The 44843-nt window shown below is 54.4% G+C and carries 39 protein-coding genes; 23 read left to right on the top strand and 16 right to left on the bottom strand.

Annotated features, from left to right (window positions below; translation table 11 throughout):
- Positions 1 to 95: 95 nt before the first annotated feature.
- The gene (gene zapE / locus IM282_RS20930) at positions 96 to 1220 is read right to left on the bottom strand and encodes a cell division protein ZapE (protein WP_192970792.1); all 1125 of its coding nucleotides are present in this window, start codon (positions 1218 to 1220) and stop codon (positions 96 to 98) included.
- Between the two features lie 189 nt (positions 1221 to 1409).
- Between zapE and zapG the strand changes: the two genes are divergently transcribed.
- From zapG to degS, 3 genes are all read left to right on the top strand, one after another.
- Positions 1410 to 1808, top strand: coding sequence for a Z-ring associated protein ZapG (zapG, locus tag IM282_RS20925; RefSeq protein ID WP_022649554.1), 399 nt, complete (start codon positions 1410 to 1412; stop codon positions 1806 to 1808).
- Positions 1809 to 1978: 170 nt separating this feature from the next.
- Positions 1979 to 3346 (top strand): serine endoprotease DegQ, encoded by a 1368-nt coding sequence (gene degQ / locus IM282_RS20920; protein WP_022649555.1) that lies wholly within the window; start codon positions 1979 to 1981, stop codon positions 3344 to 3346.
- A gap of 92 nt (positions 3347 to 3438) precedes the next feature.
- Positions 3439 to 4506 (top strand): outer membrane-stress sensor serine endopeptidase DegS, encoded by a 1068-nt coding sequence (degS, locus tag IM282_RS20915; RefSeq protein ID WP_003860430.1) that lies wholly within the window; start codon positions 3439 to 3441, stop codon positions 4504 to 4506.
- A gap of 51 nt (positions 4507 to 4557) precedes the next feature.
- On the opposite strand, the gene mdh is transcribed toward degS, so the two are convergent.
- A complete protein-coding gene (gene mdh / locus IM282_RS20910; protein WP_022649556.1) occupies positions 4558 to 5496 on the bottom strand; it encodes a malate dehydrogenase in 939 nt (312 codons plus the stop codon).
- Positions 5497 to 5893: 397 nt separating this feature from the next.
- Here mdh and argR point away from each other — a divergent pair, with 397 nt between their 5' ends.
- The gene (gene argR / locus IM282_RS20905; RefSeq protein WP_003860428.1) at positions 5894 to 6364 is read left to right on the top strand and encodes a transcriptional regulator ArgR; all 471 of its coding nucleotides are present in this window, start codon (positions 5894 to 5896) and stop codon (positions 6362 to 6364) included.
- A 378-nt stretch (positions 6365 to 6742) separates the two neighbouring features.
- Entirely contained in the window at positions 6743 to 7006 is a 264-nt protein-coding gene (gene yhcN / locus IM282_RS20900) for a peroxide/acid stress response protein YhcN (protein ID WP_006812160.1), read from the top strand.
- Positions 7007 to 7065: 59 nt separating this feature from the next.
- Here the strand turns inward: yhcN and IM282_RS20895 are convergent, their stop codons facing one another.
- The 5 genes from IM282_RS20895 to aaeX form a co-directional block, all read right to left on the bottom strand.
- Complete coding sequence (locus IM282_RS20895) at positions 7066 to 7338, bottom strand: barstar family protein (protein WP_022649557.1); 273 nt, start codon at positions 7336 to 7338, stop codon at positions 7066 to 7068.
- Positions 7339 to 7383: 45 nt separating this feature from the next.
- Complete coding sequence (locus IM282_RS20890) at positions 7384 to 8838, bottom strand: NAD-dependent succinate-semialdehyde dehydrogenase (protein WP_017382714.1); 1455 nt, start codon at positions 8836 to 8838, stop codon at positions 7384 to 7386.
- An 86-nt stretch (positions 8839 to 8924) separates the two neighbouring features.
- Positions 8925 to 10892 (bottom strand): p-hydroxybenzoic acid efflux pump subunit AaeB, encoded by a 1968-nt coding sequence (aaeB, locus tag IM282_RS20885; protein ID WP_023298739.1) that lies wholly within the window; start codon positions 10890 to 10892, stop codon positions 8925 to 8927.
- 5 nt (positions 10893 to 10897) lie between these two features.
- Positions 10898 to 11830, bottom strand: a complete 933-nt coding sequence (aaeA, locus tag IM282_RS20880) for a p-hydroxybenzoic acid efflux pump subunit AaeA (protein ID WP_023298740.1) — start codon at positions 11828 to 11830, stop codon at positions 10898 to 10900.
- Positions 11831 to 11837: 7 nt separating this feature from the next.
- On the bottom strand, positions 11838 to 12041 hold the full coding sequence (aaeX, locus tag IM282_RS20875; RefSeq protein ID WP_003860416.1) for a p-hydroxybenzoic acid efflux pump operon protein AaeX: 204 nt from the start codon (positions 12039 to 12041) through the stop codon (positions 11838 to 11840).
- Between the two features lie 178 nt (positions 12042 to 12219).
- On the opposite strand from aaeX, the gene aaeR reads away from it, so the two are divergent.
- Positions 12220 to 13146 carry an HTH-type transcriptional activator AaeR gene (aaeR, locus tag IM282_RS20870; protein ID WP_022649561.1) on the top strand — a complete coding sequence of 309 codons (927 nt, stop codon included), beginning with the start codon at positions 12220 to 12222 and terminating at the stop codon, positions 13144 to 13146.
- 113 nt (positions 13147 to 13259) lie between these two features.
- On the opposite strand, the gene tldD is transcribed toward aaeR, so the two are convergent.
- The 8 genes from tldD to csrD all read right to left on the bottom strand — a co-directional run bounded on the left by tldD (position 13260) and on the right by csrD (position 25533).
- Positions 13260 to 14705, bottom strand: a complete 1446-nt coding sequence (gene tldD / locus IM282_RS20865) for a metalloprotease TldD (RefSeq protein WP_022649562.1) — start codon at positions 14703 to 14705, stop codon at positions 13260 to 13262.
- Between the two features lie 83 nt (positions 14706 to 14788).
- A complete protein-coding gene (yhdP, locus tag IM282_RS20860) occupies positions 14789 to 18595 on the bottom strand; it encodes an AsmA2 domain-containing protein YhdP (protein ID WP_192970791.1) in 3807 nt (1268 codons plus the stop codon).
- Between the two features lie 42 nt (positions 18596 to 18637).
- A complete protein-coding gene (gene rng / locus IM282_RS20855; protein ID WP_003860405.1) occupies positions 18638 to 20107 on the bottom strand; it encodes a ribonuclease G in 1470 nt (489 codons plus the stop codon).
- Entirely contained in the window at positions 20097 to 20690 is a 594-nt protein-coding gene (locus tag IM282_RS20850; protein WP_003860403.1) for a nucleoside triphosphate pyrophosphatase, read from the bottom strand. Before IM282_RS20850 ends, rng begins: the two co-directional genes overlap by 11 nt.
- 9 nt (positions 20691 to 20699) lie before the next feature.
- Positions 20700 to 21188, bottom strand: coding sequence for a rod shape-determining protein MreD (gene mreD / locus IM282_RS20845; protein WP_003860402.1), 489 nt, complete (start codon positions 21186 to 21188; stop codon positions 20700 to 20702).
- Complete coding sequence (gene mreC, locus IM282_RS20840; RefSeq protein WP_003860400.1) at positions 21188 to 22204, bottom strand: rod shape-determining protein MreC; 1017 nt, start codon at positions 22202 to 22204, stop codon at positions 21188 to 21190. Before mreC ends, mreD begins: the two co-directional genes overlap by 1 nt.
- Before the next feature lie 62 nt (positions 22205 to 22266).
- The gene (gene mreB / locus IM282_RS20835; RefSeq protein WP_000913396.1) at positions 22267 to 23310 is read right to left on the bottom strand and encodes a rod shape-determining protein MreB; all 1044 of its coding nucleotides are present in this window, start codon (positions 23308 to 23310) and stop codon (positions 22267 to 22269) included.
- A 282-nt stretch (positions 23311 to 23592) separates the two neighbouring features.
- Positions 23593 to 25533 carry an RNase E specificity factor CsrD gene (gene csrD, locus IM282_RS20830; protein ID WP_192970790.1) on the bottom strand — a complete coding sequence of 647 codons (1941 nt, stop codon included), beginning with the start codon at positions 25531 to 25533 and terminating at the stop codon, positions 23593 to 23595.
- 183 nt (positions 25534 to 25716) lie between these two features.
- On the opposite strand from csrD, the gene IM282_RS20825 reads away from it, so the two are divergent.
- The 14 genes from IM282_RS20825 to IM282_RS20760 all read left to right on the top strand — a co-directional run bounded on the left by IM282_RS20825 (position 25717) and on the right by IM282_RS20760 (position 38645).
- Complete coding sequence (locus IM282_RS20825) at positions 25717 to 26691, top strand: MDR family oxidoreductase (RefSeq protein WP_023298743.1); 975 nt, start codon at positions 25717 to 25719, stop codon at positions 26689 to 26691.
- Positions 26692 to 26768: 77 nt separating this feature from the next.
- Positions 26769 to 27770, top strand: a complete 1002-nt coding sequence (gene msrP, locus IM282_RS20820) for a protein-methionine-sulfoxide reductase catalytic subunit MsrP (protein WP_045309168.1) — start codon at positions 26769 to 26771, stop codon at positions 27768 to 27770.
- The gene (msrQ, locus tag IM282_RS20815; protein WP_022649567.1) at positions 27771 to 28370 is read left to right on the top strand and encodes a protein-methionine-sulfoxide reductase heme-binding subunit MsrQ; all 600 of its coding nucleotides are present in this window, start codon (positions 27771 to 27773) and stop codon (positions 28368 to 28370) included.
- A gap of 234 nt (positions 28371 to 28604) precedes the next feature.
- Complete coding sequence (aroQ, locus tag IM282_RS20810) at positions 28605 to 29057, top strand: type II 3-dehydroquinate dehydratase (RefSeq protein WP_022649568.1); 453 nt, start codon at positions 28605 to 28607, stop codon at positions 29055 to 29057.
- A 21-nt stretch (positions 29058 to 29078) separates the two neighbouring features.
- Positions 29079 to 29540 carry an acetyl-CoA carboxylase biotin carboxyl carrier protein gene (gene accB, locus IM282_RS20805; RefSeq protein WP_010436174.1) on the top strand — a complete coding sequence of 154 codons (462 nt, stop codon included), beginning with the start codon at positions 29079 to 29081 and terminating at the stop codon, positions 29538 to 29540.
- Between the two features lie 10 nt (positions 29541 to 29550).
- Positions 29551 to 30900 (top strand): acetyl-CoA carboxylase biotin carboxylase subunit, encoded by a 1350-nt coding sequence (accC, locus tag IM282_RS20800; protein ID WP_003860388.1) that lies wholly within the window; start codon positions 29551 to 29553, stop codon positions 30898 to 30900.
- Between the two features lie 108 nt (positions 30901 to 31008).
- Entirely contained in the window at positions 31009 to 31251 is a 243-nt protein-coding gene (locus tag IM282_RS20795; RefSeq protein ID WP_022649569.1) for a YhdT family protein, read from the top strand.
- Positions 31241 to 32692 carry a sodium/pantothenate symporter gene (gene panF / locus IM282_RS20790; protein ID WP_192970793.1) on the top strand — a complete coding sequence of 484 codons (1452 nt, stop codon included), beginning with the start codon at positions 31241 to 31243 and terminating at the stop codon, positions 32690 to 32692. Before IM282_RS20795 ends, panF begins: the two co-directional genes overlap by 11 nt.
- Before the next feature lie 11 nt (positions 32693 to 32703).
- Positions 32704 to 33585, top strand: coding sequence for a 50S ribosomal protein L11 methyltransferase (gene prmA, locus IM282_RS20785; RefSeq protein ID WP_022649571.1), 882 nt, complete (start codon positions 32704 to 32706; stop codon positions 33583 to 33585).
- A gap of 137 nt (positions 33586 to 33722) precedes the next feature.
- Positions 33723 to 34463, top strand: coding sequence for a carbonic anhydrase (locus IM282_RS20780; RefSeq protein WP_023298748.1), 741 nt, complete (start codon positions 33723 to 33725; stop codon positions 34461 to 34463).
- Between the two features lie 329 nt (positions 34464 to 34792).
- Positions 34793 to 35758, top strand: coding sequence for a tRNA dihydrouridine synthase DusB (gene dusB / locus IM282_RS20775; RefSeq protein WP_192970789.1), 966 nt, complete (start codon positions 34793 to 34795; stop codon positions 35756 to 35758).
- 23 nt (positions 35759 to 35781) lie between these two features.
- Positions 35782 to 36078, top strand: coding sequence for a DNA-binding transcriptional regulator Fis (gene fis / locus IM282_RS20770; RefSeq protein WP_000462905.1), 297 nt, complete (start codon positions 35782 to 35784; stop codon positions 36076 to 36078).
- A 178-nt stretch (positions 36079 to 36256) separates the two neighbouring features.
- A complete protein-coding gene (locus IM282_RS20765) occupies positions 36257 to 36421 on the top strand; it encodes a DUF2556 family protein (RefSeq protein WP_003860373.1) in 165 nt (54 codons plus the stop codon).
- Positions 36422 to 36560: 139 nt separating this feature from the next.
- Entirely contained in the window at positions 36561 to 38645 is a 2085-nt protein-coding gene (locus IM282_RS20760) for a bifunctional diguanylate cyclase/phosphodiesterase (protein WP_045622129.1), read from the top strand.
- On the opposite strand, the gene envR is transcribed toward IM282_RS20760, so the two are convergent.
- Complete coding sequence (gene envR / locus IM282_RS20755; protein WP_022649574.1) at positions 38640 to 39287, bottom strand: acrEF/envCD operon transcriptional regulator; 648 nt, start codon at positions 39285 to 39287, stop codon at positions 38640 to 38642. The two genes, IM282_RS20760 and envR, sit on opposite strands and share 6 nt — an antisense overlap.
- A 396-nt stretch (positions 39288 to 39683) precedes the next feature.
- Between envR and IM282_RS20750 the strand changes: the two genes are divergently transcribed.
- From IM282_RS20750 to IM282_RS20740, 3 genes are all read left to right on the top strand, one after another.
- Positions 39684 to 40823 carry an efflux RND transporter periplasmic adaptor subunit gene (locus IM282_RS20750; protein WP_022649575.1) on the top strand — a complete coding sequence of 380 codons (1140 nt, stop codon included), beginning with the start codon at positions 39684 to 39686 and terminating at the stop codon, positions 40821 to 40823.
- A gap of 11 nt (positions 40824 to 40834) precedes the next feature.
- Entirely contained in the window at positions 40835 to 43948 is a 3114-nt protein-coding gene (locus IM282_RS20745) for an efflux RND transporter permease subunit (RefSeq protein WP_022649576.1), read from the top strand.
- Between the two features lie 247 nt (positions 43949 to 44195).
- A complete protein-coding gene (locus tag IM282_RS20740; RefSeq protein ID WP_003860364.1) occupies positions 44196 to 44417 on the top strand; it encodes a lipoprotein in 222 nt (73 codons plus the stop codon).
- Positions 44418 to 44843 lie beyond the last annotated feature (426 nt).

Genomic DNA, 44843 nt, shown 5'->3' with positions numbered 1-44843 from the left:
TCGCTGACAGCCCTCAGTCATTTAGAAAGCAACTTTATTGCTTCTGCATAAAAAAATTACTGGGGATCCCTCAGCCCACGGGGAGAGGGTAGCATTTATGGCATATGCTCACGCTTAAGGTACTCTTCGCTCTGCATCTCTTGCAGGCGCGACAGGCAGCGCTGGAACTCAAACTTCAGGCGCTCGCCCTGATAGATCTCATATAAAGGCACCTCGGCACTGACTACCAGCTTGACGTGGCGCTCATAAAACTCGTCCACCAGCGCGATGAAGCGGCGCGCTTCGCTCTCCATGAGAGGGGTCATGACGGGCACATCCCATAACATAACGGTATGGAACAGTCGCGAAAGCGCAATGTAGTCATGCTGGCTGCGGGCGTCCACGCAGAGCGTTGCAAACGAGACGGCCAGCGTCTGGTTCTCTACGCCAAGCGTCGGCAACGGACGATGATTAATCTCCAGCGCTGGTGCGTTATCCCGCGGCGCCCCTGCCAGCGCCAGCCAGAGTTTATCCATCTCGCTGGCTGTGTCGGCGTTCAGCGGTGAAAGCCACAGGTACGCCTGCGTCAGCGTGCGCAAACGATAGTCGACGCCAGCGTCGACATTCATGATGTCGCAGTACTGCTTAATGGCATCTATGGCTGGCAGGAAACGCGCCCGCTGGAGACCGTTGCGATAAAGCTCATCCGGCGGGATATTTGAGGTCGCCACCAGGGTGATCCCACGCGCAAACAGCGCTTTCATCAGCCCCCCCAACAGCATCGCGTCCGTAATATCGGAAACAAAGAATTCGTCGAAGCAGAGTACGTCCGTTTCCGCCTTGAAGCGGTCCGCCACGATTTCCAGCGGGTCGGTTTCGCCCTGGAGCGCCGTCAGCTCTTCATGGACCCGGAGCATAAAACGGTGAAAGTGCAGACGCTGCTTACGCGTACCGGGCAGGCTCTGGTAGAACATGTCCATCAGCCAGGTCTTACCCCGTCCAACGCCGCCCCACATATATAAGCCACGAACCGGTGCGTTTACCGTGGGCTCTTTTTTGCCCAGTAAACGGCCGAATGCCGCCTTCAGCCCACTGCTCTGCACCGCATCGGCGGGTTTCGCCAGAAGCTCCTGGTAAATCGTGTCCAGGCGGTTTACCGCTTCACGCTGGACATCATCCGGCTGGTGTGTGCCCTCACTCAGGGCGAGTTGGTAACGCGATGATGGGGACAGGTTTTGCATGATGTTATTGTTATTCCTTTAGTTAAACCTCATCAGCGGTCGTGGCTGATGAAAAAAAGGCCGTTCTACACTACGCGATGATACGTCAGGATTCCACTTCTGCGGAAATAGCGGTTATAGTGGCATAATCAGGCACAGGCAGGAGCCGAGCCAACACCCTACGGAACAACAAGACAACGGGAGAAGTTCATGACCTGGGAATATGCGCTAATCGGTTTAGTCGTCGGCATCATCATTGGTGCTGTGGCCATGCGTTTCGGTAACCGCAAATTGCGTCAGCAGCAGTCACTGCAATACGAACTGGAAAAGAACAAAGCCGAACTGGAAGAATACCGCGAAGAGCTGGTCAGCCACTTTGCCCGTAGCGCTGAGCTGCTGGACAACATGGCGACAGATTATCGCCAGCTCTACCAGCACATGGCGAAAAGCTCCAGCAGCCTGCTGCCGGAAATGACCGCGGAGAGCAACCCCTTCCGCAATCGTCTGGCGGACTCTGAGGCCGGTAACGATCAGGCACCGGTTCAGATGCCACGCGACTATTCAGACGGCGCGTCCGGCCTGCTGCGCGGTGGCGTAAAACGCGATTAATCGCACAACCTGAATAAATTTTACGGGCGCACCTTATGCGCCCGTCCTTTCTTCCCGTCCCCAGCTATTATTTAGTCAAACACCTCATTGTTCAGCGGTTGAAAATTCAATAACATCAAGATGTTTTTGGGGCCGTTCTTTTTCATTCCAGGATACGAGAGTCAGCATCGATGAAGAAAAAAAACCAGCTGTTGAGCGCCTTAGCGTTAAGTGTCGGGTTATCTCTCTCGGCGTCCTTCCCCGCCAGTGCGGCACTACCTTCGCAGGTGCCAGGACAAGAAGCCATTCCCAGCCTTGCGCCGATGCTTGAAAAAGTCCTGCCTGCGGTAGTCAGCGTTCAGGTGGAAGGGACGGCACGCCAAAGCCAGCGTATTCCCGAAGAGCTGAAGAAATATTTTGGCGAAGAGGCGCCGGATCAGCAGGCTCAGCCGTTTGAAGGCCTTGGTTCGGGCGTGATTATCGACGCGGCCAAAGGCTATATCCTGACCAATAACCACGTGATCAGCCAGGCTGATAAAATCAGCGTTCAGCTGAACGATGGCCGGGAGTTTGACGCCAAACTGATCGGCGGTGACGATCAGAGTGATATCGCCCTGCTACAGGTGCAAAACCCCAGCAACCTGACCCAGATCGCCATCGCCGATTCCGATAAGCTGCGCGTGGGTGATTTTGCCGTCGCGGTCGGTAATCCGTTCGGTTTAGGGCAGACCGCCACCTCCGGGATTGTCTCTGCCCTGGGGCGCAGCGGCCTGAATCTCGAAGGGCTGGAAAATTTCATCCAGACCGATGCCTCCATCAACCGGGGCAACTCCGGCGGTGCGCTGCTTAACCTGAACGGCGAACTGATCGGCATTAATACCGCTATCCTCGCACCAGGCGGCGGCAGCATCGGGATTGGTTTTGCCATTCCGAGTAACATGGCGAAAACCCTGTCTCAACAGCTGATACAGTTTGGCGAGGTTAAGCGCGGGCTGCTGGGCATTAAAGGCATGGAGATGAGCGCCGATATCGCCAAAGCCTTTAAGCTCAACGTCCAGCGCGGGGCGTTTGTCAGCGAAGTGCTGCCCAACTCAGGCTCTGCGAAAGCGGGCGTGAAATCCGGTGACGTTATTGTCAGCCTGAACGATAAACCGCTGAGCAGCTTCGCTGAATTACGTTCGCGTATTGCCACCACGGAGCCTGGCGCTAAAGTGAAGCTGGGCCTGATCCGCGAGGGCAAACCGCTGACCGTGGAGGTGACACTGGACAAGAGCACCTCTTCTTCCGCCAGTGCAGAACAGATCTCCCCGGCGCTACAGGGCGCAACGCTGAGCGACGGTCAGCTTAAAGACGGCACGAAAGGCATTTCTGTCACTGCCGTTGAGAAGAGCAGCCCGGCCGCGCAGGCAGGTTTACATCAGGACGACGTGATCGTGGGCGTGAACCGCACTCGCGTGCAGTCTATTGCCGAAATGCGTAAGGTGCTGGAGAGTAAACCGGCGGTCATTGCCCTGCAAATTATCCGTGGCAACGACACCCTCTACATTTTACTGCGTTAACCATTTGCGACTCCGGGCATCGCCGCTGCGTGTGATGTCCGGATAACTCATGTTATGCTGCAAACCGTTCCTTTTTTAACGACACACGCATCATGCTTTTAAAGCTCTTTCGTTCAATTGTCATTGGTTTGATCGTTGCCGGTCTGCTGCTGGTGGCTATGCCATCTTTACGCCAGTTCAACAAACTGTCGGCTCCTCAGTTCGACAGCACGGATGAAACGCCTGCAACGTACAATCAGGCGGTACGCCGTGCCGCCCCCGCCGTGGTTAACGTCTATAACCGCGGGCTTAACAGTTCCGCTCATAACCAGCTGGAGATCCGCACGCTCGGTTCCGGTGTGATCATGGATGACCGGGGTTACATCATCACCAATAAACACGTGATCAACGATGCCGACCAGATTATCGTCGCCTTGCAGGATGGCCGCGTGTTTGAAGCCCTGCTGGTGGGGTCGGACAGCCTGACCGATCTGGCGGTGCTGAAGATCAACGCCACGGGCGGTCTGCCGACTATCCCGATTAATCGCAAACGAACGCCGCATATCGGCGATGTGGTGCTGGCGATCGGTAACCCGTATAACCTGGGCCAGACCATCACTCAGGGGATCATCAGCGCGACAGGTCGAATTGGACTGAACCCGTCAGGGCGGCAGAACTTCCTGCAAACCGATGCCTCGATCAACCACGGTAACTCCGGCGGTGCGCTGGTGAACTCTCTGGGCGAACTGATGGGCATTAACACCCTCTCCTTCGACAAGAGCAACGATGGCGAAACACCGGAAGGGATTGGCTTTGCCATTCCGTTCCAGCTGGCGACTAAGATCATGGACAAGCTGATCCGCGATGGCCGCGTGATCCGTGGCTACATCGGTATTGGCGGGCGTGAAATCGCGCCGATGCATACGCAGGGCGGTGGTATCGATCAGATCCAGGGGATTGTGGTCAACGAAGTGGCGCCTGGCGGCCCGGCGGCCAATGCAGGTATCCAGGTGAACGACGTTATTCTTTCCGTCAACGGCACGCCGGCGGTCTCTGCGCTGGAAACGATGGACCAGGTGGCGGAAATTCGACCGGGCTCTATCATCCCCGTAGAAGTCATGCGTAATGACAAGAAGCTCACGATTCAGGTCACCATCCAGGAATACCCGGCCACTAACTGACGGGCATAAAAAAACGGAGCTTAGCGCTCCGTTTTTTTTACCGGGACAAGATCACTTGTTAACGAACTCTTCGCCCAGCGTGATGTCTTTCTTCAGCGTATCCAGCATGCCTTCCATCGCGTTTTGCTCAAACGCGCTCAGCGTGCCGATAGACTTACGCTCTTCAACGCCGTTTTTACCCAGCAGCAGCGGCTGAGAGAAGAAGCGCGCGTGTTCACCGTCGCCTTCTACGTAAGCGCATTCAACCACGTTTTTCTCGCCCTGCAGCGCGCGAACCAGAGACAGGCCGAAACGCGCCGCCGCCTGGCCCATAGACAGGGTTGCAGAACCGCCACCCGCCTTCGCTTCCACCACTTCGGTGCCTGCATTCTGAATACGTTTGGTCAGGTCAGCCACTTCCTGCTCGGTGAAGCTCACGCCCGGGATCTGCGACAGCAGAGGCAGGATGGTCACGCCAGAGTGTCCGCCGATAACCGGCACTTCCACTTCCGTTGGCTGCTTGCCTTTCAGCTCAGCCACGAAGGTATTGGAACGGATGATATCCAGCGTAGTTACGCCGAACAGTTTGTTCTTGTCGTAAACGCCCGCTTTCTTCAGCACTTCTGCTGCGATGGCAACGGTGGTGTTCACCGGGTTGGTGATGATACCGATGCACGCTTTCGGGCAGGTTTCAGCGATCTGCTGAACCAGGTTTTTCACGATGCCCGCGTTGACGTTGAACAGGTCTGAACGATCCATACCCGGTTTACGTGCAACACCCGCGGAGATCAGCACCACATCGGCATTCTGCAACGCAGGACGCGCATCTTCACCGGAGAAGCCTTTGATTTTCACAGCTGTCGGGATGTGGCTCAGGTCAACCGCCACACCTGGGGTTACCGGAGCAATATCGTACAGGGAGAGTTCTGAGCCTGAAGGCAGTTGGGTTTTCAGTAGTAGGGCAAGCGCCTGGCCGATACCACCAGCAGCGCCGAGGACTGCGACTTTCATCCTAAACTCCTTATTATGGTTAACTTAAGTATCTGTAACTCCGTTGCGGCGACCATAATTCAGCACGTCATTAATTACAATTTTCATCGCTAAAGAATTTGAGGTCGCACGTCTTTGACCTTCACCCGAATGCTATCAGGCTGTGGGCAACAACGAATTAAGAGGGGGTTACAATACACCCTGCCACGCCACCAAAACAACATCATTTTGATAACATTTAATTTACTTTTAAGCTTATTTGCGCGGCGTGACCCAGGCATGTTTTCTGATAACGAAATCTGATAAAATCTCTCCCTTTCATAACATTATTTCAGCCTGGTGCCAGGTAGATAATTTGCATAAAAATTCATCCACATGCATAATAATGTTGTTTCTATCGTCATATTCCGGGTGACTTATGCGAAGCTCGTCTAAGCAAGAAGAATTAGTGAAAGCGTTTAAAGCGCTACTCAAAGAAGAGAAATTCAGTTCTCAGGGAGAAATTGTTCAGGCGTTGCAGGAGCAAGGCTTCGACAACATCAATCAGTCGAAGGTCTCCCGCATGTTAACCAAGTTTGGTGCAGTGCGTACGCGCAACGCCAAAATGGAGATGGTTTATTGCCTGCCTGCTGAACTTGGCGTGCCAACGACCTCCAGCCCGCTGAAAAACCTGGTTCTGGACATTGACTATAACGATGCCGTGGTCGTGATCCACACCAGCCCGGGTGCAGCCCAGCTGATTGCCCGCCTGCTGGACTCGCTGGGTAAAGCAGAGGGGATCCTCGGGACCATCGCTGGCGATGACACCATTTTTACGACCCCGGCAAATGGTTTCTCGGTGAAAGACCTCTACGAAGCGATTCTGGTCCTGTTCGAACAGGAGCTGTAATCTTCTGCCCCGTAGCGCCTGGCTACGGGGATCATTCTGCGGCCGCCTCGTTTTACCCTGCTTTTCTCTGCCTGCTGCTTTTGCAAATAGTGCTTTTTACCGCCTGTTAACATTCATTCAGTGAATGATCTGCCGTAAAATCGCACTAAAAATCAAAGCCGCCTATCCAATTGATTTACATAATAAAAAATCATAACACCTGCAGAGTAACGCCCTTTTTTATTCATTCCCGTTATAAAAAATGATGTTTTTAACACGTAATAACAGGCGAAACCATTAGTCTGGTATTAATTTTTTCCGTGATTAGTGTATACTTGATTTTGTGATGAGGGTCACAGAACAAAGACCCCAGTAAAATAATTGACGAGGTAAATAATCATGAAAATTAAAACCACTGTAGCTGCCCTGAGCGTACTGTCAGTCCTGTCATTCGGTGCGTTTGCAGCCGACACTATTAACGCCGAACAGGCACAATCCCGTCAGGCTATCGGGACCGTTTCTGTTGGTGCCATCGGTACTTCTCCGATGGACATGCACGAAATGCTGAACAAAAAAGCGGAAGAACAGGGTGCGTCATCTTATCGCATCATCGAAGCGCGCAGTGGCGACCACTGGCACGCTACCGCAGAACTGTACAAATAAACCCTCGTCGTATCTCATCATACGACTTGCCCCTGACCTCCCGGTCAGGGGCTTTTTTATCACTGGCGCACGTTGAAACGCAGTTGCCCTTCCAGCTCCTCCTCCGCTTCATCAAACAATAAAATCAATGCGCCAAAGCGTCTGCGCAGTTTTTCAGGCAGATGGGTAAATTCGATCTCCAGCGGTAACGGCAGCCTGTCGCCGGTAACCACATCCCACAGCATATCAAGATTGTTTACGCTGCCCCGCTCCAGGTCGAACGCCCGGATAAACTCGCGGTAGAAGTCTTCCTGACTATCAATTTCGTCAAAATCAAAGGTATAAATTTTCATTGCCAGCCACCCGGTACAGGCGGGCGGCAGATGCCGCCCTGTCTATTATAAGCCCCCGATATGCAGGGTTTTAACTTCCAGAAACTCCTCCAGCCCCAGCACGGACCCCTCGCGCCCCAGCCCGGACTCTTTTACGCCCCCAAACGGACCCAGCTCGGTCGAGACCGCACATTCATTAATTCCGATCATGCCGCTCTCAATGGCCTGTGAGACGCGGAACACGCGCGAGAGATTCTGGGTATAAAAGTAGGCCGCCAGCCCGTAAGGCGTATTGTTAGCGCGCATAACCACTTCGTCTTCCGACGTGAAGCGGAAGCAGGCGGCAACGGGACCAAAGGTCTCTTCTTCTGCCAGCTTCATGCCTTCATGGCAGTCACCGAGTACGGTTGGCATCCAGAAGTTGCCGCCAAGTTCGTGCGGTTTACCCCCAGCCAGCACCGTGGCCCCCTTCGCTACCGCATCTTCGACGTGCTCACGGACTTTCTCGACAGCCGAAGGCTCAATCAGCGGGCCGACAACGACGCCCTCGTCCAGACCGTTACCCACCTTCAGCGCCTTCACCGCATCGGCAAGCTGATTGACAAACTTGTCATAGACCGTCTCCTGAATATAGAAACGGTTTACGCTGACGCAGACCTGCCCGGCGTTACGGAATTTATTGGCGATGGCGCCTTTGACGGCGGCCTCAATATCCGCGTCCTCGAAAACGATATACGGCGCATTGCCGCCCAGCTCCATCGATACCTTTTTCATGGTCTCAGCGGAATTGCGAACCAGCGTTTTCCCGACGGCGGTTGACCCCGTAAACGAGATTTTGCGCACGTCATGGCTGGCCATAATGGCGTCACTAATTTCTGAGGTGCTCCCCGCGACCGCATTCAGCACACCATCCGGCACACCGGCCTGCTTCGCCAGCGTCAGCAGCGCAAAGGCGCTCAGCGGCGTGTTGTTTGCAGGCTTGATGACGCCGGTACATCCTGCTGCCAGCGCCGGGCCGAGCTTACGGGTGAGCATAGCCATCGGGAAATTCCATGGCGTGATAGCAGCAACCACCCCAACAGGTTCACGAGTGGCCAGAATACGGGAGCCGGGTTTAACCGGAGGAATGATTTCACCGTTAGCGCGCTTGGCCTGCTCCGCAAACCACTGAATAAAGCTGGCAGCGTAGTCCACCTCGCCCTCAGCCTCTTTCAGCGGCTTGCCCTGCTCGGTGGTCATCAGCCGCCCGAGCCAGCTTTTGTTCTCGATAATCAGTTCATACCAGCGATAGAGGATCGTGGAACGCTCTTTTGCCGTTTTTGCGCGCCATGCGGGAAAGGCTTTCGTCGCGGCCGCAATGGCCTCTTCGGTTTCGGCTTTCCCTGCTTTCGCCACTTTCGCAACCACCTCGCCCGTGGCCGGGTTTAGCACATCAAACGTGGTGTCGAGTGTTTTCCAGATACCGTTAACCAGATACCCGGTCTGAAAAAGAATACTGTCCTGAAGAGCCTGGGTTGTCATGTGTCCTCCCTTCCTGAATGTTTGAACCTGCAAGAATAAGTATAGCCACAAAAAAACCGACGCTTTTGGCGTCGGTTTTCTCTTCGTTAGCTGTCTGTCAGCGCATTCTGGTAGCGGTGCAGCATAAACACCAGCCGCTCTACCGGCTCGGTAACCTGCGGCGGGGCTTCCCAGACTCGCAGTTTCTCCTGGTAGATATCCAGCTCCTCCAGCAGTTGCTTAAAGTAGCGGCGACGTTTGTCATCACTGGATGCCGATATCACATGGTCCGCCGTTCGCCGTAGCTGGCGGTGGAAAGCGGACAAATCGTCGTTGATCGGCACTGGCGCGTTCCGCAGACGCTGGTGCGCGATAATCATGGTTAACGCCAGACGGAAGCGAGCGACATCGCCCGGGAATTTATTCAACAGCAGGAACAGTTGCTGGTAAAGGGCCGGAAGGTGGTTCTGCTTGCGCCGCGCGGTGTTGGTGGTCAAGGACGATACGGCGGCCGACACAAACTGATTGAGCAGCACGCGCCCTGTCCGCGCCTGAGAGTTATCCCGCACCAGCAGGATCACCATCATCGCCAGGAAACAGCCCACCAGCTGGCCTAATGCGCTATCCAGGAACTGGCTGAAATGGAAGGTCATCGGGTTATCCAGCACGAGGATGTTAATCGTACTCGCCAGCGCACCTAACGATCCCAGACGGCGTTTTTGTACCTCAATCCCGATAAAGAACGCCATCACCGCCAGGCTGATACAGAGCAAAAGCATGCTTTGCTGCGTCGAGGGGATGATTACCAGGAAGTAGAGCGCGCCAATGGGTAACGCCGCAATGGTGCCGTACAGAAAATCAATAGCGACCATGCGCGGGTTGGGCAGACGCATCGCCAGCGCGGTAACGACGGCAATCATCACCATCGCGCCGCTGCCGGACGTCCAGCCGGTCCACAGCCAGAACAGCGTGCCGAGTATACAGGCCAGGGTGGTACGCCAGAAGTTAACCATCGCATGATGACGCTCGGCGGATTCCGGTTTGATCACCACTTCGCCCTGTAACACCTCTTCTTCCGCCGCACTGATTTTGGTGTTGCTAATCACGCCGCGTTTCAGAAGCAGGTAGCGCGTTGCGGCGCCAACCCAGGTATAAATGGTGACTGGCGTATCCCGTTCCCCCGTCCAGGCAATCACACGACGCATGCGTTTAAGCTGTCGATGCACGTCCTGCACTGTCTCCACAGGCTCATCAAACAGTTCGCGGAAGGTATCCGTTACCACTTCGGGGCGAGTGTTCTGAATCAGGTAGGTTTCACACGCCTGGGTGATCAGCGTTAACGAGACGGTATTGATCGCTTTCAGACGACGATTGGCACGCTCCCAGCGGGAAGACTCCATATTGAGATTACTGCGCATCCCTTCCAGCGCCTGCGTGCGGCGCACCAGCGCGCTCCAGGCCTTGTCGACCTCTTCGCTGTCGCCGTGCTTAATGCACAGTTGCATGAGCTGGTACTGGGCAACAATCAGCGCGTCCAGCTCACGATCGACTTCCTGCTTGATGGATCGCGGAGAGAAGAGCAGATCGGCGACAATCGCGCAGACGATACCAATGACAATCTCGCTGCAACGTTCCACGGCGAACTGCGGAGCAAGCAGCGGTTCACTCTGAATGGTGATGATAATAATCAGCGCGGTATATCCCGCCAGGCCCCAGGCATACGAGTTCTCCACCTTCACCAGCGAAGAGACCCAGGTGCAAAAACCCGCCCAGATACAGCATACAATCAGCATCAGCAGCGGCGTGCGGATCATCAGGATGATAATGGTCAGGGCGGCGATACAGCCGATAAAGGTGCCGATAATACGCAGCATCCCGCGATAGCGAATTGCCCCGGAGTAAGGCTCGCCACCCGCCGCGAAGGCAGGACCGGCGGCGACGATCGCGGCGGTCAGAACAGCCCAGCGCGGCGTTTCAAGCTGGAAATGGAAGCCAACAAACAGCGCCAGCACAATGGCGCATGCCAGCTTCACGGCGAAGCGGATGTGCTGGCTGGCGATGGAAAAAATGCCCATAGCGATCAACCAAACTCGCGCAGGCGATGGGCGATTTGACGGAAGATAGAATCCTGGCTGGCATCACGGTCTTTTTCACCGGTGATCACTACCGTCGCCGTGGTGCCTGCGGGCCAGAGGTTGCTCTGCTGCTCATCCAGACGAATGCGTACCGGTACGCGCTGCGCCAGACGAACCCACTCGAGGTTAGAATCGACGGTCGCCATCCCTTTTGAATCATTGGTACTGCTGGCGTTGGTCACCCCCGCGGCCACGCTGTCCACGGTTCCTTTCAGGACCCGGTTGCTGCCGAGCGGCGTGATTTCGGCGCGATAGCCCGGACGCACGCCTTCCAGCTTGGTCTCTTCCATATAGGCGAGGACGTAGAAAGAGTTCTGTTTCACCAGCGCCACGGCCGTAGAGCCGCGCGTGATAAACTCACCCGCATAGACGTTGAGGTTGGTTACCCAGCCATCGGACGGGGCGCGGATAACGGTACGTTCCAGATCGAGCTTCGCCAGATCGCGCGTCGCCTGCGCTTTTGCCAGCTGATGCAGCACGGTTTGCAGCACGTTATTGGACTGATCAATCTCTTCCCGGGACATGGCCTGGATGCCCAGCTTGTTACGACGTCCTGCTTCACGGCGTTTTTCAGCGGCCAGCGCGTTGTAATACGCTACGTCGGCTTCCGCTTCTTCCAGCGCTTTTTGATAGCGCGGCTGGTCGATAGTGAACAGTACCTGATCTTTTTTCACCAGCTGGTTATCGTGGACATTGACCGCCGTAATGAGACCGGCGACATCGGGCGCTATCGCGACCACCTCCGCGCTGAAACGCGCATCGCGCGTCCACGGGGATTCGGTGTAATAAACCCAGGCGCGAAAAATAGCGATGAACGCCAGGATGACCAGCGCCATAGTGATGGCAGTGCGGGAGATTTTTCTTGTTAGCGTTTTCACATCAACCTCAGACAAACATGCGCGATATTAAATAGAACAGGCAGCAATACAGCGCGGTATTAAACAATGCAGGATGCCAGACGAAATCATAAATCCCGGTAGGGACCAGCACCTTGCGCACCAGCCAGAAGATCGCCAGTGATAAAAGAAGCTCGAAAAATATCGGTGGGAACGACAGACCGAACACCACGATAACGGGAAACAGACTCATGTTGACCTTGATTAAAGAGATGCAGGTTACTGGATTATTAAGCTCACGCCGCCGCAGGAGAGCATGAATTGCCGGGCGAGAGTGGCGCAGCCGTTATGTAATTAATAATATATTAACGTAACTGTTATGCTGTTATCTATCATATGTGATCTAAATCACTTTTAAGCCAGAGTGAATAATGGAACGTCTAAAACGCATGTCCGTCTTTGCGAAAGTGGTTGAGCAAGGCTCTTTTACCGCCGCAGCACGTCAGCTACAAATGAGCGTCTCATCCATTAGCCAGACAGTGTCAAAACTGGAAGATGAGCTCCAGGTGAAGCTGCTCAACCGCAGCACCCGCAGCATTGGGCTGACGGAAGCGGGTAAAATTTACTATCAGGGCTGCCGTCGAATGCTGCATGAAGTGCAGGATGTTCACGAGCAGCTCTACGCCTTTAACAACACGCCTATCGGCACGCTGCGTATCGGGTGTTCTTCAACTATGGCACAAAATGTTCTCGCTGCCATGACGGCGGAAATGCTGAAAGAGTATCCCGGTTTAACCGTTAATCTGGTAACGGGTATTCCGGCACCGGATCTGATTGCCGATGGGTTAGACGTGGTGATCCGCGTTGGCGCATTGCAGGACTCGAGCCTGTTCTCGCGTCGACTGGGCAGCATGCCGATGGTGGTCTGCGCTTCGAAAAGCTATCTGGCACAGTATGGCGTACCGGAAAAACCTGCCGACCTGAGCAACCACTCGTGGCTGGAATACAGCGTTCGCCCAGATAACGAATTTGAACTGATCGCGCCAGAAGGGCTTTCCACCAAACTGCTGCCTGAAGGCCGCTTCGTGACCAACGATCCGATGACCATCTCACGCTGGCTGGTGGCCGGGGCCGGGATCGCCTACGTGCCGCTGATGTGGGTGATCAACGAGATCAACAGCGGCGAACTGGAGATCCTCTTCCCGCGCTACCAGTCGGATCCGCGCCCGGTGTACGCGCTCTATACCGAAAAGGACAAGCTACCGCTGAAGGTGCAGGTCTGTATTAACTATCTGACGGACTATTTTGTGGAAGTGGCAGAGCTGTTTCAGGGGATGCGGGGAAGAAGGAAAGAGTAGGCCTCCCCCCTCACCCCGGCCCTCTCCCCAAAGGGGCGAGGGAGAAAAGACGGCACGGAGCAGTCCCCTCTCCCCGTTGGGGAGAGGGTTAGGGTGAGGGGAAAATGAAAAAATTACGCCGTGCCGCCCACCGTCAGGTTATCGACCTTCAGGGTTGGCTGGCCCACGCCTACCGGCAGGCTCTGACCTTCTTTACCGCAGACGCCCACGCCGTTATCCAGCTTCAGGTCGTTACCCACCATGGAAATCTGCTGCATGGCCTCAATGCCAGAGCCAATCAGGGTTGCGCCCTTCACCGCTTTGGTCACTTTGCCCTTCTCAATCAGATACGCCTCTGAGGTAGAGAAGACAAATTTACCGGAGGTGATATCCACCTGGCCGCCGCCAAAGTTTGGCGCGAAGATACCGTAATCAACGGATTCGATAATCTCCTGCGGCGTGGATTTACCCGGCAGCATGTAGGTGTTGGTCATGCGCGGCATCGGCAGGTGCGCGTAGGATTCGCGACGACCGTTACCCGTTGGCGCAACGCCCATCAGACGCGCGTTAAGCTTGTCCTGCATGTAACCTTTCAGTACGCCATTTTCGATCAGCACGTTGTACTGGCCCGGCGTGCCTTCATCGTCGATAGAAATCGAGCCGCGACGGTCGAGCATGGTGCCATCATCCACCACGGTACACAGCTCGGAGGAGACAAGCTGCCCCATCTGACCGCTGAATACGGACGTCCCGCGACGGTTGAAATCCCCCTCCAGGCCGTGACCGACCGCTTCGTGCAGCAGCACGCCAGGCCAGCCTGCGCCCAGAACCACCGGCAGCGTACCGGCAGGTGCCGCCACGGCAGACAGGTTGACCAGCGCCATGCGCACGGCTTCTTTTGCCCACGCATCCGCGCGCGCTTCGCCGTCAACGTCGCCGAGGAACCAGTCGTAGCCAAAACGACCGCCGCCACCGCTTGAGCCGCGCTCGCGCTTGCCGTCGTCTTCCACCTGCACGCTGATAGAGAGGCGCACAAGCGGACGCACGTCGGCGGCCAGCGTACCGTCCGTCGCCGCCACCAGGATCAGTTCATAAACACCGCTCAGGCTGGCAGAAACTTCCTGCACGCGTTTATCCGCCGCGCGAGCCACTTTGTCCACGCGACGCAGGATGTCCAGCTTCTCTTCGCGGCTCATGCTTTGCAGTGGGTCGATGCTGGTATAAAGCGCAGCGTGCTGCACTTCACCCAGGGTTTTCACGCGACCGTCGCCGGTATCACGCACAATGGTTCGCGCCGCCTGCGCGCTCTGCTCCAGCGCGGCCAGGCTTATCTGGTCTGCATAAGCAAAACCGGTTTTTTCGCCGCTGACGGCGCGCACGCCGACGCCCTGGTCAATGTTATAAGAACCATCTTTAATGATGCTGTCTTCTAAAACCCAGGATTCGTGATAGCTCGACTGGAAATAGAGATCGCCGTAGTCGAGGCGGCGTTCGGTCAGTTGACCAAGAATGGAGAACAGGTCCTGATGGCTCAGGCCGTTCGCTGCGAGCAAATGTTCACTTACCAGGTTCAGACTCATCGTATTGCTACTCGTTCGTTGCCGCCGGTGGCGGTATAAAATCAATATTATTGAGAGTGAGGCAATTACCTGCCCACGTCAAATCATTGCTGTGCTTCTTTGCGCGGCTGGCGCAGCACTTCATTAATCTGCGGTTTATCGATTGGGCCCGTAATGCGGTAGCGCAGAATCGAGACTTTGCTCCAGAGCGGCCCCAGCACTTTGCTGGCGGCAAATACCGCCGCGCCGATTATCGGATTGACCACAAAAGCGGTAGCAACACCCACTGTAGCGGAGATTTCCGGGGCAACAACCGCTTCCATATCCAGCTCCCGGCGCACAAGGTTTACTGATCCTTTCATGGCGATGTCCGCTTCCAGGCCGTCCAGCAGCGTATCATCGGTATGCATCACGCCGTCCTTGATCCAGGCCGTTCCGCGAATGGAGTCATAATAGAAACCGTCGTTGAAGGTATCGCTGAAATCGAAGCGCAGCTTGCGCAGCAGCGCGTCAAAGCTCAGCAGGCGCAGTATTTGCCCTGCATGACCGGTGCTAACATCGGCAATTTGTCCCTTACCAAAACGGGTTCTGAGGATACCGTTCAGCGAGGCAACGTCCGGCTGCCACGGTGCCGCGCGCCAGTGCAGATCGTAATTCACATCGAAGGACGATCCGCGAAGCGGCGTGCTGATCCCAAAGAAGTTAGCCGCTGCGTCCAGCTTGTTGCCTTTAATATCGCCCTTCAGCGAGGTGCGCTGTTCACCCGGTTTGTTCACCCACTCGCCAGCGGCGGTCATGCGGCCAAAGCCGGTATCCACCAGCCCACCAGAGAGGCTCAGCGTATTGCCCTGAATAGCAAAATCACCGTCGATACGGCCATATTTCTGTCCCCACAGCCAGCACTCCGCACAGCGCAGCTGGAGATCGGGCCAGTTGCTGAAATCCACGCGCGACGTTCCACTGCTGCTGAAAGGAGACGTACTTGTCGACTGTGTTTTAGACGCCGTAAAGGTCGGGTTGTAATAGAGATAACGGATAGCCGCCTGCCATGGCGCGTTATCGCGCATCGTCAACGAACCGTTAATTTCACGCCCCTGCGCCTCGACCTTTGAGCCGTTCACCGTCGGCCGGGAGACAATACTCAGGTTGTTCCACTGCTGCCCACCTAGCGTCAGCGCAGGCGTGCGCAAGGTAATGGACTGCGGGAACTGCGCCGTTTGGTCGACGTTTTGCCCGACACCTTTCTGAAACAGTGCCAGCCACTCTGCGCCATCCATCGGCGGGAGATTCAGTTCAATGCCCGCCTGCTCCGGCAGCGGCGGCGTGGTACGGCTGTCCGTCGTCCAGATCGCCCTGTCCAGCGTCAGCTTGCGGTTAAGCAGCCAGCGGCTGTTGAAGTGGTTTGTTCCGCCAGCGTTTCCGGTTAAATCAAAGCTGTAGAGGTTGCCCGCAACCTTAACGTTGACGGGCAGTGCTTCACCGCTTTTCTTGTTCAGCGGTGCGGGAAGCTGGCTACTGAGGTTTTTTAGATCGCCCGTAATGTCGACGTTATAGCGCGCACCGGCATGATAAGGCAGATCGATGGCGACCTTGCCATTCCATGACACCGCGCCGTCCACCGCATTCTCAATCGGCTTCGGCAGAACATCCATGCGTGACGGCTGCCAGTTCGCGTCCATATTGACCGCCACCTGGTAGGCTTTATCGCCCTCGGTGGTGGAGAAATCGATATTGACGGGTTGATTGAACCAGGTCGCTTTCAGCGGCTTACTTTTCAGATTGCCGTTAACAAAGCTGAACTGACCGCTAAGGTTTTTCAGCGTGCTGTCCAGCGGCTTGATATAGAGGCTGTTATTGTTCAGACGAACGTCGCCTTTGGCGGTGGTCATTTCACCGTCGAGCGGGATATCCAGATGTAAGCGAGCATTCACATCACCATCTAACTGCAACTGCTGGAGAGTGGCCGCCAGGGAGTCATCCAGCGGCGTATCTTCAAAATATGGGCCAACCGCTTTACCCGGCCCCTTAATATCCGCATCAATCAGCAGTTTCTCTTTGGAGTAATCCGGGATGTTTGCCGTCAGGTTGCTTGCCGTTACGCCGCCCAGCGCAACGCTGTCCGTCTTCATCCACAAGCCGTCATTCAGGAAGTTGAGTTCGATATTCAGATTCTTCAGCGCGGGCCAGTCCGGCTGGAAGGCATAGGTGGCGTTGCGTAGCGGCACCAGAACCTGGAACTGGCCTTCGTTATGCTTATACGGGAACAGGTGCGGATTGCCGCCGTAGACCAGCGTGGCGTTGTCCGCCTGACCGCCCTGAATGGCGCCGCTGAGATAGTCTACCAGCGCTTTCCCCATCAGGTTTTCCGGGAAGTAGCGCCACGCCTGCGAACCGTCATCCGTGCTGATGCCTGCCAGAATGCCCAGCCACGGCTCATCGCCTTCAGGCTGTAGATAACGGAAATTACCGCGGGCATGTACCGCTTTGGCTTTTACATCAATATCGCGACCATCGAGCTGAAAACCTTTGTCATTCTTCCGCCAGTTAAGGGTGGCGTTTCCCTTTTCGATCTCCAGTGGCGCACGGAAGACCGTTTCGTACGGCATTTTTGCTTCCTGCATTTCTGCCGTCAGCCTGCCGTTTTCCACGCTTCCTTCCAGTTTACCGCTGAAGTGCTCGGCACCCGGCAGCAGCTTCCACTGTTTCCATGCGAGATTTTTCCATGCCGCCTGAAAACGCGTCTTTTCCGTGGCCTGGAGCGGAATATCCAGCGCCAGCCGGTTTATCTGCCCGCTCGGCTGCGTCGCCAGCCAGATTTCGCCCAGCTCCGGGGAGAGTTTTGCGGCCATTGAACGCAGCCCTTCGATCGCCGTCAGATCCAGGTTACTGGCGCGGATACGCAACTCATCGCTGCGTTTACCGTTTATCCCGCCGACGTCCTGCTCCGGCATCCACGCCAGCGTCAGTGCGCCGCGCGGCCAGGGTTTGTTATCCATGGAGATGCGCGTATCCGGAATAGCGAACTGCCAGCCGCCTTTATCCTGCGTCACGTGTGCGGTGAGGTTATCGACGGAAAGCTGATGCTGATGGTTTTCCCCCTTCCAGCTCGCGCCCCCCTGCTTAAGCCAGATATCGCCGCTGGCGAACGCCCCGTTCGTCAGGGTCATCCAGCCTTCCAGGCTGAAGCGCGCGGTTTCCAGCTGCATGTTCTGCTGTAGCCACTCACCCAGCCACGGCTTCACGTCCACATCGTCCGCCTGTAGCCACACCCTGCCGTTGTTCAGCAGGCCATTGTCGTCGCGCAGATCCATCCGCACCTGCATAACGCCGTGCTGCCCGTTCAGGCTGGAGAGATTCACCTGCCCCTCGGCGCGGTGGCGATCTTTCCCGTTGAGCCAGGTCAGCTGTGGGATCGCCAGCTCAGCGCGCTGTCCGGAAAGGGTTATAAAGCTCACTTCGCTGTCGCGGAGATCGAAATGATCGAACTGACGCAGGAAGAGATCGCTGATACGGCTGGTTTCCAGCCCACGATCGCTGTCGCCGCTTTGCAGCGGCGTGTTGGTCATCAGCTGAAGTTGCCAGAAGGTGAGATCGCGAAACTGCCAGCGCAGATGCAGCAGGCTTTGCCAGACATCCAGCGCCAGGGTGACGCGTTTGATTTTAAGATGGCCGCCATCTTTCAGGCTGGCGCTGATATCCCGCGCATCAAGCGTCGGGCCAAAGTTCTGCCAGCTTGCCTCGATATGGCTCACGTCCACCGGCAGACCGGTGGCAGATTCGATTTTTGCCAGGATCTGCGGCCGCCAGCTGTCCAGATGCGGCAAGGCGAGACGCAGCCCGCTCACGAGCAACGCGACAATCACGACCAGCGTTGCCCCTGTAAGCAGTAAAATCCCCGGCAATCGCCTCACGCGTCTCTCCTTGTCAGCCTTAAATCTCGCAGCGAACTGCGTTTACATCATGACGACGTCAAACTGCTCCTGGTTATAGAGCGGCTCAATTTGCACTTTTACCTGTTTGCCGACAAAGATTTCCACTTCCGCCAGCGCGTGCGACTCTTCCCCTTTCAGGGCCTCTGCCACCGCAGGGGAAGCATAGACCAGAAAACGGTCTGAGTCGTAGGCATGATGGACACGGACAATCTCACGCATGATCTCGTAGCAGACCGTCTCCACCGTCTTTACCGTTCCGCGTCCATGGCAGGTTGGACACTCATTACACAGGACATGTTCCACGCTTTCGCGGGTCCGTTTCCGGGTCATTTCCACCAGACCGAGCTGCGAGAAGCCATTGATGCTCGTTTTCACGCGATCTTTACTCAGCGCCTGCTCCAGGGAGTGCAGCACGCGACGGCGGTGGTCTTCATTATTCATATCGATAAAGTCGATGATGATAATACCGCCCAGATTACGCAGGCGAAGCTGGCGTGCGATGGCCTGCGTCGCTTCTATATTGGTATTAAAGATGGTGTCATCGAGGTTGCGATGGCCGACAAACGCGCCGGTGTTGATGTCGACGGTGGTCATCGCTTCGGTCTGATCAATAATCAGATAGCCACCCGATTTCAGCTCAACCTTACGCTCCAGCGCACGCTGGATCTCGTTTTCAACGTCATAGAGATCAAATATCGGCTGGCGTCCGGTGTAATGCTCCAGCAGCCCCGGCATTTCCGGGATGTACTCGGCGGTGAACTCCAGTAAGGCTTCGTACGTCAGACGCGAGTCCACGCGGATTCGGTCGAGCTGCGCATCGGCGAAATCACGTAATACGCGCTGAGCGAGCGCCAGCTCACCGTACAGCCGGTAGCGGGTCTGGTTGCGTTTTTTACGCTCCATCACTTTGGTCCAGACGCGCTTCAGATAGGCCGCATCCGAGGCCAGGTCTTCTTCGCTGATCCCTTCCGCTGCGGTACGGATAATAAACCCACCCTGCTCGTCGCAGTAGGCGCTGACCACCTTTTTCAGGCGTTCACGCTCGCTTTCGCTCTCAATACGCTGTGACACGCCGACGTGCGACGCCCCCGGCATAAAGACCAGATAACGTGAAGGAAGGGTGATGTCGGTGGTCAGACGCGCGCCTTTGGTGCCCAGCGGATCTTTTACCACCTGCACCATCAGATCCTGGCCCTGACGCACCAGCTCAGAGATGTCGCGCACGGCAAACTGCTTTTGCTCTTCGCCTGCCACGCATTCGGTATGCGGCATGATGTCGGAGGCGTGTAAAAACGCCGCTTTATCGAGCCCAATATCTACAAAAGCCGCCTGCATACCCGGCAGTACACGACTGACACGACCTTTGTAGATATTGCCTACGATTCCGCGCCGCGCTTCACGCTCAATATGAATTTCCTGAAGAATGCCACCATCAATGTAGGCCACACGGGTTTCCGATGGCGTTACGTTTACCAACAATTCAGCCGTCATAATTATCCCTTCCCTCACGCAGTGAGTTAAAATTGCTCAGCAACTCATACGTTTCCACCAGCGGTAAGCCGACTACGGCGTGATAGCTGCCATTTATCTTCCTGACAAAACAGCCACCCAACCCTTGAATACCGTATGCACCTGCTTTATCCATAGGTTCACCGCTGGCGATATAGCCGGCGATCTCCTCGTCGGTGAGGACTCTGAACGTCACTTCCGTTACCACAAGGCAATCCAGAACGTACTGGCTGTCTGCCAGCGCTACCGCCGTCATCACCTGATGGGTTTGTCCGGACATGTTACGCAGCATCCGCGCAGCATGGTCTGCGTCGCGGGGTTTCTCAAGCACCTCACCATTGAGAATGACGATGGTATCGGCCCCCAGCACCGGTAAGTCACGCGGCACGCATGCAACGCCCGCCTGCGCTTTTTCACGCGCCAGACGGGAGACATACTGCTGAGCGCTTTCGCCCTCAGCACGTTTTTCTTCGATACCGGTAACGATGCGTTCGAAGGATACACCCAACTGCGCGAGCAGTTCCTGGCGACGCGGAGAACCGGAGGCAAGATACAAAGACGTCATAGAAACCTTTTATTGCACGGCAAACTGCTGGCGAATTTTACGCATCAGCAGGAACAGCCACGGCCAGAGCACACCGTTTACTACACTACTCCAGAACACTTCCGGTCGGAAAGAGACGTTGATCACTAAAAACTCTGCCCAGAAAACAACGATATCCGCAGCGAGCGACAACAACATCACCACCAGCGCCTGTTGCCAGAGCGCAAGGTTACGAAAGAGCTGGAATTTGAGTGCAACGAGATACGCAATAATGCTCATGGATAAGGCGCGGACGCCAAGCGTAGAGCCACTGATAAGATCCAGTATGGCACCCATCACAAAACCTGTGCCGACATTTACGCGGTGCGGCAGGGCAAGGATCCAGTAGAGCAAAATGAGTAATACCCAGTTTGGCCGGAAAACAAGAATGTCGTCCGGCCAGGGCATAATTTGCAGCAACAATGCAACGAGGAATGAGAGCCAGATTACCCAGCGCCCCTGGCTACGATAACTGGCCACTACTGCCCTCCACCCGAGACTTGCGGCGGTGGCGGCGCATCCGGTAGCGGCTGCGTTAACCCCGTCGCCGGAGCCGGTACGGGCGCAGGTGGCCCCATTGCATCCGGCGCAGGCAGCACCTGCGGCATCATCTGCATCAGGCGCTCATTGGCCACGCGATGCACATCTTCCGGCGTCATCGGGTTAGCGCCGTTACGATCGGCGCCCCATAGCAGTAGCAGGTAGCGTAAACGCTGCAAGCCAGCCGTTGGACGCGCCTGGATCACGGTGTAGGCACGTTGAGTGTCGAGCTTCACGGAAGAGACAACCGCAACCGGGTAGCCTTCAGGGAAACGACCGCCCAGACCAGACGTCACCAGCACGTCACCCACGCGGATATCCGTGTTGGCGGGCAGGTGTTCCAGTTGCAGATCGTCCGTACAACCATTACCGGCGGCAATTACGCGAATATCGTTACGCAGCACCTGAATCGGCAGTGCATGGGTGGCATCGCAAATCAGCAGCACACGGCTGGTCAGTTTGGCAACCGCCACGACCTGGCCCACAACGCCTTTATCGCTGATGACAGGCTGACCTTCGTATACGCCGTTCACGCTGCCTTTATCAATCACCACCTGATCGCTGTATGGATCGTTTACGGTGGAGATCACCTGGGTGACCATTTTCTGTTCATCCTGGCGCAGCGGCGAGCCAAGCAGTTCCCGCAGACGCGCGTTTTCCTGCTTATATTGCCCCAGCATCAGTAGCTCGCTGTTTTTCAGCAGCAGTTCCTGGCGTAATGCACGGTTTTCGAGTTCGAGCTGGTCACGCGATGAAAGCGTTTGCGACACGGAGTCGAGCAGTTCACGGGGACCATTTGAAATAAAGTAGAAAGGACTGACGGCGGTATCCATGTACGTTCGGATCTGGCTGAACGTACCGAGGCGGCTATCGGCAATAATGACCCCGAGCGCAACCAGAACCGCCAGGATCAGGCGAAACTGTAGCGACGGGCCACGGCTAAAAATTGGCTTCATAGGCTATGCGTATTCTCGCGTCAGAGAGAAAGGGTAGCCATTTGCTACCCTCTCACACCCGACTACTCTTCGCTAAACAAGTCGCCGCCGTGCATGTCGATCATTTCCAGCGCCTTGCCACCACCACGGGCGACGCAAGTCAGTGGATCTTCTGCAACTACGACAGGAATACCTGTCTCTTCCATTAACAGGCGGTCGAGGTTACGCAGCAGCGCACCACCACCGGTCAGAACCATACCGCGCTCGGAGATATCGGAGGCCAGCTCTGGCGGGCACTGTTCCAGCGCAACCATCACCGCGCTCACGATGCCGGTCAGCGGCTCCTGCAACGCTTCCAGGATTTCGTTGGAGTTCAGGGTGAATCCGCGTGGCACGCCTTCTGCCAGGTTACGACCGCGAACTTCGATCTCGCGAACTTCATCACCCGGATAGGCAGAACCGATTTCATGCTTGATGCGCTCTGCGGTCGCTTCACCGATCAGAGAGCCGTAGTTACGGCGAACGTAATTGATGATGGCTTCGTCGAAACGGTCGCCGCCGATACGCACGGAAGAGGAGTACACCACGCCGTTCAGGGAGATAACGGCCACTTCAGTGGTACCGCCACCGATATCCACCACCATAGAACCGGTTGCTTCAGAAACCGGCAGACCCGCACCAATTGCCGCAGCCATCGGTTCTTCAATCAGGAACACTTCACGCGCACCGGCACCCTGAGCGGATTCACGGATTGCACGGCGTTCAACCTGGGTTGCGCCAACCGGCACACATACCAGTACGCGCGGGCTTGGGCGCATGAAGCTGTTGCTATGAACCTGCTTGATGAAGTGCTGAAGCATTTTTTCGGTCACGAAGAAGTCAGCAATAACGCCATCTTTCATTGGGCGGATCGCGGCAATGTTGCCCGGCGTACGGCCCAGCATCTGCTTCGCATCATGGCCTACTGCGGCCACGCTTTTTGGCGAGCCAGCACGATCCTGACGAATGGCCACAACGGAAGGCTCATTCAATACGATGCCTTGTCCTTTTACATAGATAAGGGTATTCGCGGTACCCAGGTCAATGGACAGGTCATTGGAAAACATGCCACGAAATTTTTTCAACATACTAAGGGATAATCCTGAAAGCTGGGGCGGAAAACAAAATCCGCTTACTTTACCAACCACACGCAGCAGCGACAAGGCGCAAAAATCGTCTGCTACGGTGAAAATTAGTGCAGCACGTTTCCTTTGTTACAAATTCATCCCCTGAATCCCTCAGGGCTGAGTAAACAGCAGCGTCCCTCACTTTCACTTGTAACCTATAAAAGGTCGTTCACTGGCTTTTATGCTCGTCTTACTCAAAGCTACAGGCGCGATATTCTACGTGAAAACAAAGTAAACGGCAGGTCAAACAGAGTATCTTTGCAAATATTTTTTCACATTGGTGTCAAGCGGCTGAGAGGCGGCAAAAAAATCCCCCTGACCGCCCGTCACGCCGCGCTCTGTCAACATCTGCCATTCACTGCGTGAACGTACGCCTGCGGCAAATACTTGCGTTTGCGTTCCTTTGCACGCCTCCACCAGGCTTTGTACCAGCAGCTGGTTTTCCGTGCGCTTTTCGATATTCCTTACCAGACCCGGATGCAGCTTCAATAATTCGACATCCAGCTCTTTGATCCAGCTGGTGCTGACCAGGGTAAGACCCGCCTGTGTTACCGCCACGCGAGCCCCAAGCGCATTGATTAAACGCACAACCGAGCGCAACCGGCTGATGTGTTGACCTACATCTGCCTCTGCAAGTTCAAAAATAATGCGTTTGCGTTGCGATTTTTCGCATTGCATTAACGTGTCACGTAACCAACGCTGAAAACGCGGACGGATCAGCGATTCGACGGTCACCTGTAAAGCCAGATTTTCTTCAGGCCAGTACGATAAAAACGGAATGAGGCGGGTGATTTGCTGGCGGTCATACTCTTCGGACAATCCGAATTGCAGCACCATCGGCAAATACTCTGCGGAGATAACCTCCTCGGTCCCATCAAAAATACGGCACATCAGCTCACGATGATGGACATGACCATTTTTTATGACCGCCGGTTTTTGATAGATGCGCGGTCCACCCCGGCTCAGCATCTGTTCAATCAGGGTTCGCCAGCGTACGTTGCCGCGCCCTTTTTCCGGTAGCGTATCATCATAGACCGCCCAGCCGTTCGCCCCCTGCAATACGGCGTTGCGCGTGGCCGCTTCTGCATGTTCCATCACCTGCTCCGTCGACTGACCGCCGCGCCAGGCACAGATGCCCATATGCACCATGTCGTCGCGGTCGAGCATTTTGCTCTGGGGTAGCGCATCGACGGCTTTCAACAGCTGGCTGGCGATACTCTCGGACTCCTTTAAGGTGCGATGCGGCAGCAAGACGGCAAAGTCGCTGCGGTGGTAGCGTGCCAGTAACGCGCCGGGGTAGCGCATAATAAAGGTGGACAGCAGGTTAATCAGCGTGAAGAGATTCTCTTCCGCCACGCGCTGGCCCCAGGTATCACGGAGCAGATCGAAGTCGGGCAGGCGAATCATCATTACCACGCCATGCGTCCCCACCTTTTCGGGGTCATCAAGAAGCGTAGCCAGCTGATTATCAAAGAAGAGACGGTTGTTAAGGCCCGTTTTGTTATCCTGCGCGGCGTAGGAGCGAATCAACGTGTCCATACGGCTACGCTGATCGCTGGCAAACTGGATTTCGGAGAGCAGCACGTCAAGGGCGCTACTGGTACGTGATGGCCATTCATAAACCGATCCCCGTACCTGCGGACCCCGCTCGCCATTCAGTATTCGCACCGAGCGTGTTTCCAGCAGTTCCTGGCCGGAAAGTTGACGACGCTGCCAGCGAACGGCGAGGAAAATCAGCAGGACGATCAAGGCAACGGCGATGGTTAAGGGCGCGGTGGTCATGAGCGAGCGTAAATAGTTGCTCATCGGATCCTGGTACATCAGATGGATTGTCATACCCGGATGTTTAAGTGAGCGTACCGTTATGTCCCGATACTGATCTACCGTGCCGGCAGGACGGTAGCTGCCATGACGGGTATGGCTGAAAACGGTCTGCTTCCCCTGTTTAATGTCGATCTGCACGATATCCACAGGCACCATTAACTCATCCAGTTCACGCGAAAGTGCCGGGAAGGAGGTTGTAATCAGGCGAGTGTCGATAACCGATGCAACCGATTCTACCCGGTTAACCAGCTTATCCTGGATGGCATTATAAAAGCTCAGCGAGCAGCCGATTAGCGTGACAAATATGGTCAGTCCCGTCAGCAAGGTGATAAAAGCTGAGAACTTCGTCGTTAATCGCATCCTTGAGATTACTCCGTGGGTTGAAGGGGTCGCAAGTGAGCGCTAACTTGCATTTCAAATGCGGCATACTACCAAACCTGGTGTATCTGGCAATTTATTGCGTTAAATCGGCACTGCGTTTCATTGAGCGAGTATAGTCTTCAGTACATATTTTCCCATCATCAATCCTAGTGAGGACCCTGTATGCAGGCTTTGATCTTAGAACAGCAGGACGGCAAAACCGTTGCCTCGGTGCAAGCCATTGACGAGAGCCGCCTGCCGGAGGGCGACGTGACCGTAGATATCGACTGGTCAAGCCTGAACTATAAAGATGCACTGGCCATTACGGGAAAAGGTAAAATCATCCGAAATTTCCCAATGGTGCCAGGCATCGACTTGGCTGGCCGCGTGCATACCAGTGAAGATCCGCGTTTTCACGCCGGACAGCAGGTGCTGCTCACCGGCTGGGGCGTAGGTGAAAACCACTGGGGAGGACTGGCAGCGCAGGCGCGCGTAAAAGGTGACTGGCTGGTCCCGATGCCGAAAGGCCTGGACGGCCGTAAGGCGATGATCGTCGGCACGGCAGGTTTCACCGCCATGCTCTGCGTGATGGCGCTGGAAGAGGCCGGGATCCGTCCTGACTCTGGCGAAATTGTCGTGACCGGCGCCAGCGGTGGCGTGGGCAGCACGGCCGTCACGCTGCTGCACAAGCTGGGGTACCAGGTCGCCGCCGTCTCTGGCCGCGAAAGTACGCATGATTATCTACGTCAGTTGGGCGCAAGCCGTATTCTGAGCCGCGACGAATTCGCCGAGACCCGTCCGCTGGAAAAACAGGTCTGGGCTGGCGCTGTAGATACCGTCGGCGACAAAGTGCTGGCGAAGGTGCTGGCGCAAATGAATTACGGTGGCTGCGTGGCGGCCTGTGGTCTGGCGGGTGGTTTTGCCCTGCCGACGACGGTGATGCCATTTATTCTGCGTAACGTGCGTCTTCAGGGTGTCGATTCGGTCATGACCCCAGCCGAGCGGCGGGCTGAGGCCTGGGAACGTCTGGCGCGGGATCTGCCAGCCTCATTCTATGAGCAGAGCGCCACTGAGATTACCCTGAGCCAGGCGCCAGAGTACGCCAATAAAATCATGGACAACCAGTTCCACGGTCGTGCGCTGGTTAAAATCGCCTAATCTTCAAATTTTCGTGACATATTCGCGCTAACCCTCCTCCTCCGTCATGCTTAGAAAAACGCCTGACGGAGGATGCCATGAAAACCCGAAAACTGACGGAAGCAGACGTAACGTCCGAGTCTGTCTTTATGCTACAGCGTCGCCAGATCCTGAAAATGCTTGGCATCAGCGCCACTGCCCTGACGCTCCCCCCTGCGGCCCACGCCGATCTGCTCGACTGGTTTAAGGGCAACGACCGCCCGAAAGCCCCCTCTGGCGCACCGCTTAACTTCACGAAACCGGCGCAGTGGCAGAATAAACTGACGTTGACGCCGGAAGATAAAGTCACCGGCTATAACAACTTCTATGAGTTTGGGCTCGATAAGGCCGATCCTGCCGCCAACGCCGGGAGCATGAAAACCGATCCCTGGACGCTGAAGATTGATGGCGAAGTGGCAAAGCCGCTGACGCTGGATCATCATGACCTCACCACCCGCTTCCCACTTGAAGAACGCATTTACCGTATGCGCTGTGTGGAAGCCTGGTCGATGGTGGTGCCGTGGGTAGGTTTCCCTTTGCATAAACTGCTGGCGCTGGTTGAGCCCACCAGCAACGCGAAGTATGTTTCCTTCCAGACGCGCTATGCCCCGGACGAGATGCCAGGCCAGAAGGATCGGTTTATCGGCGGCGGGCTGGAGTATCCCTACGTTGAAGGTTTACGTCTCGACGAAGCCATGCATCCGCTTACGCTGCTCACCGTCGGGGTTTACGGCAAAGCGCTGCCGCCGCAAAACGGGGCGCCCATTCGCCTGACCGTACCGTGGAAATACGGTTTCAAGGGCATCAAATCGATCGTCAGCATTAAGCTCACCCGTGAACGCCCACCCACCACCTGGAACCTCGCAGCGCCAGATGAGTATGGTTTTTTTGCCAACGTTAACCCGCACGTTGATCATCCACGCTGGTCGCAAGCGACGGAACGTTTTATCGGTTCCGGCGGCGCGCTGGATGTTAAACGCCAGCCAACGCTGCTGTTTAACGGCTATGCAGATGAGGTGGCATCCCTCTATCGTGGGCTGAATTTACGGGAGAACTTCTAAGTGCGTTTAACGGCAAAGCAGATAACCTGGCTGAAGGTACTCCTGCATTTAGCCGGATTGCTCCCCTTTATCTGGCTCTTTTGGGCAGCCAGCCAGGGACAGTTCAGTGCCGATCCGGCTAAAGATATTCAGCATTTTACGGGTCGGATGGCTCTGAAATTTTTGCTGGCGACCTTGCTCGTCTCACCGCTGGCGCGCTACGCTAAACAGCCATTGCTAATACGTACCCGTCGGCTTTTGGGGCTATGGTGTTTTGCCTGGGCGACGCTGCATCTCACCAGTTACGCCCTGCTGGAACTGGGCATTAACAACCTGGCACTCCTTGGCAGCGAACTGGTTACGCGTCCTTATCTGACGCTGGGTATCGTAAGCTGGCTGGTTTTGCTGGCGCTGACGCTGACATCCACGCAGTACGCGCAGCGAAAAATGGGACGGCGCTGGCAACTGCTGCACAACTTCGTCTATCTTGTCGCGATCCTCGCACCCATCCATTACCTGTGGTCGGTGAAGATATTATCTCCTCAGCCGGTCATCTACGCCCTGCTGGCATTGGCCCTTTTAGCATGGCGTTACAAGAAGTTCCGCCAGTGGGTACGATAGTCCACGAAACTGTGCGTTTTCCCGCAGATTATTTATCAGCCGCGAATCTTTTTCGGATAGCGGTTGATAATCTTCCCTGATAAGACCAGTATTTAGCTGCCAAATGCTACGAAATCGTTATAATGTGCGACTTCGGTTTTCCGGACAGGGGTTTTTGGCCTCTGAAAGGGTGACAATTGCGTGTTGAGGGTATATGTTGTTTTTTACCCGAAAATCGCAGGAGATAGCGGCACAATGGCTGACAAATTCCAAATTTTAGTATTGAACGGACCGAACCTGAACATGCTCGGCACCCGTGAGCCAGAGAAGTACGGCACGCTGACATTGAGCGAAATTGTTAACCGTCTGGGTACGGAAGCAGCCTCGCTGAATGTGGATTTGGACCATTTTCAGTCAAACGCGGAGTACGCAATCATCGACCGTATTCATCAGGCTAAAGACACTGTGGACTATATCCTGATCAATCCGGCCGCGTTTACGCACACCAGTGTTGCTATACGCGACGCACTGCTCGCGGTGAGTATCCCGTTTATCGAGATCCATCTGAGTAACGTGCACGCCCGAGAGCCGTTCCGCCACCATTCCTACTTGTCAGATATCGCCGCTGGCGTGATATGTGGGCTGGGTGCAGACGGCTATTCATACGCTTTACAGACAGCGGTAAAACGCTTGTCACAATCACACTAAACAAGAGTACGGAACCCACTCATGGATATTCGTAAGATTAAAAAACTGATCGAGCTGGTTGAAGAATCAGGCATCTCCGAACTGGAAATTTCTGAAGGCGAAGAGTCTGTACGCATCAGCCGTGCAGCCCCAGCCGCTAGCTTCCCGGTAATGCAGCAAGCTTATGCTGCGCCAGTGCAGCAGCCTGCGCTCTCCGCAGCCGTTGCACCAGCAGCAGAAGCCGCACCTGCAGCAGCTGCAGAAATCAGTGGTCACATCGTACGTTCCCCAATGGTTGGTACTTTCTACCGCACCCCGAGCCCGGACGCGAAAGCGTTCATCGAAGTGGGTCAGAAAGTCAACGTAGGCGATACCCTGTGCATCGTTGAAGCCATGAAAATGATGAACCAGATCGAAGCAGACAAATCAGGTACTGTGAAAGCGATTCTGGTCGAAAGTGGTCAGCCGGTAGAATTTGACGAGCCGCTGGTCGTCATCGAGTAACGAGGCGAACATGCTGGATAAAATTGTTATCGCCAACCGTGGCGAGATTGCACTGCGTATTCTTCGTGCCTGTAAAGAACTGGGCATCAAGACCGTGGCCGTGCACTCAAGCGCGGATCGCGATTTAAAACACGTATTGCTGGCGGATGAGACGGTCTGTATCGGTCCGGCTCCGTCCGTAAAAAGCTATCTGAACATCCCGGCGATCATCAGCGCCGCCGAAATCACTGGCGCGGTCGCGATTCACCCGGGTTATGGTTTCCTCTCTGAGAACGCCAACTTTGCTGAGCAGGTTGAACGCTCTGGCTTTATCTTCATTGGCCCGAAAGCCGACACCATTCGCCTGATGGGTGACAAAGTGTCTGCCATCACCGCGATGAAAAAAGCCGGCGTGCCAACCGTACCGGGCTCTGACGGCCCGCTGACCGACGATATGGATGCTAACCGCGCCCATGCTAAACGCATTGGCTACCCGGTTATCATCAAGGCGTCTGGCGGCGGCGGCGGTCGCGGTATGCGCGTTGTACGCAGCGATGCTGAACTGGCGCAGTCCATCTCCATGACCAAAGCGGAAGCGAAAGCGGCTTTCAGCAATGACATGGTGTACATGGAAAAATACCTGGAAAACCCACGCCACATCGAAATTCAGGTGCTGGCTGACGGTCAGGGCAACGCGATCTATCTGGCTGAACGTGACTGCTCCATGCAGCGTCGTCACCAGAAAGTCGTCGAAGAAGCGCCAGCGCCGGGCATTACGCCGGAACTGCGTCGCTACATCGGTGAGCGTTGCGCCAAAGCGTGTGTCGATATCGGCTATCGCGGGGCGGGTACCTTTGAGTTCCTGTTCGAAAACGGCGAGTTCTACTTCATTGAGATGAACACCCGTATTCAGGTTGAACACCCGGTTACCGAAATGATCACCGGCGTTGACCTGATCAAAGAACAGCTGCGTATCGCAGCTGGTCAGCCGCTGTCCATCAAACAGGAAGAAGTTGTGGTTAAAGGCCATGCGGTAGAGTGCCGTATCAACGCCGAAGACCCGAACACCTTCCTGCCAAGCCCGGGTAAAATCACGCGTTTCCACGCGCCGGGTGGCTTTGGTGTGCGCTGGGAGTCCCATATTTACGCCGGTTACACCGTACCGCCGTATTATGACTCAATGATCGGTAAGCTGATCTGCTACGGCGAAAACCGTGACGTGGCCATTGCCCGCATGAAGAACGCCCTTCAGGAGCTGATCATCGACGGGATCAAAACCAACGTAGATCTCCAGATGCGCATCATGAGCGACGAGCACTTCCAGAATGGTGGTACTAACATCCACTACCTGGAGAAAAAACTCGGTCTGAACGAGAAGTAAGAGACCAGTGTTGCTAAAAGGCCGGATTATCCGGCCTTTTTTATTTCTGGGGATCGCAAAGCCCCATCATGTACAATCCCCGCTTTCTTCATCCACAAGGGACAAAAAATGGACAAACGTTTTGTTCAGGCCCATAAAGAAGCGCGCTGGGCGCTGTGGCTGACCCTTCTCTATCTCGCTGCATGGTTAGTAACTGCTTACTTACCTGATTCAGCGATTGGCATTACCGGCCTCCCGCACTGGTTTGAAATGGCCTGCCTGCTGCTGCCGCTGGTGTTTATTGTGCTGTGCTGGGCGATGGTGAAATTCATCTATCGCGATATCTCCCTGGAGGACGATGATGCAGCTTGAAGTCATTCTGCCGCTTGTCGCTTACCTGTTCCTGGTGTTTGGCCTGTCGGTTTATGCGATGCGTAAACGTTCGACCGGCACCTTTCTGAACGAGTATTTCCTCGGGAGCCGCTCAATGGGTGGCGTCGTGCTGGCCATGACGCTGACCGCTACTTACATCAGCGCCAGCTCGTTTATCGGTGGCCCGGGCGCCGCTTATAAGTACGGACTGGGCTGGGTACTGCTGGCCATGATCCAGCTGCCTGCCATCTGGCTCTCTCTGGGCATACTGGGTAAAAAGTTTGCCATTCTGGCCCGTCGCTACAATGCCGTGACGCTGAACGATATGCTGTTTGCCCGCTATCAGAGTCGCTTGCTGGTATGGCTGGCAAGCCTGAGTCTGCTGGTGGCGTTTATTGGTGCGATGACGGTGCAGTTTATCGGCGGCGCACGTCTGCTGGAAACGGCAGCCGGGATCCCCTACGAGACGGGTCTGGTCATTTTCGGTGTGAGTATCGCGCTGTACACCGCGTTTGGCGGGTTCCGTGCCAGCGTTCTGAACGACACGATGCAGGGAATGGTGATGCTTATTGGCACTCTCGTTCTGCTGGTGGGTATCGTGCATGCCGCAGGGGGCCTGAGCCATGCGGTTGAAACCCTGGAAGCGATCGATCCGAAACTGGTCTCGCCGCAGGGGGCGGATGACATCCTCTCTCCAACCTTTATGACCTCGTTCTGGGTGCTGGTGTGCTTTGGCGTGATTGGCCTGCCGCATACCGCCGTGCGCTGCATTTCATATAAAGACAGCAAAGCGGTACACCGCGGGATTATTATCGGGACAATTGTGGTGGCAATCCTGATGTTTGGTATGCACCTGGCGGGCGCGCTGGGACGCGCGGTGATCCCTGACCTTACCGTACCGGATCTGGTCATTCCAACCCTGATGGTGAAAGTACTTCCGCCGTTTGCCGCCGGAATTTTCCTCGCCGCACCCATGGCGGCCATTATGTCGACCATCAACGCTCAGTTGCTGCAAAGTTCCGCTACGATCATTAAAGATCTCTATCTGAATTTGCGCCCTGAACAGGTCGAAAATGAGCGACGCCTCAAGCGCATGTCGGCGGTGATTACCCTGGTGCTGGGGGCGTTGCTGCTGCTGGCCGCGTGGCGTCCACCGGAGATGATCATCTGGTTGAACCTGCTCGCCTTTGGCGGGCTGGAAGCCGTTTTCCTGTGGCCGCTGGTGCTGGGGCTGTACTGGGAACGCGCGAATGCCGCGGGTGCATTAAGCGGCATGATTGTCGGGGGCGTCCTGTATGCCGTTCTCGCCACGTTGAAAATTCAGTATCTTGGCTTTCACCCGATCGTGCCTTCGTTACTGTTAAGTTTACTGGCGTTTGTGGTGGGTAACCTTTTTGGCCGTCCCGTTCCACCCGCCACCCTGATTTCTACTGATAAATAAAGAGTTTTGCCATGCCGTGGATCCAATTGAAACTGAACACAACCGGCGCGAACGCCGAAGAACTGAGTGATGCGCTGATGGAGGCCGGTTCGGTCTCTATCACGTTCCAGGACACGCATGACACGCCGGTCTTTGAGCCGCTACCAGGCGAAACGCGCCTGTGGGGTGATACGGACGTTATCGGCCTGTTCGATGCAGAAACCGACATGAAAGAGGTCGTGGCGATTCTGGAAAACCATCCGCTGCTGGGCGCGGGTTTCGCGCATAAAATCGAACAGCTGGAAGACAAAGACTGGGAACGCGAGTGGATGGACAACTTCCATCCGATGCAGTTTGGTCAGCGTCTGTGGATCTGCCCAAGCTGGCGCGACGTTCCCGATGAAAATGCGGTCAACGTAATGCTGGATCCGGGTCTGGCGTTCGGCACCGGTACCCACCCGACAACCTCCCTGTGCCTGCAATGGCTGGATGGCCTGGATCTGGAAGGCAAAACCGTGATCGACTTCGGTTGCGGATCCGGGATCCTCGCTATCGCGGCGCTGAAACTGGGCGCGGCAAAAGCCATCGGGATCGACATCGATCCGCAGGCGATTCAGGCCAGCCGTGATAACGCCGAGCGTAATGGCGTTTCCGATCGCCTTGAACTGTATCTGCCCGATGCACAGCCAGAGGCCATGAAAGCCGATGTGGTGGTCGCGAATATCCTGGCTGGCCCGTTACGCGAGCTGGCGCCGTTAATCAGCGTGCTGCCGGTTGAAGGCGGTCTGCTGGGCCTGTCCGGTATCCTTGCCAGCCAGGCAGACAGCGTCTGTGAAGCCTACGCCGATCTCTTTGCGCTCGACCCGGTTGTCGAGAAAGAAGAGTGGTGTCGCATCACCGGTCGTAAAAAATAAGCCTTTGGCGTGGTCGTCTGACCACGCCTTTTTCCTTCGGTTTTTTCTCCCCCCTTCATCCTTTCTTCGATAAAATAACCACACAAATCACAATGTTAATCATTGATTTGGATAATAAAATTCACAGGAAGAATACGATGAAACACATTTCAGGCAAGGCAGCGCTGCTGGCGCTGAGCGTGATTTCGGCTTCAACTTACGCCTCACACTGGAGCTATCAAGGAGAAGGCGCACCGGAACACTGGGGCGAACTGGACGAGGCGTACAAGACGTGTAAAAGCGGGATGTATCAGTCGCCGGTTAACATTGATAATACGGTCAAAGCTCACATCTCTCCGCTGGAAACGCACTATATCGACGGCCCGGTCACACTGACAAACAACGGCCATACTATCCAGGCGAGTGAAAATGCCGATACACGCGACAGCATCACGCTTGATAAACAGACCTGGACATTACAGCAGTTCCATTTCCATGCGCCTTCCGAAAACACGGTGCACGGTAAAAAATACGCAATGGAAATGCATCTGGTCCATAAAAACGCTGACGGCGAACTGACGGTCGTTGCCGTTATGTTCGATCAGGGCGCGGCAAACGCTGCACTGGATAAACTCTGGGGCGTGATGCCAGGGCAGGTTGACCAGAACGTTACAATTAAGCCAACCCTCGATATGAATAAATTACTGCCTGCGGATAAAACCTACTGGCGTTTTAGCGGCTCCCTGACCACGCCACCGTGCTCAGAAGGGGTGACATGGTTGGTGCTCAAGCATCCGCTGACCGTCTCTGCTGAACAGCTGCAAAAATTCACTCACACTATGCACCACGAAAACAGCCGCCCGGTTCAGCCGCTTCATGGACGTCTGGTTGTTGAATAAGCCGATTTTTTGCGCTGATATCCTGTGCTGAAATGCGACGCAGATCGCAAAGAAGCGCCATAATCTGCTGCATATCGCAGCAGATTATCCCGGCCAATTGATTCATTTATTCAGAAATGATGAGAAGTTACGGGAAATTGTAAGCGCCCACAAAATGTTCATTTCTTCATAACACAATGATTTAAATAGCGAATAATCTTATCCGAAAAGAATGACTGGCGATTCCTTGATCTACAACAGAGGATTGTTCAAAGTTTGGCCTTTCATCTCGTGCAAAAAATGCGTAATATACGCCGCCTTGCAGTCACAGTATGGTCATTTCTTAACTCATGCGCATCGGACACCACCAGCTTAGAAATCGCCTGATCGCAGCCCCAATGGCAGGTATTACCGACCGGCCGTTCAGGACGCTGTGCTACGAGATGGGAGCAGGATTAACCGTTTCCGAGATGATGTCGTCTAACCCGCAGGTTTGGGAAAGCGACAAGTCCCGCCTTCGGATGGTGCACGTGGATGAGCCAGGTATCCGCACCGTGCAAATTGCCGGAAGCGTGCCTGAAGAGATGGCAGATGCCGCGCGTATTAACGTGGAAAGTGGTGCCCAGATTATTGATATCAATATGGGTTGCCCGGCCAAAAAGGTGAATCGCAAGCTTGCAGGTTCAGCCCTTCTGCAATACCCCGACCAGGTGAAGTCAATCCTGACGGCGGTTGTCAGCGCAGTGGACGTTCCTGTTACGTTGAAGATTCGCACGGGTTGGTCGCCGGAACACCGTAACTGTGTAGAGATTGCCCAACTGGCCGAAGACTGTGGCATTCAGGCCCTGACCATTCATGGACGCACTCGCGCCTGTTTGTTCAACGGTGAAGCTGAATACGACAGCATTCGGGCAGTTAAGCAGAAAGTTTCCATTCCGATTATCGCGAATGGCGACATAACTGACCCGCTTAAAGCCAGAGCTGTGCTCGACTATACGGGAGCTGATGCTCTGATGATAGGACGTGCCGCTCAGGGAAGACCCTGGATCTTTCGGGAAATCCAGCATTATCTGGACACTGGGGAGCTGCTTGCCCCGCTGCCTCTGGCAGAGGTTAAGCGCTTGCTTTGTTCGCATATTCGGGAACTGCATGACCACTACGGCCAGGCAAAAGGGTACCGAATTGCGCGTAAACACGTATCCTGGTATCTCCAGGAGCACGCTCCAAATGACCAGTTTCGGCGCACATTCAACGCCATTGAGGATGCCAGCGAACAGCTGGAGGCGTTGGAGGCATACTTCGAAAATCTTGCGTAATGAAATAAAGAGCTGACAGAACTATGTTCGAACAACGCGTAAATTCTGACGTACTGACCGTTTCTACCGTTAACTCTCAGGATCAGGTGACTCAAAAGCCCCTGCGTGACTCGGTTAAACAGGCACTGAAGAACTATTTTGCTCAACTGAACGGTCAAGATGTTAATGACCTGTATGAGCTGGTACTGGCTGAAGTTGAACAGCCACTGTTGGACATGGTGATGCAATACACCCGTGGTAATCAAACCCGCGCTGCCCTGATGATGGGCATCAACCGTGGTACCCTGCGTAAGAAATTGAAAAAATACGGCATGAACTGATACTAATCAGTTAAATGCTTGTTTAAAAAGGCGCTCTTCGGCATGGGGAAGCGCCTTTTTTATTGCCCGGATGAGCGACCGTCAACGCTTTGTAAACCTTCTCCTTCCCCACTTTTCAACGCCCGCTTTTCGTGTATATTTCCACCACCTTACAGGCTCTCTTTTCGCGGAATGACACATGATTCGTAAATACTGGTGGCTGGTCGTTTTTGCTGTCTCTGTTTTCATTTTCGATGCGCTGCTGATGCAGTGGATTGAACTGATGAGCACCGAAACCGATAAATGTCGCAATATGAATTCCGTGAACCCGCTAAAACTGGTCAACTGCTCAGAGCTGGACTAGCCTCTTCCATCCTGTACCCCTCTGTTATCACCCAATAAAAACAGGGGCTTAAATCACTTTTCGTCATTTCCTGACGATGATAATGTCTGTGCCCTTTCCAACCGCTCTTGCTTAACGTCTCACAACGAGTGAACAGACCATGCTGGTTAGCCAATACAACCAAATCCTCGTCGTCATCTCCTTTATTGTCGCCATTCTTGCCGCCTATACCGCGCTGAATATGGCTGCGCGCGTTGCCGGAAGCCAGGGCGTCGCTGCACGCGTCTGGCTGGCAGGTGGCGGAGTTTCGATGGGGATTGGCGTGTGGGCGATGCATTTCATCGGTATGCTGGCGATGGATCTTTCCATGAGCATGAGTTACAACGCGACCCTGACCGTGCTTTCGATGATTATCGCCATCAGCTCGTCAATGTTCGCCCTGTGGCTCGTTAGCGGCGAGCAGCTACATTTGCGCCGACTGCTGCCTGGCGCCGTCGTGATGGGTGCAGGCATAGTTACCATGCACTACACCGGTATGGCTGCCCTGGAGGTCACTCCGGGTATTGTCTGGGATAAAACGTGGATGGCTATCTCTGTGGGAATAGCCCTTGCCGCTTCACTGGCCGCTCTTTGGCTGACGTTCCGTTTACGTCAGGAAGCTGCACGAATGGCGTTGATGCGTCTGGGGGCGGCGATCACCATGGGCATCGCTATCGCTGGCATGCATTACGCCGGCATGGAAGCAGCACAATTTCCAATGTCGACGATGGTCCACCATCATGGCATTAACGGGAGCTGGCTGGCGATACTGGTTAGCGTGGTCGCGCTCGCTATTCTGGGGATTACGCTGCTGGTATCGATGTTCGATGCCCGCCTTCAGGCTCGTACCTCGCTGCTGGCCTCATCACTGGCAGAAGCTAACCGTGAACTCGCTCAGCTGGCGTTGCATGATACGCTGACGCGCTTACCCAATCGTATTCTGCTTGAGGATCGCCTCGATCAGGCCATCAGCAAGGCCGATCGCGAAGGAAGCCCTTTCGCGCTGATGTTTATGGATCTTGATGGCTTTAAAACCGTCAACGATGCCTATGGTCATGATGTCGGTGACAAGCTTCTGGTTGCGGTGACTCAGCGTTTGCTGTTGCAGTTGAAAGGTCAGTACACGCTGGCGCGTATCGGTGGGGATGAATTCGTCCTGCTGGCCGAAACCACTACCCCGGATGATGCTGCCTCACTGGCAAATTCACTGGTACGCGTCATTGATAGCCCGTTCCATCTCGATCCTTACGAACTGATGGTCACCCTGAGCATTGGCATTGCGCTCTATCCACACGATGGCAAAACCGATCGTGAACTGATGTTTAACGCTGATGCTGCGATGTACCACACGAAACATATGGGTCGTAACGGTTATCACTTCTTTCAGCCGTCAATGAATACGCTGGCGCAGACGCATCTTCAGCTGATGAATGATCTGTGGCAGGCCATCGACCGTAATGAGTTACGTCTGCTTTATCAACCTAAATTCCACGCCCCTGCCGGGCCGGTCATCGGATTCGAAGCGCTGTTACGCTGGCAGCATCCCAAACAGGGATTACTGCCCCCCGACCTGTTTCTACCGCTTGCAGAGAAAACCGGGCTGATTATTCCAATTGGAAACTGGGTAATCGACGAGGCCTGCCGCCAGCTGCGAGAATGGCACCTTCAGGGCCACACGGACTGGTCAATGGCGGTGAATCTTTCTACGTTGCAGTTCGAACAGCCGTCGCTGGTTAAAACGGTTCTCGATTGTCTGACGCGCCATAGCGTACCGCCCGGCATGTTGATCCTGGAGGTGACCGAAACCACGGCGATGAGCAATCCGGACGAAAGCGTTCGTGTCCTGACAGCGCTGACGGATGCGGGCGTAAAAGCCTCGATAGACGATTTTGGTACAGGTTATTCAAGCCTTCTTTATCTTAAGCGACTCCCTGCCTGCGAGTTGAAAATCGATCGTGCTTTTGTAAAAGAGTTAAGTGGAGAGAGTGAAGATGCGACGATCGTCTCGGCGATTATCGCCCTGGCAAAAACGCTGAATCTGAAGGTCGTGGCAGAAGGGGTCGAAACCGCAGCGCAGCAGACCTTTCTGACAGAACTGGGATGCAATACGCTACAGGGTTATCTGCTGGGCAAACCGATTACCGCGCAGGCTATTATGGAACAGTGCCAGCACGGGGAGATGTCACCATCCCGTATGCAATCATGAGGCTGTATCGTAGAACACTGGCGCCACTCGAGTGATATTTAGTGTCGCAAGAATATTATCCACCAGCGCCGGCGCCTGTTTGTACAGATTAAAACTGTTGCTATCCATTAACCAGTTTTTAATGACTCCGCTAAAAAATGCGTGGAAAACAATCAGCGCCAGTTCAATATTAGTTTGGGAAGAAATAATGCTACGCGCAACGCATTGTCTCAACGTCCTGCGAAGATAAGTATCGTTTAAACCGATCCGCTTGCGTATTTCACATTCTGAAATCACATCGTCATGAAATTCACACTTATGATACAGAATTTGTAAAAGAGCATACTGGCGTGGCTCGCTCGCAATATATTGCAGCGCGACAATAAACTGTTCACGAAGCATTAACAAAGGGTCATCTTTTTCAGAAAGTATTAACCTGTCACGAATCATTTCACGCAGCGGCAATTGCTGTTCCCAGATGGCGTTAAATATTTCCGCTTTACTCGAAAAATGCCAGTAAACCGCCCCGCGAGTAAGTTGAGCAGCATCGGCGATGTCGGTAAGCGTGGTATTAGCCACGCCACGTGTCGCGAATAGCCCGATAGCGGCTTCAATCAGCTGCTGCCGGGTCTTTTGAGCCTCTTCTTTCTTTTTACGCGCCATAGCCTGCTACTCATTACTTATACGGTTGATACGACATCAAACGTTATTAAAGGGTCGTGTAAGTCAAAGTATTCACCATAACCCGTTTTAGTTTTGCACAAAAAAAGTCAATTCATTTAATTTATAATTCATACGAATAAATTGAGCGAATCAAATTCATTAAATAAATAGTTTGTATTTACTCATAAGTATTCCGTTGATTATCCTGACAGAAGCCGGATTTCGAATACACTGGTTCAGAATCTGATTTTGCTTTTTATTGCCTCCATCAGCACTTATAAATTAAAAAACCTTGAATACCCTCATTATTATACGCAGCTACATTTCTTTTTTTGCCTCACACCCTTTCACCGACTTATGGCATATATCGGTTCAAGGGTAGTTTAAGGAACAGTAATGACGAATCACTTCAGACGCTTACCCTTATCCGGTTTCATTGTCTGTGCTGCACTGCTCGCCGGGTGCGATGGGCAAGAAAACCCACAGCAGCATGGGCAAGCTCCTCAGGTCAGTGTTCATATTGTCAAAAGCGCGCCACTGGCCGTAACGACGGAATTGCCAGGCAGAACTGACGCTTATCGTGTAGCGGAGGTTCGTCCCCAGGTAAGTGGTATCATTCTGCACCGTAATTTTACCGAAGGCAGCGACGTCAAAGCGGGTGAATCACTTTATCAGATCGATCCGGCCACCTATCAGGCAGCCTACGACAATGCGAAAGGTGAACTGGTAAAAGCGCAGGCGGCGGCAAACATAGCCCATCTGACGGTAAAACGTTACCTTCCGCTGGTCGGTACGCAATATGTGAGCAAGCAGGAGTATGATCAGGCGGTGGCAACCGCCCAGCAGGCGGATGCAAGCGTCGTTGCCGCGAAAGCTGGCGTTGAGAGCGCGCGGATCAATCTTGCTTATACGAAAGTCACATCGCCAATCAACGGGCGCATTGGCAAATCCAGCGTCACTGAAGGGGCGTTAGTCACTAATGGTCAGTCAACCGCACTGGCGACAGTTCAGCAGCTCGATCCCATTTATGTCGATGTAACGCAATCCAGCAGCGATTTTATGCGTCTGAAGCAGCAGACGAGCCTGCAAAAGGGAGACACCAGCAGCGTTGAGTTGCTGATGGAAAATGGCCAGCCTTATCCGCTGAAAGGAACGCTCCAGTTCTCTGATGTCACGGTAGATGAAAGTACCGGCTCAATCACCCTTCGCGCTCTCTTCCCTAACCCTCAGCATATGCTGTTACCGGGTATGTTTGTCCGTGCACGCATTGACGAAGGCACACAGCCTGATGCCATCCTTGTTCCCCAGCAGGGGGTAACCCGTACACCTCGCGGTGATGCAACCGTGCTTGTGGTAAACGATAAAAACCAGGTGGAATCTCGCACTGTCGTTGCACCGCAGGCGATTGGCGATCGGTGGTTGATCACGGAAGGTCTGAAAAATGGCGACCGCGTCATTATCAGCGGCCTGCAAAAAGTTCGCCCTGGCGTCACCGCCGTGGCTATTCCTGATACCGCCGCGACTCCAGCCAGTTAAGGGATAACGAGATGGCTAATTTCTTTATTCAACGGCCTGTTTTCGCCTGGGTGCTCTCCATCATTCTGATGATTGCGGGCGGGCTGGCCATTTTAAAACTGCCGGTGGCGCAATATCCAACCATTGCGCCGCCAGCAGTTGCGGTGACAGCGACCTACCCTGGCGCTGATGCCCAGACGGTCCAGGATACCGTGACGCAGGTTATCGAACAGAACATGAACGGAATCGACAATCTGATGTACATGTCGTCCACCAGTGATTCTGCCGGTAACGTCACCATCACCCTGACGTTCGAGTCGGGTACGGATCCTGATATCGCGCAGGTGCAGGTTCAGAACAAACTCCAGCTCGCTATGCCGCTGCTACCGCAAGAAGTACAGCAACAGGGGATCGGCGTGGAAAAATCCAGCAGCAGCTTCCTGCTGGTCGCGGGATTTGTGTCGGATAATAAAAACCTCACTCAGGATGATATCTCCGACTATGTCGCTTCTAACGTAAAAGATGCGATCAGCCGTACTTCCGGCGTCGGTGATGTGCAGCTGTTCGGTGCGCAGTATGCAATGCGCATCTGGCTGGACAGCAACGCGATGAATAAATATCAGCTCACGCCGTTGGATGTCATTAACCAACTGAAAACGCAGAACGACCAGATTGCTGCGGGCCAGTTGGGAGGAACGCCGTCCGTACCAGGGCAGCAACTGAACGCCTCAATTATTGCTCAAACGCGCCTGAAATCGCCGGAGGAGTTTGGCCGTGTGACGCTGAAGGTGAACCAGGACGGTTCAATGGTCCACCTGAAAGATGTGGCCCGCATTGAGCTGGGTGGCGAAAACTACAACATGGTCACCAAAATCAATGGCCAGGCAGCAACGGGGCTCGGGATCAAGCTGGCGACTGGCGCAAACGCGCTGGATACCGCTGCCGCCATTAAGAGTAAACTGGCGCAGTTGCAGCCCTTCTTCCCTCAGGGCCTGAAAGTCGTTTATCCGTACGACACCACACCTTTCGTGAAGATCTCAATCCATGAAGTGGTGAAGACGCTGTTTGAAGCGATCGTTCTCGTGTTCCTGGTGATGTACTTGTTCCTGCAAAACCTGCGGGCGACCCTTATTCCGACTATTGCCGTGCCCGTGGTGCTACTGGGTACCTTTGCGGTACTGGCTGCGTTTGGTTTCTCCATTAACACCCTGACGATGTTCGGGATGGTATTGGCGATAGGTTTGCTCGTCGATGATGCCATCGTGGTGGTTGAGAACGTAGAACGCGTCATGGTTGAGGACAAGCTGCCGCCAAAAGAGGCGACCCAGAAGTCGATGGAGCAAATCCAGGGCGCTCTGGTGGGCATTGCCATGGTGCTTTCAGCGGTGTTTATTCCGATGGCATTTTTTGGAGGTTCAACCGGGGCTATCTATCGCCAGTTCTCGCTGACCATTGTCTCCGCGATGGCCTTATCGGTGCTGGTGGCGTTGATATTAACGCCTGCTTTATGTGCAACGCTGCTCAAACCGGTTTCCAGCGACCATCATGAAAAGAAAGGTGGATTCTTCGGCTGGTTTAACGCGCTTTTTGATAAGAGCGTGGAGCACTACAGCAACAGCGTGAGCGGCATTTTACGTAAGACCGGACGCTATCTGCTGGTTTACGTCATCATCGTCGGCGGCATGGCAGTACTGTTCCTGCGCCTGCCTTCCTCCTTCCTGCCGGAAGAGGATCAGGGGGTGTTTATGACGATGGTTCAGCTGCCGGCAGGGGCGACGCAGATGCGTACCCAGCAGGTACTCGATCAGGTTCAGGACTATTATCTGACGAAAGAGAAAGCGAACGTTGAATCGGTCTTTACCGTAAACGGATTTAGCTTCAGCGGGCAGGGGCAGAACTCCGGTATCGCTTTCGTCAGCCTGAAGCCGTGGGAAGAACGCCCGGGCAAGGAAAACGGCGTTGAGGCGATTGTCAGCCGCGCAACGAAAGCGTTTAGCCAGATCAAAGATGGTCTTGTATTTCCGTTTAACCTCCCTGCCATTATTGAACTGGGTACCGCAACAGGCTTTGACTTTGAACTGATTGACCAGGCAAACCTGGGACATACGCAGCTCACGCAGGCACGTAACCAATTGCTTGGCATGGTAAGGGAACATCCTGACTTACTGGTCCGCGTGCGTCCTAACGGACTGGAAGATACGCCACAGTACAAACTGGATGTCGACCAGGAGAAGGCCCAGGCGCTGGGTGTGAGCATATCTGATGTCAATCAGACCATCTCAACAGCATTGGGTGGCACTTATGTGAACGACTTTATCGATCATGGACGCGTGAAAAAAGTTTATGTCCAGGCTGATGCTCGCTTCCGTATGTTACCAGGAGATATTAACGACCTGTATGTGCGTAGTGCTAACGGCGAAATGGTGCCTTTCTCTGCCTTTAGCAGCTCTCACTGGGTGTACGGCTCACCTCGTCTGGAACGTTACAATGGGATGCCATCAATGGAGATCCTCGGTGAGTCTGCGCCAGGCAAAAGTACCGGTGAGGCAATGGAGATGATGGAAAGCCTTGCGTCGAAACTGCCTTCCGGAATTGGCTACGACTGGACGGGGATGTCTTATCAGGAACGTCTTTCCGGAAATCAGGCTCCAGCACTGTATGCCATTTCACTGATTGTGGTGTTCCTGTGTCTGGCGGCTCTCTATGAAAGCTGGTCAATTCCATTCTCGGTCATGCTGGTTGTGCCCCTGGGGGTGATCGGCGCGCTTCTGGCTGCATCAATACGTGGGCTGAACAATGACGTTTACTTCCAGGTTGGTCTGCTTACGACAATTGGTTTATCAGCCAAAAACGCCATACTGATCGTTGAGTTCGCCAAGGATCTTATGGATAAAGAAGGCAAAGGGATTATTGAAGCCACGCTGGAAGCCTCACGTATGCGTCTGCGCCCTATCCTGATGACCTCTCTGGCATTTATCCTTGGTGTTATGCCTCTGGTCATCAGTAGTGGCGCAGGTAGTGGGGCACAAAACGCTGTCGGGACGGGCGTGATGGGCGGGATGCTGTCAGCCACTCTGCTGGCCATTTTCTTTGTTCCTGTTTTCTTCGTTGTTGTCCGGAGACGGTTTACAAAGCATAAGGATTAATGAAAATCATAAAGGCACCTCTGGTGCCTTTTTTATTTCCTGTCAGCATTCTAATAAAAAGACATCTCTTCACATTTCCTCCATAAATAATCAACGCCCCTCTTTTTTCTCCATGATTTTTACAATCCACACAATTTGAGATTATTCCCCGTGCTGTATGGTATTAGTGCGGTGGTAAAATAATCATCAATTCGTAAATTGCCGCATCGGCTCTTAAGCGAATAAGCGATCATATTGAGGTAACATCATGAAAAGATTCCTTTCCGTTGCACTCCTCGCTGCGCTGCTTGCTGGTTGCGCGCACGACTCTCCCTGTGTACCGGTATACGACGATCAGGGGCGACTGGTTCACACCAATACCTGTATGAAGGGGACTACCCAGGATAACTGGGAAACAGCAGGTGCGATTGCCGGTGGCGCCGCAGCAATAGCTGGCCTGACTCTCGGTATTGTCGCCCTGACTAAATAATACTTTTAAAAGCGCGGCTATCGCCGCGCTTTTATTTTATCTAATCAAAGGGATGTATATTTCCCCTCTCAGATATCATCAGATAATTTTAGATTCAGTATCCTGTTTTTTTTATAGCCCTATTTCCTTACCCATACAACCTCCGTCTGAATCACTGAATTGATTTAACGCTGCTGCGAGTAAGCATTATGCATTCCGTGAATTCATTTATAGCTGGGTTAAGACGCTTTAATACGTCAAGTAAGGTATTAACGGCACTCGTTGGAATATCTGATAAGGAAATTGGTTTAGCTGAGGGCATAACGCAAAAAGGCCATCCTTTCGGATGGCCTTTCTACTTGTTTGATGTCTGGCAGTTCCCTACTCTCACATGGGGAGACCCCACACTACCATCGGCGCTACGGCGTTTCACTTCTGAGTTCGGCA

It is taken from the genome of Enterobacter cloacae complex sp. P29RS (assembly GCF_014893445.1).
In the GTDB taxonomy this organism is placed as follows: Bacteria; Pseudomonadota; Gammaproteobacteria; order Enterobacterales; family Enterobacteriaceae; genus Enterobacter; species Enterobacter intestinihominis.
This window is presented reverse-complemented; position numbering and strand designations above follow the sequence as displayed.

Coding starts and splice junctions, on each gene's coding strand:
- zapE (WP_192970792.1), bottom strand. CDS start 1,220: ATGCAAAACCTGTCCCCATCATCGCGTTACCAACTCGCCCTGAGTGAG.
- zapG (WP_022649554.1), top strand. CDS start 1,410: ATGACCTGGGAATATGCGCTAATCGGTTTAGTCGTCGGCATCATCATT.
- degQ (WP_022649555.1), top strand. CDS start 1,979: ATGAAGAAAAAAAACCAGCTGTTGAGCGCCTTAGCGTTAAGTGTCGGG.
- degS (WP_003860430.1), top strand. CDS start 3,439: ATGCTTTTAAAGCTCTTTCGTTCAATTGTCATTGGTTTGATCGTTGCC.
- mdh (WP_022649556.1), bottom strand. CDS start 5,496: ATGAAAGTCGCAGTCCTCGGCGCTGCTGGTGGTATCGGCCAGGCGCTT.
- argR (WP_003860428.1), top strand. CDS start 5,894: ATGCGAAGCTCGTCTAAGCAAGAAGAATTAGTGAAAGCGTTTAAAGCG.
- yhcN (WP_006812160.1), top strand. CDS start 6,743: ATGAAAATTAAAACCACTGTAGCTGCCCTGAGCGTACTGTCAGTCCTG.
- IM282_RS20895 (WP_022649557.1), bottom strand. CDS start 7,338: ATGAAAATTTATACCTTTGATTTTGACGAAATTGATAGTCAGGAAGAC.
- IM282_RS20890 (WP_017382714.1), bottom strand. CDS start 8,838: ATGACAACCCAGGCTCTTCAGGACAGTATTCTTTTTCAGACCGGGTAT.
- aaeB (WP_023298739.1), bottom strand. CDS start 10,892: ATGGGCATTTTTTCCATCGCCAGCCAGCACATCCGCTTCGCCGTGAAG.
- aaeX (WP_003860416.1), bottom strand. CDS start 12,041: ATGAGTCTGTTTCCCGTTATCGTGGTGTTCGGTCTGTCGTTCCCACCG.
- aaeR (WP_022649561.1), top strand. CDS start 12,220: ATGGAACGTCTAAAACGCATGTCCGTCTTTGCGAAAGTGGTTGAGCAA.
- tldD (WP_022649562.1), bottom strand. CDS start 14,705: ATGAGTCTGAACCTGGTAAGTGAACATTTGCTCGCAGCGAACGGCCTG.
- rng (WP_003860405.1), bottom strand. CDS start 20,107: ATGACGGCTGAATTGTTGGTAAACGTAACGCCATCGGAAACCCGTGTG.
- IM282_RS20850 (WP_003860403.1), bottom strand. CDS start 20,690: ATGACGTCTTTGTATCTTGCCTCCGGTTCTCCGCGTCGCCAGGAACTG.
- mreC (WP_003860400.1), bottom strand. CDS start 22,204: ATGAAGCCAATTTTTAGCCGTGGCCCGTCGCTACAGTTTCGCCTGATC.
- mreB (WP_000913396.1), bottom strand. CDS start 23,310: ATGTTGAAAAAATTTCGTGGCATGTTTTCCAATGACCTGTCCATTGAC.
- csrD (WP_192970790.1), bottom strand. CDS start 25,533: ATGCGATTAACGACGAAGTTCTCAGCTTTTATCACCTTGCTGACGGGA.
- IM282_RS20825 (WP_023298743.1), top strand. CDS start 25,717: ATGCAGGCTTTGATCTTAGAACAGCAGGACGGCAAAACCGTTGCCTCG.
- msrP (WP_045309168.1), top strand. CDS start 26,769: ATGAAAACCCGAAAACTGACGGAAGCAGACGTAACGTCCGAGTCTGTC.
- aroQ (WP_022649568.1), top strand. CDS start 28,605: ATGGCTGACAAATTCCAAATTTTAGTATTGAACGGACCGAACCTGAAC.
- accB (WP_010436174.1), top strand. CDS start 29,079: ATGGATATTCGTAAGATTAAAAAACTGATCGAGCTGGTTGAAGAATCA.
- accC (WP_003860388.1), top strand. CDS start 29,551: ATGCTGGATAAAATTGTTATCGCCAACCGTGGCGAGATTGCACTGCGT.
- IM282_RS20795 (WP_022649569.1), top strand. CDS start 31,009: ATGGACAAACGTTTTGTTCAGGCCCATAAAGAAGCGCGCTGGGCGCTG.
- panF (WP_192970793.1), top strand. CDS start 31,241: ATGCAGCTTGAAGTCATTCTGCCGCTTGTCGCTTACCTGTTCCTGGTG.
- prmA (WP_022649571.1), top strand. CDS start 32,704: ATGCCGTGGATCCAATTGAAACTGAACACAACCGGCGCGAACGCCGAA.
- IM282_RS20780 (WP_023298748.1), top strand. CDS start 33,723: ATGAAACACATTTCAGGCAAGGCAGCGCTGCTGGCGCTGAGCGTGATT.
- dusB (WP_192970789.1), top strand. CDS start 34,793: ATGCGCATCGGACACCACCAGCTTAGAAATCGCCTGATCGCAGCCCCA.
- fis (WP_000462905.1), top strand. CDS start 35,782: ATGTTCGAACAACGCGTAAATTCTGACGTACTGACCGTTTCTACCGTT.
- IM282_RS20765 (WP_003860373.1), top strand. CDS start 36,257: ATGATTCGTAAATACTGGTGGCTGGTCGTTTTTGCTGTCTCTGTTTTC.
- IM282_RS20760 (WP_045622129.1), top strand. CDS start 36,561: ATGCTGGTTAGCCAATACAACCAAATCCTCGTCGTCATCTCCTTTATT.
- envR (WP_022649574.1), bottom strand. CDS start 39,287: ATGGCGCGTAAAAAGAAAGAAGAGGCTCAAAAGACCCGGCAGCAGCTG.
- IM282_RS20750 (WP_022649575.1), top strand. CDS start 39,684: ATGACGAATCACTTCAGACGCTTACCCTTATCCGGTTTCATTGTCTGT.
- IM282_RS20745 (WP_022649576.1), top strand. CDS start 40,835: ATGGCTAATTTCTTTATTCAACGGCCTGTTTTCGCCTGGGTGCTCTCC.
- IM282_RS20740 (WP_003860364.1), top strand. CDS start 44,196: ATGAAAAGATTCCTTTCCGTTGCACTCCTCGCTGCGCTGCTTGCTGGT.